Raw genomic sequence first — 57,671 nt, 5'->3', positions numbered from 1 at the left:
AAGAAGCTGTCCGAAGGCGCGCAGGCGATCTTCTCCGACCTGGCCAAGAGCTTCATGGTCGATTACGACGACACCGGCTCGATCGGCAAGCGTTACCGCCGTCACGATGAGATCGGTACGCCGTTCTGCATCACGTACGACTTCGAGTCCGAACAGGACGGTCAAGTTACCGTCCGCGACCGCGACACGATGGAACAAACCCGGATGCCGATCAGCGAGCTGAAGGCGTTCATCGAGAGCAAAGTTCAGTTCTAAGACAGCCTCATCAAGCGACTGAAGGCCTTGTACAGAACGGGATCGGGATCGGAATACAGTCTGAATCATCATAAAGCTGCCCTCCCGTGCGCGTCCTCAAAGGGCCTCATATAAACCAAAAGCCCGGCTACCGCAGAAACCTGCGTGAGCCGGGCTTTTTTCAATGAATTACCGATCCGGTGCTACACCTTGAACTTCGTCAGCGATTCGCTCAACTGGCTGGAGACGTCCTCCAGCTTCACGGACAGCCGTACCAGCCCTTCGCTTACGCTCTGCTGCTCGCTGCTCAGGGAAGCGACCTCCTCGCTTGTCGCGGACGATTGCTCCGCAACGGCACTCACGTTGGTCATCGCATCGGCGAGCGTCATCTGGGACTCGTTCAGCTCATTAATGGACGTCGAGACCTCATCCAACTGAATGAGCAGATTGTCCATCTCGTTTTTCACCGAGGAGAACATCTGGTTCGCCTCCTTCACCGACTCCGTCTGTTCGCGGAACAGTGGATATGCGGCCGACAGCGCTTCTACCGTAGCGTCCATCTCACGCTGAATTTCCTCGGTGATATGAGCCACGTTCACGATCGATTCCCTGGATTGGTCCGCCAGATTGCGGATCTCGCCCGCAACGACCATGAACCCCTTGCCCGCCGCTCCGGCGCGCGCGGCTTCAATACTCGCGTTCAGGGACAGAATATTCGTCTGAGCGGTGATTTTCGTAAGTACATCGAGAATTTTACGGATAGAGCTGGTGCTTTGCTTCAGCGTATCGACCCGGTCTACGAGAGAGTGGGTCATCTGCTCGCTCTGCAGGGTTTTCTGGGTCAGCTCATCCATCTGCTCGATGCCCCGCTCACTCATCTGCTGCACTTCGGAAGTGGCGATGGACATCCGGATGTTTTTCTCGATCACATATTTCATCTGTTCGGAAATTTTAGTGGTCAGATCGTTTCCGTTCTCGGCCGCAACCGCCAGGCTTGTCGCCCCTCCGGCGATATCTTCCGTAGCCGTCGCGATTTCACGAGCCGAAAGCGCGGTTTTCTTCGAGGCGTCCGTCAGCTCGCGCGCCGTATCGAGCACGCTGTCCGCAGAACGGTTCGTCTGGTTGACGAGATCCGTGATTTTACTCATCATGCCGTTAAAGCTCTTGCCCACTTGACCGATTTCATCCTGACGCTGGGTGAATAGTGTGCGTACCGCCAGGTTGCCCTTTTCCCCTTCGTTCATCAGGTGACCCAGCTCGACAAGCGGCTTGCCGATCATACGGCTCATCAGCCAGCCGATCACGAGCGCAAGCAGGGCGGAAATAAACGCCACCATGACGGTCAGCGCGAAAATGTCGTTCGCGTTTTCCGTGATTTCATCCAGCGGCGCGAAGCCGTAAATGAGCCAGCCCGTCTGTTTGCTTTTTGTATAGACGATCAGATTCTTTTCGCCGTCGACGTCCGCCTTCGTACGTCCCTGATCCTGCAGCTGGCCTTCCAGTTTAATCCGTGGCGCCTGGCCGATATGGTCGGCTTTCTCGGTCACCATCAGCTGCTGCTTTGTATTCATCGCTTCGATCCTGCCCGTCTGGCCGACGCGGATGCTGGAAAGCTGGTTATACAGATAGTCCGTTTTGACCTCCAGCAGAACCATGTAATTGCTTTGTCCGTAATCGTTCTTCATTACACGGGCTACACCGAAGGTAGGGAAAGAAAGCTGTGTAAAATAGCCGTTGATTTTGGAATCGAACCAGACTGCCTTGCCGTCCGCTTCTTTCACGGTTTTGATGAGAGCCGCATTCTCCTGAATGAGCTTCTCTTGGCCGTAGCCGGTGGGGATTCCTTTTTCGGACAGCGGAATAACGTAGATGCCCGCGAGATTCTCATCCGTTTGCGAGTATTTCTTGAGGTTGCTGTCGAGATTCATCCGGGCGATGGCGATATCCGAATCGGAATTGTTCGGACGTGCCAGCTGTTCCACCGAGGCTCCGACCGTTTTGTCGATCATGATATCCAGCGACATCTTCTCATAAGTCCGGAAAAGAAAATCGAGCTTCTCCCCCGTCTGGATCACAGTCTGCTGGGCCGCCTTCGACACCTCTTCTTCCACAACGTTTCTGGAGGTCCAGTAAGACAGTGTTCCTACAATCACAACGGCAACCAGAATGCTGAGAAAAAAGATGACGAACAGCTTCGTTCCGACCGCTTTCAAAGCCGGAACCGAGCTTTTTCCCGTCCCTTGTCCGGACGGATCCCCCGAAGCGGTTTTTGCCGGCGCAAGGTTTTTTATTTTTCGGGCCGCGCTCTCCCAAACTCCGGCTGCTTTCTCACTCCACTTGTTACTCATAGCAACTCCCCATTTGTCAGAATAATTTCGCGTTGTAAATATTCACCTTTTCTATATATCGGCGCCCGGGGTTTTAATTATGAACCTAATTTTCGGCAAAATTTTTCGGATTCGACGAATGCTCGGAACCGCGCGCAGCCGCCCCCAAAGTTAACAAACGGAGGGAGAAGTGCTATAATGGCAAGGATCATATACAAAAATCGAGGGATGAATTTGTCGAAAAAAAGAACCGCCATAGCGGTATTTTGCCTGGCCGCCCTTCTTCTGGCAGTCGGAGCGGCAGCCTTCCTCACGGGGAAGAAGGAGCAGGTCCGCCTCCTGTACGCTACCGGCGGCGATCGCTATGATACGGCGGCATTCGAACAGTTCCGGCAGTCGCTTGCGGCGAATCTGGAGCTTGAACGGAGACCGATGGACGAAGTGTCGGCCCGCAAGCTGCAATCGTACGAGGCGGTCGTGCCGGATCCGGAGCTCGCAAACATACCCGACAACGGATACATCCAGAAGCTCCAGGACTACGTGCAAAACGGAGGGCATTTGCTTCTCGACAACGCGTTCGCGAGCAAGTTTCCCGCCGATTTTCTGGGAGCCTATCAGACGCAGCTCATAGCGCCGCCGCAGGCCAAACCGCAGTTTCAGTATCCGGCCGTCCCGGTGAACGCTCAAGGCATGCAGGAAGTCATCAAACTTTTCAGCGATAATTTCTTCAAACGCGAGACGATGGACAATCTTCCGGGCTTCTATTGGGGCTACGGCCTTGACCCTTCAACGGCGCAGCCGCTGGTTACGCTGGACGGACAAGCGCTCGTCGCCGTCAATAAAGTCGGCAAAGGAACGGTACTTCTGAGCAGCACCTTCCTGCCAAACCGGTACTTTATTACAGGTTACGATCTTCAGAGCGGCATGGACCCCGCGCAGGGGTTCGGCAGTCTGGCCGCCAAATACGATCAGCAGCGGAGCCTGAAACCGGGTACCGCCTATTTCGACAAGAAAGACCTGAAGCTGGAGCCTTACTTCCACTTTGCTTTCTCGGCGGCCAACGCCCAGTTCCGCACGGAATTTGTCTCTTACGTGTCCAAGGAAACCTACGGGTACAGCGTGACCAAAGTACTCGGTCCTTACGGGCGTCCGGCCATGTCCTACCAGAACCATTTTGAGGCCATGCCCGCGTTCAAGGACAAGGAAGGGATCCAATGGGCGGAGCTGACGAAGAAGTACAATCAGATCCCGTCCTTCTCGCTGGTCCGCTCCGCCTTCTACTGGGGGCAGTGGAAAGAGAGCGTATCCGTCCACCTGAACGGGGGATCGAACGAGAAGCCGCAGTTCAGCGGGGAATCGCCGGCTTCCTATTACAGCAGCGGCATGCATCTGCAGTCCGAGGAAGGCGCTATACGTCTGGCGGAGTACCCGGACTACAAATCGCTGGCCGACCCCGTAGAAGGTCCGCACCGGCTCGTGCCGGCGTTTGCGGATATCAGCGGGGACGGGAAGGAAGACCTTCTCGCCGGCAGCAGCGACGGGTACGTCTACGTGTACCCGAACCTCGGACCGAAGCCCGAGGCTTACGAGCGCGATCCCGCGCCGGGCGGCCTCAAGCTGCCGGATGTATACGGCAAGCCGGAGAAGCTGCTGCTGAGCAGCGGCCAGCCGCTCAAGACCGGTCCGCATGCTTCCGTGCATGCGGTGGACTGGAACGCCGACGGGAAGATCGACCTTCTCGTCAGCGACGCCACCGGGGCCGTGCAAATCGCGCTCGGCGAAGGCGGCGGGCGTTTCGCACCGCTGACCGCCCTGCAGGATCCGTCCGGGCCTATCAAGGTGCCCGGACCGGCTCTCGCCGCCGCGGGAGACCTCGGCGGCCAAGGCTTCCCGGACCTGATCGTCGGTGACGCCGACGGCAAGGTCCGGGTGTACCGCGCGCCGCAGGCAGGCGCGCTGCGCCTCTCCGCCGGCGCCGTAGTCGCGGACGCCGGCGCCAAGTACGCCGCGCCGTCCGTCCGTGACATGGACGGCGACGGCCGGGCCGACCTCGTTGTCGGCAGCAACGAGGGAGATCTGCGCGTGTTCCGCCAGGAAAGCGGCGGAACCTTCACCGCCCAGGGAAGCGTAAACGGCGCCACGCTGAATCAGATGGGCACGAACGCCCTGGTCGGCGGGCACAACTCCGTGCCGGTCTGGCACGACGTGAATCACGACGGCGTGGCGGACCTGATCGTCGGGCAGCTGGAATTCGGCTCGCCAGTTCCGGTTGATTCGCCGGCTTTCCCTTACAAGGCGGAGCTGCAGGAGTTCCTGCAATATACGAAGCAGAATCATCTCGAATTGTATCCGCACATTTACGTGCACAATTTCGTGAGCGACGCCCAAGAGAAGCAGGAGATCGCCCTGCACAAGCAGGCGTTCGAGAAGCTCGGCCTCCCTTGGACGATGCCCGGAACGAACCAGCACACCTGGCGGATCAACTTCCCGGACCGTCTCCAGACGCTCCGTAACGAGAACGAGCAGGGAATCTGGTTCAACTTCGGCTTCACGCCGTCCCACACGCCTACGGAGCCCCGGCTCGGTACGGATTACATCTGGGGGCTTCCTTTCCTGCTGACGAAGGACAAGACCGGCAGCGATCAGCCTATGCTGATTTATACGCCGGCTCCCGTACTTCGCAAAACGGGCGAAAGCTCTACGGTCGATATTTATGATTCTTACGTTAAACGCGATATGCCCATTGATTACTTCGAACACATCGAGTATCATTTCCCCGCACGTGTGGGTGAATTGGAGGAGTTCGCCTCCTTCCTCGACGACATTCGGAATCAATACGATTATAACTTTATGACGGAACCTCAAATGGCCCGTTCCTTCCTGACGACGCTGACCACACAGGTAACGGTGAAGCGTACCTGGGCCGATTACATCATGGACGAAGTGAAAGACCGGATTTCGGGCAAGGGCCTGCACCTGTCTCTCACGATCGGAGCGGATACGTCGGCCGTGCCGAAGCAGGCGGCCGAGTACGCCAATACGCCGGGCGTCGTGGTGGAGAAAGGCGAGAAGTACGCGCCTTACTCCCTAGCCGCGGAGTCCGACGTATATACGGAGCGCGACGGCAAGCTGTATCTAGGCCTTGCCCGTGACGCGCAGCTTCATATCGGCAAGCCTGCCGGGGAAGCCCACATCGTCCGCGCCAATGTGCCGTTCGAGCTGGATACCCGCGAAAGCGGCATCTGGAAGCTCGATCTGCAGGCGGCCGGTCTGCAGCAGATCAAGATCGTCAGTCCGGCCGGACTGACGATCCAGGGAAATCCGGCAGATATCAAGCTTGAGCAGGATGCGGGGACCGGCACGTATATACTTACACGCTACGGAGATAAGACGACCATCCGCTTGTCTCTAACCAAATAAGAAGGATCGGCCGGATAATACGGTCCGATCCCGAGTGCAGCCGGTGTCAGCCGTTCCGACGGTCCATCCGGCTGTACGCCTTCTTTACACAACCCTATTTGCCCGGGAGGCCCGACTGACTATGGAAGAAATCATGAAGCAGCTGGAAGAACACATCAAAAGCCGCTATGAGATTGAAGAAGACGACGAGGATTTCGGCACAGACGTTCATCTGTTCGATTACGGCTTTATCGATTCGATGGGTGCCACGGCACTTATCGCTCATATCGAGCAAACGTACGGTATTCAAGTGACGAATCAGGATCTGATGCTGTATCCGATGAACACCGTTCGCGAGATCGCCCAATTCATTTCCACGAAAACCGGGAGGTAACACCATGGAATGCAAAATATCGCTGGAGCGGCTTTCCGAAAGCCAGCACGGACAGGTTAAATACGCATCCGCTTTCGTGGATGAGCACATTCAGGAAATTTCCCTGGAAGACGGACATCTCCGCATTGTCCATACGTCCCCGAACGGAGACGAAGCGATCCGTGAACGCGTAGAACGTCTGATCGAACGCTTCTCCAAGGGCGACTTCGGTTTTAAAGAAAACGTCCTGTTCCGCAACGAGGTTTCCGTTCCTTACAGCGGCGACATTATCCGCGAACTCGTGGAAAGTAAAAGCATTAAAGTACTGGAGCCGGGTCTGTTTATTTTCCGTGAGCCGTTCTCCTCTCTTATGCGTTTTCTTGACTACTCGTTCGTTACGAAGATCGCCAACCGTTTCCAAGTAACGGAAGAGTCCTACCCGGCCGTCATTCACTCGGAGACTTTGAACAAGACGAATCATTTCACTTCCTTTCCGGAGCATATCCACTTCCTCACGCATTTGCGCGAAGATCTGGACGTGATCGAATCCTTCTCCGACTCCATTCGCGCTACCGGCGGCTGGAAGGACGAGCTTCCGCTTGATCTGAACGCTGCTATGCCGAAGCCTAAGTTCACCATGAACCCTTCTACCTGCTATCACTGCTACGAAGGACTTCAAGGCGAAACTCTCGAAGGAGACGGAATCGTCGTAACGGCTGTCGCGAAGTGTCACCGGTTCGAGTCCAAGAACCATACCGATTTCGGCCGTCTGCTCGATTTCTCGATGCGGGAAATTATTTTCGTGGGAAAACCGGACTTCGTGAAGGAAAATCGTCTGAAATCCATCGAATATATTAAAGAGCTTGCCGTTGAATGGGAAGTCGACAGCCTGCTTGAAATTGCGAATGATCCGTTTTTTACCAACGATTTTCAGGTAAAAGCATCCTTCCAGCGTAACCAAGAGATGAAATACGAGCTGCGCTTGACGATTCCTTATCTGGACAAGTCTATCGCCTGCAGTTCCGTTAACTTCCACAGCAACACTTTCGGCAACGCCTTCGACATTAAGGTCGGCAAGCGTGCCGCCGTTACCGGCTGCGTAGGATTCGGCATCGAACGCTGGGCGTTTGCGTTTCTCGCTCAATACGGCATGGATGAGGCCGTCTGGCCTGCGTCTTTCCGTGAGCAGTACCATGCTTGGCAACAAAAATCCCTATAAAGAGTGATCGTGTGAACATACTCGCTTTTTTCAAGAAGAACAGCTTCGTTTTGGGGCTGCTTCTTATTTTTGTGGTCGCTGAAGCTCTCGTCATGTGGTGGAATCCTCTGGAGACGAGCCGCCGGTTCGGCAAGGATGATTTTACGAAGACGCTTTACCATCACGACTGGTCGCGCACCGGGGCCGTATTCTACGGCAATTCCTCCGTTACGGGTGCTTATATCGAGGAGAAGTCCGCAGCCAGGCTGGTTGAAATGGGCTTATCCTACGGGAAGCTGACGGACTTGCAGCAAATTCTTCAGCGCGGTCTGTACACCGTGAAAGATGAACTGGTCATCGGAATCGACGTGCATACGCTGCTGGACAAAATGGAAACCGACTACCGGTTCCCGTGGAACAAGCCTTGGTACAAGCCGTATGTATACGCGTACCGGGCGGACTTCCTGGATGCGGGCAAGGAACTGGTCCGCAATCTGGCTTATCAGGGAAGTCTCGCTTATGAGCCACGCTGGATCGACAAGTTATTGTACTTTGGTTATGACACGGAAGAAAACATGACCAAGAGCTGGGCCCGGTACGAGAAGGATTACAACTGGATGACGCTCAAGGACATGGAAGACAATCTGGACGCGCTCCAGTGGGTACTGGATTACAGCCGGGAGAAAGGAATTCCGCTCCGCGTCGTTTGGATGCCGTTCCGCCAGGATCACGTGAAGCCTCCTTACACCGCGGCCATGAAGCAGGAAGTGAATGCGCGTCTTAAAGCCGCGGACGTTCCCGTGCTTGATCTCATGGACCGTTACGCGCCCAAGTACTTTCACGACCTCGTCCACCTTAACCGGGAGGAAGGGGCCCCCTTGTTTACGAAGGAGGTTGACGAATGGCTGCTTTCTTTAAGAAAACCTTCGAAATCCTGATGTATGTAGCCATGCTTTACTTGGTACTTGTTTATTTTACCGGACAAGGTTTGTTTATTTACGAAGGGTTTTAGCCACTTTCTCACCCTGGGGCTTAACCTGTCCGCTTATGTACCGCCCCACTCATTCTCCGTCCGTTGAAGGAGTCCTGTTATGTTTTATTTGAACATGAACGCGCTGCTCGCCATGTGCGGCATGGTGTTCGTGCTGATGGCGACGAGAAAATGGCCGCAGAACAAACGCATCCTGATGCTGCTGTTCAACCTCGGCTTTCTTTTTCTGTGGAGCGGCAAACTTTTTGCGTTCTATATCGCCTATACGCTGCTTAATTATATTTTGTTCGTGTATCTGTGCCGGACCCCCGTCTGGCGGAAATTCGCGTTCGCGCTGTTCATTCTCGCCAATATAGGCGCCGTCGTCCTGTTTCATATGCTGGGCAAGCAGGGCTCGGCTTCACTCCTGGCTGACGGCGTGATGACACTCGGCATCATGTTCAACGTGCTGAAAATTATCGATGCGCTGTATTTCGCTTATTTCTTCGGCAAAGACGGCCAAGCCAAAGTTATCGACTACGTGAACTATATTTTGTTCGTTCCCACGTTTACTTCGGGGCCGATTTTAAAGTTCCGGGACTTTATGGCCGATGTAAAAGTGCCGTACAAAGTGGACGCGTCCCAGTTCGAGGCTGGCGTGAAGCGGATTATTTTGGGCCTTTTCAAAAAAGTCGTCGTGGTTGTCTGGATGACCGATCTGTTCAATAAAGTGATGGACCAGGAGCTTCATACCCATCAGAGTCTTTTCTTGATGATCTGGTTTTATCTGATGATTTACATGGATTTCTCGGGCTATTCGGATATTGCCGTCGGCTTCGGCCGTCTGATGGGCTTCACGATTCCCGAAAACTTCAAGAAACCGTTCCTCTCTCCCACCCTCACCCAGTTTTGGCGTAACTGGCATGCGACCTTGGGCGATTGGTTCCGCGATCATATTTTCATTTTCTTTTCCCGCAAAACGCCATCCAAGCTCATGACCGCCGGACTGTCGATATTCATTATGACATTGATGGGACTGTGGCACGGCTTCTCGTGGCTGTTTCTGATCTACGGTGTTTATCACGGGGTCATTATCGCGATCGAGAATCTGCTCGGCAAGACGACCGTCATCCGCAGAAAGGTATCCAAGCCTTACTTCTATATGAGATGCCTCCTGACCCAGGCGCTTGTCGTCGCTGCCATTATCATTAATTTGAATAACCCCGACGTGGTTATGCGCGTGTACAAAGGTCTTTTCCATCTCCCCTTTTAATGGCGGCAGGTGGGAAGACCTTTTTATTTCCCTAAAAAGCAGACGTGATTTCTCTGACGGAACTCGCTGCGGCTCTCCGCTTCATTTCCGGACAAAGCAGTGATATAATGAGTGTACGCGCGTTCTTTTTAAAATCCGTGGAGGTGTACAGAAATGAAGCTAGGCGTGTTTGCCGTCCTTTTCGGACAAAAACCTCTAGAAGAAGCACTCGATTACATTGCAGAAAAAGGTCTTGAAGCCGTTGAGATCGGTACCGGCGGTTACCCGGGCAACGCTCACTGCAAACCCGAAGAACTGCTTGCCGACGAAAGCAAGCTGAAAGCTTTTAAACATGCGTTCGATTCCCGCGGCCTGACGATTTCCGCACTCAGCTGCCACGGCAATCCGCTTCATCCTCAAAAGGCGATAGCCAAACAGTTCCACGATGATTTTATCCGTACGCTCGAACTGGCTGAGAAGCTGGAAGTGCCAGTCGTAAACGGATTCTCGGGTTGCCCGGGCGATCACGAAGATGCCAAATATCCGAACTGGCCCGTAGCACCCTGGCCGAACGATTTCCAGGAAATTCTCGACTGGCAGTGGACGAATAAAGTGATTCCTTACTGGACCGAAACCGGTAAATTCGCTTCGGACCGCGGCTTAAAAATCGCCCTTGAGCTGCACGGCGGTTTCTCCGTTCATACACCGGGCACCCTGCTCCGTCTGCGCGAAGCGGCCGGTGAAGTAATCGGCGCAAACCTCGATCCGAGCCACATGTGGTGGCAGGGAATCGATCCGGTGCAAGCCGTTCAAATTCTTGGCCGCGAAAATGCGATTCATCATTTCCATGCCAAGGACACTTCGATCGATCCGATCAACGTAAACAAGCACGGCATTACCGATATGCAGTCATACTCGCTTATGCTGGATCGCGCTTGGCAGTTCCGCACCGTAGGCTATGGCCACGATATGAAGACATGGGCGGATATCATCAGCGCCCTGCGTCTGGTCGGTTACGACTATGTCGTGAGCATCGAGCACGAAGACGGCCTGATGTCGGTTAACGAAGGCTTCACGAAAGCCGTTGAGAACCTTCAGCAGATTCTTATCAAAGAACCGCTTGGCGACATGTGGTGGGTGTAATCCTTTCCTATCGGCCTCGACCAGCGACGCAATAAAACAAAAAGAAAAGCCTCTTATCGGAAGATAAGGGGCTTTTCTTCATGCGCTGCTATTTGTAAGCGGCAGCTTGTTACCAGCCTTTGATCATGACGACATCCATGAAAAGGAATACAGCCAAGCTAACCAACGCGAATGCAATCGCGAAAACGTTTTTTCTTTTGGCCGCGAACAGACGGACCAAACCGATTGCGATCAGGATCGTAAAGATGATCACAAATGGATCGAATCCGGAAAAACTGGATGCTTGTGCTGCCTCTTCTGCAAATAACATTGAGAGACCTCCTTCATTTATCCAACCAGGTAACTTAACGAAATAGCCTTTTACTCTCTATGTTAGCTCTATCGGTGTCAAGATGCAAGGCCCTAGTCTTGATGTTAACAAGTTTGTCACGATTTATTCATTTCTATGAATAGAGCGGTCAATTATAAACAAAACCTGTCTCTTTCATAATAATTGTTTATACCCGCTTTCGCCCCGCACGGATTTACGCCCTGACCTAAATATGATACGATCAACCTATCCTATTTCACACTTTTTCTATCGGAATTACGTATACAAGGGAGGTCGCACGCATGGCTTATCAACCGATCTGGACACAAGACACGTCAAAGCTGAACAAAATGGAGCTCGTCAAGCTTCAAAAAGACGGACTCGATGTGATTCGTACCATTATTGAAAAGTATGCTCTGGAAGGATACGATTCCATTCCTGAAGACGATATGAATTTATTCAAATGGGCTGGTGTGTATCAGCAAAAGCCTAAGGACGGCCATTTTATGATGCGCGTTCGCATCAACTCCGGCGTATTGACCAGCGCCCAAGCCCGCGCACTAGCCGCCATCGCGGAAGATTACGGACGGAATCTGGTCGACGTCACAACGCGTCAGGCGATTCAGTTTCACTGGTTGACCGTGGAGAACCTCCCCGATATCTTTAAACGGCTGGAAGAAGTCGGCCTTTATTCTTATGAAGCTTGCGGTGACTGCCCACGTACGATTGTCGGCAATCCGCTGGCAGGCATTGATCCCGATGAGCTTATGGACACCACTGCCCTGGTAAATGAAGTAAACGATTTCTTCCTGATGAACAAAGATTTCTCCAACCTGCCGCGTAAATATAAAATGTCGATTTCCAGCAATGTATATAACTCGGCTCATGCCGAAATTAACTGCCTCGGTTTTACACCGGCCGTTAAAGTCATTGACGGAGAAGAAGTGCTCGGCTTCCATGCTTGGGTCGGCGGCGGTCTTTCCGCAAAGCCTCATCTCGCCAAGCAGCTTGACCTGTTCGTGCGTCCCGAAGAAGTGCTGAAAGTCGCCACCGCGGTAACGGTTATTTTCCGTGACTTCGGCTATCGCGAGAAGCGCCATCATGCCCGCCTGAAGTTTCTCGTGGCCGATTGGGGCCCGGAGAAATTTCTGGAGAAGCTCATCGAGCTGACCGGACCTATGCCAACCCGCGGAGAGGAGAAAGTCGTCGGCTGGACAGCGGCTTATTTCGACGGCGTTCATCCCCAGAAGCAGGAAGGCTACAGCTACATCGGCCTGAACGTGCCGGTAGGCCGTCTCAATGCGGAAGAGCTGCGTGAGCTGGCCCGCATCTCGGACCAGTACGGTCAAGGCACGATCCGCACGACCATGTCGCAGAACATCATTCTGTCGGATATCCCGAATGACCGGGTGGACGATGTTCTCCAGGAAACCGTGCTGCAGCGTCTGACGCCGTTCCCGAAACGCTTTATGAGCCGGACGGTATCGTGCACAGGCAACGAATTCTGCAACCTGGCGATCGTAGAAACCAAAGAACGCGCGCGCCGCGTTGCCGAGTACCTGGACGCCCATGTAGACCTGGACGAAGAAGTCCGCATCCACTTCATCGGCTGCCCGAACGCCTGCGGCCAGAAGCAAATCGCGGACATCGGCTTACAGGGTACGCTCGTTAAAACGCCGGACGGACCGGTAGACGCGTTCGATATCGCGGTCGGCGGCATCCTCGGCCCCGGCGCCCAGTTTAACACCGGGCTGAAGGGCCGTGTCAAAGGGGACGACGTAGGTCCGGTCCTTGCCGAGCTTATCCGTTTCTACAAGGAAAACCGCAGTCCCGAAGAAACGTTCCATCAGTTCTATCTTCGTGTAGGAGCACCTGCATTCCAGGAAAAATTGACGGAAATCCTTACGGTAGCTTCCTGATACGAAAGATGGGGAGGGGCTGAATTCAGGTTATTTGCCCGATCACAGCATTCCTTAAGCTTCTCCAAAGCTTGCATGAAACCCATCTTTTCTAAAACGATAGAAAAACGGGCAGGGTCGCTTTAGCGATCCCGCCCGTTTTATTTTGCTTCATCGAACCGGACACAAAGAAGCAGGAACAAAGCGGCGCCCGCTTTAATTCCTGCTTCTTTTCTGCTGGGAGTCTACGGTTGCTGTTCTTAATCATTCGGAAGTGGAAAAGGATTTTGCTATTAGCGACAAACTTCACCACCCCTTTCAGTCAGAAAAGAATAGTTCTTTCCTTCCTTAGCTGACCGCGTCCTCCAGCAGTTCCTTCGCCCGCTCGGCATAATCGTCCGAGCGCTTGCGGTCGCGCTCCAGTACCGGTTTAAGATACTGGCCGGTATAGGAGCCTTCTACTTTGACGACGGATTCAGGTGTGCCGGCTGCGACGATTTCGCCGCCGCGGCTGCCTCCCTCAGGGCCCAGGTCGATCAAGTAGTCGGCCGTTTTGATTACATCCAGGTTATGCTCGATAACCAGGACAGAATCTCCGTTCTCCACCAGACGATGAAGGACCTTCAACAGACGGTCGATATCGTGAATATGCAAGCCCGTAGTCGGCTCATCCAGGATATAAATCGTCTTGCCCGTGCTCCGGCGGTAAAGCTCCGCCGCCAGTTTCACACGCTGGGCTTCCCCGCCGGACAAGGTCGTTCCCGGCTGTCCCAACTTCATGTAACCCAAGCCTACATCCAGAAGTGTATAAAGCTTGCGGTGAATCCGCGGTATATTTTCAAAAAATTCGCAGGCATCTTCTATCGTCATATCCAGAATATCGGAGATGCTCTTTCCTTTATAGTTGACTTCGAGCGTTTCACGGTTGTACCGTTTGCCTTTGCAGACTTCACATGGCACATAAACGTCCGGAAGGAAGTGCATCTCGATCTTGATGATCCCGTCGCCTCTGCAAGCTTCGCAGCGTCCGCCCTTCACGTTAAAGCTGAAACGTCCCTTCTTGTAACCGCGGATTTTCGCTTCCGTTGTGGATGCGAAAAGATCACGGATATCATCGAAGACTCCCGTATACGTTGCGGGGTTGGAACGCGGAGTCCGTCCGATTGGCGATTGATCGATATCAATGACCTTGTCCACGTGCTCCAGACCTTTCATTTCCCGGTACAGGCCCGGACGTACCTTAGCCTTGTTAAGATCGCGTGCCAGTGTCTTGTACAAGATCTCATTGATAAGAGTACTTTTCCCGGATCCCGATACACCCGTTACGCACGTAAACACACCCAGCGGAAATTTCGCGCTTACGTTGCGCAGGTTGTTTTCTTTAGCTCCTTTAATTTCGAGCCATTTCCCGTTCGGTTTGCGCCGCTCTGCCGGAATCGGAATAAATTTCTTGCCGCTCAAATACTGGCCCGTCAGAGAGTTCTCATTGTTCATGATTTCTTCCGGCGTGCCTTGAGCGATGATTTGTCCGCCGTGAATTCCCGCGCCCGGGCCGATATCGATAATATAATCGGAGGCCATCATGGTGTCTTCGTCATGTTCCACCACGATCAGCGTGTTCCCCAGATTCCTCATATGCTCCAGCGTCTGGATCAGGCGGGTATTGTCACGCTGGTGAAGACCGATACTAGGCTCGTCCAGAATATAGAGGACACCCATCAGCGAGGAGCCGATTTGAGTAGCAAGCCGGATACGCTGGGCCTCGCCGCCGGATAGCGTTCCCGCAGCCCGGTGCAAGGTCAAGTAATCCAGCCCCACGTTCACAAGAAACCCAAGGCGAGCCTTGATTTCTTTAAGAATCAGGTGGGCAATCGTCCGCTCTTTCTCGGACAGTCCTCCGTCCAGCTCCTCAAACCAGTTCTGAGCGTCTCCGATGGAAAGCTCCGTGGCATGAGAAATGTTGGTTCCCCCTACCGTTACGGCAAGGGTTTCCGGCTTAAGACGCTGGCCTTTACACTTCGGACACGGTTTGGAGCTCATGTACGCTTCAATGTGTTCCCGGATTCCATCCGAGAAGGTATCGCGGTAACGGCGCTCCAAATTCCGCACAATGCCCTCAAACGGCACGTAGGCGTCCTTGACGGTTCCGAACTCATTCTGATAACGGAAGCGGACACGCTGCCCGTCTGTGCCGTAAAGAATGATCTTGAACTGATCCTGGGTCAGTTCCGAAACCGGAACATCCGTCGGAATATGATAATGGCTGCAAACGGCCGCCAGGAATTGAGGGTAGTAAGTGGATGTGCTTCCCGCCCAAGCTTCAAAGGCCCCCTGGTCGATCGTCTTGTTCGGATCGGACACCAGAAGGTCCGGATCTACGATCATCTGACTGCCGAGACCGTCACACTCCGGACAAGCTCCGAACGGACTGTTAAAGGAAAACATCCGGGGAGACAGTTCATCGATGCTGAATCCGCATTCCGGACAGGCGAGATTCTGGCTGAAAAGCAGTTCTTCCTGGTCGATAATATCAACGATAATGCGGCCTTCGGAAAGCTTCAGCGCCGTCTCCAGGGAATCGGCCAGCCGGCTTTGAATGTCTTCTTTAACGACGATACGGTCAACAACGACTTCGATGTTGTGCTTTTTATTCTTCTCCAGAGTAATCTTGTCGGATAGATCCATGATTTCTCCGTTAACCCGTACGCGAACGAAACCCTGCTTCTGAATATCGGCCAGCAGCTTGGTATGCTCGCCTTTTCTTCCGGAAACAAGCGGCGCCAAAATTTGAAGCTTTGTCCGTTCCGGATATTCCATCACGCGGTCGACCATTTGCTCGACGGTCTGGGAAGTGATTTCGATGCCATGCACGGGACAATGCGGTTTCCCGATACGTGCAAAGAGAAGACGCAAGTAATCATAAATCTCCGTTACGGTTCCAACCGTAGACCGGGGATTCCGGCTGGTCGTCTTCTGGTCGATCGAAATCGCTGGAGAAAGCCCTTCAATGGAATCGACGTCCGGCTTGTCCATTTGGCCCAAAAACTGCCGCGCATAAGCAGACAGCGATTCAACGTAACGGCGTTGTCCTTCCGCATAAATGGTATCGAAGGCCAGGGACGACTTCCCGGAACCGCTGAGTCCCGTAAGCACGACGAACTTATCGCGCGGAATGGTCACATCAATATTTTTCAGGTTGTGTGCCCGTGCCCCTTTAATGACTATGTTTTCTCTGGCCACTTTGTACGTACACCCTCTCTATTCGCAGGCCGCCCAGTCCATTCTCCCGAACACTTGAAACACTCCCGGTTTCCGAGACTGAGCTTCCTGTTAGTTAATCTCTTGAATACTCCACACGTTTTAAAATCCTGCTCACCAGCCGGTTCCCGACTTGACGGACCGACTCTTCGAATATAGCAGAACAGCTTCACACCCGAAAGATATCTATGAACAAAACCCGTCCGTCCAGCTGTCGCTTGGACGCGGGTCCTATAATCAGTATTCAAACGTATATACGTCAATATATACGATAATCTATCAACCATGCAACTGTCACCCCCAACTATAAGGGTGTGCGTACTCTATTTACCACAATTGCCTCACTTATTACCAGTTATGCCCGTCTTGGGCCGGATATAAGCAGACAGACAGGCAGGATCCCTTACTGTTCTCCTGCCTGTCTGTGCTGCAAGACTGCTATCTTAACCTTCCGCTTTCAGTTCAAGAAGAGCATCACGCAGTTCCGCAGCTCTTTCAAACTGCAAATTTTTCGCCGCATCTTTCATCTCTGCCTCGAGACGTTCGATTACCGCGGCGCGATCTTTCTTGGACATCTTGCCGGTCTTCACTTCTGCCAGATATTCCGTCTTCTCCTCGGCAACCTTCGTCGCCTCGATTACGTCGCGAATCTTCTTGGCAATGGTTTGCGGGGTGATTCCGTGCTCTTTATTGTAGGCTTCCTGTATGGTCCGGCGGCGTTCGGTTTCCTTAATCGCCTTATCCATGGAATCCGTAATTTTATCGCCGTACATAATAACGCGTCCGTCCGCATTCCGGGCCGCCCGTCCGATCGTCTGGATCAACGAACGTTCCGCGCGGAGGAAGCCTTCTTTGTCGGCATCCAGAATAGCTACCAGCGAAACTTCCGGCAAATCAAGCCCCTCTCTGAGCAGGTTGATCCCGACAAGAACGTGGAACGTACCGAGCCGCAGGTCGCGGAGGATCTGCATCCTCTCCAGAGTCTTGATATCGGAGTGCAGATAACGTACCTTGATGCCGATTTCCTTGAAGTAGTCCGTTAGATCCTCGGACATCTTCTTCGTGAGGGTCGTCACGAGAACCCGCTCGTCCTTGGCGATCCGGTCTTGAATCTCGCCGATCAAATCGTCGATCTGGCCTTTGGTCGGCCTCACTTCAATGATCGGATCAAGCAATCCGGTCGGACGGATAATCTGCTGGACCATCTCCGGGCAATGCTCCAGCTCGTATGGCCCCGGCGTCGCCGAGATATAAACGATCTGGTTTACCTTGCGCTCGAACTCCTCAAACTGCAGAGGACGGTTATCCAGCGCGGAAGGCAGACGGAATCCGTGCTCGACCAGCACTTCTTTGCGCGCCCGGTCCCCGTTGTACATCGCACGGATCTGGGGCAGCGTCACGTGGGACTCGTCGACCATCACCAGCATGTCGTCCGGGAAATAATCGAGAAGCGTGTAAGGCGTCGCCCCGCGCTCGCGGAACGTCAACGGCCCGGAATAATTCTCAATCCCCGAGCAGAAGCCCATCTCCGCCATCATTTCGATGTCATAGCGCGTTCTCTGCTCCAGTCTCTGCGCTTCGAGCAGCTTCCCCTTGCCGCGCAGTTCCTCAAGCCGCTCCTCAAGCTCGCGCTCGATGTTCACCAGCGCGCGCTTCATCGTATCTTCTTTCGTTACGAAGTGGGAGGCCGGGAAAATGGCGATATGATCGCGTTCGCCCAGAATCTCACCCGTAAGCACGTCGATTTCGGTAATCCGCTCGATCTCGTCACCGAAAAGTTCCACACGGACGGCCTGTTCACTTCGGGAGGCCGGGAAAATCTCAATGACATCGCCGCGTACGCGGAACGTGCCGCGCACGAAGTTCAAATCGTTGCGCTGATACTGGATGTCCACCAGCCGGTGGAGAATCTCGTTACGGGACTTCTCCATCCCCGTGCGCAGCGACAGCAGCAGCGAGCCGTATTCCGCAGGCGAACCGAGACCGTAGATACAAGAGACGCTCGCTATGATAATAACGTCTCTGCGCTCAAACAATGAACTCGTCGCCGAGTGGCGGAGTTTATCGATCTCTTCGTTGATGCTGGAGTCTTTCTCTATATACGTATCCGAAGAAGCTATATAAGCCTCCGGCTGATAGTAATCGTAGTAGCTGACGAAATAAGACACGGCGTTGTTCGGGAAAAACTCCTGAAACTCGCTGCAAAGCTGAGCCGCCAGCGTCTTATTGTGCGCGATGATGAGGGTCGGACGGTTCAACTGGGCAATGACCTGAGCTGCCGTAAACGTCTTCCCCGTGCCTGTAGCGCCCAGAAGCGTCTGATGCCTGTTTCCGTTCTGTATGCTTTTGACGAGTTCCTGGATCGCAGCAGGCTGGTCTCCCTGAGGAGAAAAATCCGATACGAGTTCAAACTTGTTCGTGCTCTTGATTATTTCACTCAAAATATATCACCCACCGTCAGGTAGTCAAATTTAAAAGCACGCGGCGGCTTGCACCCCGCATGCCTGTCTTAATACCTATAAACTTTTACCCGTCTTGCTCCGATATAGAACATATATACTTACCTACAACGGAGATATTCGGGCTGCCGGAAATAAGAATATGTGTTCCCGTATAATTATACTCTTTTTATGAACCGGTTGCAAATATTCAATCCCATTTTCATTCCCTTATTTTAGGCGGCAGCCTGGTCTACATCATGAACATATTCCGATTTTAGAGGTGGTCAATTGTGGATTTGGCAACATTGTTAGGGCTTATACTCGGTTTGGGAGCGTTAATCGGGGGATACATGTGGGACGGCGGTCATTTGACCTCGCTCCTCGTCCCGAGTGCCATGCTGATCGTCTTCGGAGGCACCTTCGGTGCAGTGGCGGTGAGCTTCCCGGTAGCAACGCTCAAAAAAATTCCGAAAGCGCTCGGAATCGCATTCAAGCAAACCCAGAGAGACACGACAGCCACCATCGACGAAATCGTCGACATGGCTTCCATCGCCCGCCGAGAAGGCGTGCTCGCTTTGGAACAGAGAGCCCAGGAGCATCCGAATCCTTTTCTGAGAGACGGTCTGATGATGGTCGTGGACGGAACGGATCCGGAGCTTACCCGGCAAATTCTGGAGCTCGAAATGGACTCCATCGAACACCGCAACGACGGCATGTCCAAAATGTTTGAAGCGGCAGGCGGTTACTCCCCGACTATGGGAATTATCGGTACGGTGCTCGGGCTTATTCACGTACTCGGCAACTTGTCCGATCCGTCCACACTCGGTCCGGCCATCGCGGTCGCTTTCTCCGCCACCTTGTACGGGGTTATGTTCGCCAACGTGGTCTATCTGCCGATCGGCAACAAGATCAAGCTGCGCGGCAAGGAACAAATTTCCGAAATGGAACTGATGCTGGAAGGTATTCTGGCTCTCCAGGCCGGTGAGAACCCTCAGCTCATCCGCAAAAAGCTGGCCTCCTTCGTTCACGAGAAGAGTGCCGATAAGCAGAGCAGCGGAGAGGCGGGTGCCGTCCTTGCGGAAGAGAGGTAAGAAACAAGAAGAACACGTTAACCATGAGCGCTGGCTGATTACTTATTCCGACTTGATTACGCTGCTCCTGGTGTTTTTTATCGTGATGTACGCGATGAGCAAAGTCGATATGAACAAATACGAGACTATGGCCAAGGCCCTGAATTCGCAATTTATGAAAAATGAATCCCTGCTGCCTCAAGGAAGCGGCATTTCCGGCACGATTATCCCTACGGCGAGCGACGGAACCAAGCCTAAGAAGGATACTTCTTCGGAAGAAGCGGCCAAGAAGGAGCAGCAGCTCAAGGACATGCTTCAAGCCATCCAGGCGTATATCAAAGATAACAACCTGGAAGCGAAAGTTTCCGCATCGGATACGCCGAGAGGCATCGCCATTACGCTGAACGACCTGTTCCTGTTCGATCTGGGTAAAGCCGACCTCAAACCGGCCGCTTATCCCGTTCTCGAAAAGCTCGCTACTCTTCTTCCTACGCTGAGCAACCGGGTCAGTATCGAAGGGCACACCGATAATATTCCGATTTCATCCGGATCGGCTTACAAAGATAACTGGGGATTGTCTTTTGCACGGTCGCTTTCCGTGCTCCGGTATTTTACGAATACAGCCAAGCTGAGCGATGATCATTTGATGGCGACGGCTTATGCGGATACCGTTCCTAAAATGCCCAACACAAGCGAAGAGAACCGCGCCAAGAACCGGCGGGTAGAGATCGTCGTGCTGAGAGAATTCCAAAATGACGGGCAGCAGCCGCAGCAGCAGAAAGAAGCGCCTGCGGCAGTCGCGGAGGCGGCTCCCGTCATAACCAACTAAATTGAGGCTTCTTTAGCCGGGAGCGGGGCCAGCCGCCATGCTTGTCCGCGGCGCAAAAAACCTCGACGTTTACCCTAAAGGTGACGTCGAGGTTTTTTATTTGCTTTAGAGAGCTGCCGGCCGGAGAATGCGCGCCGTTCGCTCCCTAGAAGGTTTCTTCCGATGATTTCGTCAACAGCCCGGTCAGCTTTCTCGTAAAATACGTCAGCAGTGGAAGCTGCCGCATTTCGACGTAATAAACGGCATCCTGATCCGGGCAGATCACGATGCCCAGCTGATGATGCTCGCCCGCGAAGACGGCCCGCTTGTGAAAACGGATCTCGCCTTCCATATTGACGATCTCCAGCTTGCAGTACGCCGAGCTCACCTGGATTGCCTGGTGCAGCTCGGTTTTGCTGTGAACCCGGACGCCGTTTACTTTGTGCACAAGCTCTCCGGGTTTCAGCCCCAGCTCGGCGGCGGGACTGCCCGGCACCACCGCCAGAATCTTCAGCCCGCGGGGCTGGTTGATAAAGCACGGGCTGCGCTGCGCTTCTTCCCATCGTCCGTACCAGATCACCGCTTCGTGCAGCACAATGCCCAGCACGGCGGCGACAACGGTGAACGGACTCCAGACCTGCGCCAGCAGCGCGGCGAGGAAGAGCACCGCTGCGTAGACCAGCAGCATAACGGAGCTGCGTCTCACCTTCTGCTCCGGAAGCCGGGTCATCGTCAGCTCCGTAAAACCGATCATGGCGGGGAAGGCGAGCAGGCTCCAGCCCGCCATCAGCGCATCGCCGGTAAACAGCGGCGACCAGGGAAAATCAACGGCTCCCGTCCCCGCTTGAACCGGAACCGCGAGGAAAAGCGGTACGGGCCAGAATCCCTGAAGCTGGTAACCTCCGACGATCTTGCCCCTTTTACCTTCATAGAACATAGGGCTAGCCATCCGCGCTCCCTGTGAACGGATCAGCAGGGCTTCCGCCGCATGGAGAACGGCCACCAGAGCTAGCAGGGACGGTACGTCCGCATTCCTTACGATACCGGCCAAACTGCTCCAGAAACCGTCTCCGGAAGGTTCGGGCAGGCCCGCCAGCACTACTTGCAAAATACCGAGAAGTCCCACCGAATACGCTAGGCACAAGAACCGGATGCGAATGAGAATCATCACGACGGATAAGCCCCAGAGCAACAAAATCGTATCGGCTTGCAGGGAAACGCCTACAAACATCATGACGACCGACACGCCAAGCCCGGCGACCCATCCCCATAAATAAGTGCGCCACGTTTCCCCGATCAGGGAATGCAGGCGGGTAGCAAACAATTTTCGCTCAAATTGAATTTGTTTCCGGTACTGCAGAAGGACGAGAAGAAGTCCGATATACGTAAAAGGGTTCAGCCATAACCGGCCGAACGCCGTCAAGAAACGTCCGGCAATATCCGCAATAATGTCCATAACTCACTCCCTCGAGGCTCGAAACGCGCTTCATTTTGTACAAAAATCCGAAGGTCCGACTCAGTATATACATTCGACCCGCCCCCTTCATTTCCTTCCGTCCCCACGCAATTGGCAAAAAGAAGAGGACGGCGGGACCCGCGCCGAGCGCGTAAAGTCCTGCCGTCCTTCTTTTATTTCGAAAGCTGGGTTTGCAGCTCTTTAACGGCCGCTTTCAGCTGGTTGTCGTTTTTCGGAAGCTTAACGGCTTCCAGAACGGCACTTTCCAGCTTCTTGGCGGTCGCCGTATCCACATTGCCGGTTACGGGCAGGCCGCTGCTCTTCTGGAACGCCTTGACGGCATCCGCCGTTTTGCTGCTGTAGTAGCCGTCGGTCCGGCCCGGTTCATACCCTACGCCGGTCAGCATCAGCTGCAGGTTTTTCACATCGTCGCTGTTGCTGTCCGGCTTCAAAGTATCTTTCTTGGACAGAATCGACGCTTTGAAGAATGCCGGCTGCTCGACCGCGATATCCGGTTCGATCCCCTTCTTGTGAATCCAGTTGCCGTCCGGGGTCAGCCACTTGTAGACGGTCATTTTGATATTGCTGCCGTCTCCCATTTCCTTGACATACGTTTCCTGCACGGTGCCTTTGCCGAACGTAGTCTCGCCGACGGTCTTGCTGCCGACCGCCTCTTTGAAAGCGCCGGCCAGAATCTCGGAAGCGCTGGCGCTTCCCTTATTCGTGAGCACGACAACCGGATATTTCTTGCTGCCGTCCTTGGATGTCGTCGCTTCCCGTTTGCCTTCCCGGTTTTCGATCTGGACGATCGGTTTGCCTTTCGGCACAAACGGCTCGACAATATCTATCACAACGTTGAGAAGCCCGCCTGGATCGTTCCGGACGTCGATCACGAGCCCCTTCATTCCCTGCGTCTCCAGCTTTTTCAGCTCTTCCTGGAAATGTTCCGCGGTGTTTGCCGAAAACTGGCGGATTTCGATTTTGCCGATACCGCCTTCGAGCATTTCGCCGAAAACCGTCTCAATGTCGATTTCGTCACGGACTACAATCACTTGAACCGATTCCGTCGAACCTTGGCGTAAAATCTCCAATTTGGCCTGAGTGCCCTTCTGACCGCGGATTTTGACAACCGCCTGATTAACGGTCAGCCCGTCCAATTTTTCGCCGTTAACGGATACGATTACATCGTTGGCCATAATTCCGGCTTTCTCGGCCGGCGATCCTTTGATCGGAGATACCACCTTGATTTTGCCGTCCTCCGATGTAACCTCGGCTCCGATTCCCTCGAACGAGGAATTGATGCTTTCGCTGAACTGCTTCGCTTCATTGGAATCCATATACACGGTATACGGGTCTTCAAGCGACTCCAGCATTCCGTTGATGGCGCCGTTCATGATTTTGTCGTGATCGACCTTGTTCAAATACTTGTTCTCGATCAGTTGGTACGTCTTTGCAATTTTGCCGACGTCCTGACTGCTGAGTCCCGAACTTCCTGCGGTTGCCGAAGCTCCGACGGAATTGCTACCAAGGGGCAGCAAATTTCTGCCCGTAAAGGTCAGCGTCAGAATGCTGCTTGCGAACATCCCCAGCAGAACGAATGCGATCACCGTACGCCCTTTGAATTGCACTGCCGTTCACCACCTTTGTACTTGCACCCTTATGAGCTGCTCTTGCTAGTGTATGACAAGCTCTTCCAATTTATGAGTGCCAGTCGCCGAAAACATTAATAGCCGATATAGCTGGACGGATTGACCGGTTTCGAATTGATCCGGACTTCGAAATGCAAGTGATTCCCGGTTGATCTTCCCGTGGAACCGACCTCCGCGATTTTCTCTCCGCGTTTTACGGATTGTCCTTTGGAAACCTTAATGCCTCCGTTACGTATATGTCCGTAGAGGGTCCAAACGCCGCCCCCGTGGTCGATAATGACACAGTTGCCGTAGCCGCTCCACTCGGAAGCAACCAGTACGGTGCCGGACTCCGCCGCATAAATATCGGTGCCTTGCGGAGATGGCATATCAATTCCCGTATGACCGGCGAACGAACCGTTGATCGGATCTACACGGCCTCCGTAACCCGAAGACAGCGAGACTCTCTTCGGAAGCGGATACCCCATGCTGCCGCCGGAACCCGCTGCGGGACCGCCGCCGCTGCCCGAGCTTCCGAACGACGAAGAGTTCTTCGCTGCCGCCGCAGCCGCAGCGGCTGCCGCTGCTGCCTTGGCATCGGCCGCTTTCTTCGCTTGAAGCTGGGATTCTTTCCTCGCATATTCCATAATCGCCTGTTCCTGATCGCTGCTGATTTCCTCCAGGTGCTGCTGTTCGGCGGACAAGGATGCGATTTTTACTTCTTTTGCTTTTTCCTTGACGAGGAGATCCTGTTTAAGATCTTCCGTCTGTGCGTACAGATTTTTTACATAAGCGAGCTGCTTCTCGATCTGCTGTTTCTTTTCGGCTACAAGCGCCCGGTCTTTCTTGTTTGCTTCCAGAATCTCTTTATCCTGGCCGACGATAGATTTCAGCGCCGACATCCGGTCGATAAAGTCCGAGAAGCTGGTAGAGTTCAGAACGACTTCCAGATAAGACACCGAACCGTTCTCATACATAATGCGCATGCGCTTCTTCAAAAGCTCGTCACGGGTTTCAACCCGCTTCTCCGCTTCGTCCAACTGCTTGGCATTCTCTTCGAGATCTCCGGTCGTATTCTCGATCTGCACGTTCAAGCCGGAAAGCTTGGCTGTCGCGCTGTCGAGCTGATCCATCAAGGTTTCGATATCCTTGGCGGTTTCCTGTTTTTCCTGCTGAACCTGTGTAAGCTGATTTTGGACGTCCTTCGCCTTCTGTTCGGCAGCGGACTTCATTTTCTTCATATTCGAAATTTCCTGATCGATTTTGGCCGAGTTGGAAGCCCCGTTGGCCACCGCATACGGCAGCAATGTTGTCGAGATTCCGAGTGCAACCACTAAAGGCATGAGTCTTTTCTTCAAGTGTTGATCCTCCTCTTACACATTGTGCATGCGCCCATTCACGTCTACACTTTGAGAAACTTGCGCACGGAGATGATGCTGCCCCAAATTCCGATAAGGAAACCAAGGCATAACAGCAGTCCGGCAATGACATAACTGACTTCGGCAAAAGGCTTTAATTTGATAAAGACCATACTCAGGTCCGACTTGCTCGACTCCACCAGCTTGTTGTATCCGTACAGGAGCACGGCCACCGGTATGGCGGAACCGCCGATTCCAAGCAGCGCCCCTTCGATAAAGAACGGCCAGCGGATAAAAGCGTTCGTTGCGCCCACCAGCTTCATGATCGAGATCTCTCTGCGTCTGGCGACAATGGTGAGCTTGATGGTGTTGGCAATCAGAAATACGGATGTAAAAGCGAGCAGAGCTACAAGAACGAGTCCGACGTTGCGGACGATTTGCGTGATTTTGAACATGTTCTCAACCGTGCCTTGGCCATACTTCACGCTGCCGATCGGCTTCGGTTCCTTGCCTTCGTTAAGCCCATTGATTTTATCTGCAACTCCCGCGACTTGCCGGGGGTCTTTAACCTCTACTTTGAAAGCGGGAGGCAGCGGGTTCTCGTCGCCTTCGAAACCTTCCAGGAAACCCTTGCCTTCTTCCCCCAGCCGGTTCCGGAGATCTTCAAGCCCCTGCTCCTTCGAGACGAAAGTAACCTTCTGAACTTCCGGAAGAGCGTTCAGCTCCTGTTTCAGCTGATTCGTCTGCTCTTCGGTGATATTCAAATCCATGTACACGCGGATTTCGACTTGCTTTTCTATTTGATCTGCCACGTAGTTCACGTTTAATGACAGCAGCAGGAATAAGCCAAGTATAAAAAGCGAAATGGTGATGGAACTGATCGACGCGAAGGTCATCCATCCGTTGCGAATGATATTGCGAAAACCTTCCCGCAAATGGCGGGCCATTGTCCTACTCTTCATAGCCGTACTCACCTCGCAGCTCGTCACGGGCGATAATCCCGTTCTCGATAGCGATAACGCGCTTGCGCATCGTGTTGACGATTTCTTTGTTGTGGGTCGCCATCATGATCGTCGTTCCACGGAAATTGATTTCTTCCAGAAGCTTCATGATTCCCCATGAGGTTTCGGGGTCCAGGTTACCTGTCGGCTCATCGGCGACAATCACGGCCGGGTTGTTCACTATTGCCCGGGCAATTGCAATCCTCTGTTGCTCTCCGCCCGAGAGCTGTCCCGGCAAGGAGTTGGCCTTATCCTTCAAGTGCACGAGATCGAGCACTTCCATCGTGCGCTTTTTGATCAGCTTCTTCGGCGCCTCGATAACTTCCATTGCGAAAGAAATATTTTCATAGACGGTCATCTTCGGCAGCAGCCGGTAATCCTGAAAAATAACGCCGATGTTGCGGCGCACATAGGGGATTTTCCGCTGTTTAAGCTTCTCGATGTTAAACCCGTTCACGAATATTTGCCCTTTTGTAGGTCTTTCTTCCCGATAGATCATCTTCATAAAAGTAGATTTACCGGCGCCGGAGGGCCCGACAATATAAACGAATTCGTTGCGGTCGACCTTAACGTCGATCCCCCGCAGCGCATGAGTTCCGTTAGGATACGTTTTCCAGACATCCTGCATTTCGATCAAAATCATCACTTCCTGTTAACGGCGGATTGATCCTAGCTCATACAAGTTCGACAGCCATCTTAAAATTCCTTTTAAAAAAGGGAATATTCAACATCTTTTCACAACGGACGCGAATTTTGTTGGGGTTTTCCCTCTTTTCGACTCAGGCATATTTGTCCGATGAATCCATAGACATGTAGAACAGGCATCCGTCTGAATGTTCAAGTTCAACTTGAGTCCAAAGTGTCAGTGCGCCAAATTCTTCGAAGGAGTTCACTTATGAAGCCAGTTAAGCGTGTGCTAACGACAATGGCCATCGTCCTGCCGCTGGCAGCCGTCATAGGGCTGGGTTCCATTGCCTTTTACGGCTCGCGTCCGGCTTTTCCGGAGCAATTCTCCGTCTCGGGATGGAAGGTCGGCGGAATGGCTTACGCCGATTTTCCTCAGCAGTTGAGCCGCCAGGTCGCGCTTCTGAATTCCGTTCCCGTACAGCTTGTTTCCGACCGTAAGGAGATTCCCTCCCGTTCTCAGAAGCTTCAGGATCTGGGGCTGCATGTAGACGACCGCGAGATACAAGACCTCCTCCGTGAACTTACGGAAGGAAATGTGCTGGATCGCGCGCGCAGCCGCTGGAAATTACGCCATTACGAGGCGAAAATCGGCTTGTCCATAGAAGCGGACCGGCTCGACAAGAAGCTGCAAAGCCTGTGGCCGGAACTTTATGCGGTACAGCCCGTTTCCGCTCAACGTATCGTTACGCCCGATGACCGCGTGCAGTATAAAGCGGGACAACCTGCTCTCCGCATTGACGCTTCGGGCTTAAAGGCGGACATAGAGCGGCAGATCCGGCGCATAGATCCGAAACGGGCCGAGAATCCGCTTTCGATACAAGTTCCTTTTCGGCTGCAAGAACCCGAGGTGACGGAAAAAATGCTGCGGGACCAGCATGTGGACCGGCTTCTCACGCAGTTTTCGACTCCGCTTAACCAATCGTCGCCGGGACGCAAGCATAACGTGCGTTCGACCGCAGCGACGCTCCATGAAGTCATCCTAAAACCGGGCGAAATATTCGATTACGCCCCTATTATTGAACAGACCGGCATTAAATTCGGCTTCCGGGAAGCTCCCGTTATTCTTAACGGCAAGCTTGTTCCCGGTGTAGGGGGCGGAATTTGCCAAGTTTCCACCACACTCTACAGTGCTGTTCTGCGGGCCGGTCTGGAGATTGTCGAACGAAGAAATCACTCCCTGCCGATCAGCTACGCCCCTCTGGGGCAAGATGCCACCTTTTCGACAGGTTTCATCAATTTTCGCTTCCGAAACGACACAAAAGCCCACCTCCTTATCCGAACGCAAATGTCGGATACGGCGCTGACTATTAAACTATTCGGAAGCATTCCCTCGGATACGACGTACGAAATTATGTCGAATACCGTCGAGACCATTCAACCACCCGTCAAATACGTGCACAACCCCGGTTTAAAAACCGGTGAACAGGTGGAGCTAAGTCCCGGCAAACAAGGGTTTGTGGTCGATACCTACCGGATAAAAAAGCAGGGCGGCCGAGAAGTCTCCCGTGAAAAAATTTCCAGAGACCGCTATACTCCGCAAGCGAGAGTCGTCGCCTCAAATACGGGCGTACTCAAGCCGCCTGCAGAACCCGCTCCTCCGCAAAATAACGTCATTGAAGACGGAGTCACCCGGATCGGCAAGACACCTTAGCGCCTGCAGGACAGCCTTCCCACCCGGCTAAAGAGGGACAGGGCGAAACAGGAAAGGCCCTGAATAACCCGTGCGCGGCACAACGGCCAAACGCATGAATTTCATGAGCCTTTCGGTTATTTCCCCATTATTTACTTTTATCGATCTTGCTGTCAACCCAGCTTACAGTTACTTCCAGCGCCTTCTCCGCACGAGAAATAGCTCCCACTACTTGGCTGCTTGCCGTGCCTCCGTATACGTTGCGGGCATTAACCACCTGCTCCGGCTGAAGCACTTCATAAATGTCGTCACCGAACAGTTCGGAGAACTTGTTGAACTCTTCCATGGACAGATCGAGCAGGAATTTGCCCTCTTGGATGCAGTAGAGGACCGTCTTGCCGATCACTTCGTGAGCCTGGCGGAACGGCAGTCCTTTGTTAACGAGATAGTCCGCAATATCCGTGGCGTTGGAGAAATCCTGATTCACCGCCTGGCGCATGCGGGCTTTGTTTACTTTCATCGTGGAGATCATCGGCGCGAAAAGCTGCAGGGCCCCTTGAAGGGTGCGGACCGTGTCCAGCATGCCTTCTTTGTCTTCCTGCATGTCCTTGTTATAGGCCAGCGGAAGCGCTTTGAGAACCGTCATGAGACCGAACAGGTTGCCGTACACACGGCCGGTTTTGCCGCGGACAAGCTCGGCGACATCCGGGTTTTTCTTCTGCGGCATGATAGAGCTGCCCGTACAGAACGCATCGTCCAATTCGACGAAGTTGAATTCGGTGCTGGACCACATCACCAGCTCCTCGCAGAAACGGGACAGGTGCATCATGATGAAGGAAGCATTAGCCAGGAACTCCAGAATAAAGTCACGGTCGCTGACCGCGTCCAGACTATTCTCATACACTCCTTCGAAGCCAAGCTGTTCCGCCACGAAATGACGGTCGATCGGGAACGTGGTTCCCGCAAGCGCGCCTGCGCCCAGCGGCAAAACGTTGATCCGCTTGTAGCTGTCCTGAAGGCGCTCGATATCACGCTGGAACATCGATACGTAAGCCATCAGATGATGAGCGAACAAAATCGGCTGCGCACGCTGGAGATGCGTGTACCCCGGCACGATTGTATCCAGGTTAGCCTTGGCCTGAGTCAGAAGTGCCTCCTGCAGCTTCTGGAGCAGGCTGACGAATTCCACCACGCGCCCGCGCAGATAGAGGTGCATGTCGGTCGCCACCTGATCGTTACGGCTGCGGCCCGTATGCAGCTTGCCGCCTACCGGTCCGATCTCGTCGATCAGCGTTTTCTCGATATTCATATGAATGTCTTCATTGGCGATCGTGTATTCCAGCTCACCGCGGCGGATCATGCCAAGTACGCGGTTAAGACCGTCCTTGATCGTTTCGACATCCTCTTGAGGCAGGATGCCGCATTTGCCGAGCATAGTCACATGAGCCAGACTGCCCTGAATGTCTTCTTCCGCCAGTTCTTTATCGAACGTGATGGAAGCTGTGTATTCTTCTACTAATTGGTCGGTTTGCTTCGTAAACCGGCCGCCCCATAATTTCGACACGGCTGCTGCCTCCTTCGATTTCAACGGAACAACGGGCCGCTTGCGGCCCGTTCCCCGTTTCCTGTTTCACAGGTATATAAACAAACGATTGGTTTCCCGCTTATTTCCCGGACTGCTGCTCTACGCCGGAGCTTACTTTCAGACGCAGCGCGTTGAGACGGATGAAACCGGCCGCATCGCCCTGATCGTAAGCTTGAGTCGGGTCAGCTTCCATGGTTGCGATATTCGGGTTGTACAAGCTGACGGGGCTCTTCACGCCCGCCGCGATCACGTTGCCTTTGTACAGTTTCATGCGGACCGTGCCCGTTACGTTTTTCTGGCTCTCGGTTACAAGCGCCTGAATGGCCAGACGTTCCGGTGCAAACCAGAACCCGTTGTATACGAGTGTGCTGTATTTGGAGATCAGGGAATCGCGCAGATGCATGACTTCACGGTCCATCGTCAGCGATTCGATACGGCGGTGAGCCGCAAACAGAATCGTGCCGCCCGGCGTCTCGTATACGCCGCGGCTCTTCATGCCCACGAAGCGGTTCTCGACCATGTCGATACGGCCGATGCCGTGCTTGCCGCCCAGTTCATTGAGCGTCTCCATCATTTGCAGCGGGTTCAGCTTCTCGCCGTTGATAGCTACCGCGTTACCCTGCTCAAATTCTAGCTCGATGTACTCAGGCTGATCCGGCGCATCTTCCGGAGATACGCTGAGCACGTACATATCGCGGTTGGAGTCGGCGCTTGCGTCGAACCAAGGATCCTCGAGCATGCCGCTCTCGAAAGAGATGTGCAGCAGGTTGCGGTCCGTCGAATATGGCTTCGACGCGGTCGCCTGCACCTGAATGCCGTGCTTCTCGGCATATGCGATCATCTCGGCGCGGCCCGGGAACTGCTCCCGGAACGCTTCCAGGCGCCATGGGGCGATTACGCTGATTTCCGGCGCAAGCGCAGCGGCCGTCAGCTCAAAGCGAACCTGGTCGTTCCCTTTGCCGGTTGCGCCGTGTGCAATGGCCGTAGCGCCTTCGGCGCGGGCGATCTCGACCATGCGCTTGGCGATCAGCGGGCGAGCGATGCTCGTACCGAGCAGGTACTGCCCTTCGTAGAGCGCGCCGGACTGGAACATCGGGTAGATGAAGTCGCTTGCGAATTCTTCGCGGAGATCATCGATGTAGACCTTGCTGGCGCCGGTTGCCAGCGCTTTTTCTTCCAGACCGTCAAGTTCGTCCTTCTGCCCGATGTCGGCTGTAAATGCGATAATTTCAGCATCATATGTTTCTTTAAGCCAAGCCAGAATAACGGACGTATCCAAACCGCCCGAGTAGGCCAGCACGATTTTTTCTTTAGCCATGTTTTCCCTCACCTTTGCTGCCATAATTTTAGTTACATAATCGAAGCCATAACGGCTTTCTGCGCGTGAAGACGGTTTTCCGCCTGATCGAATACGAACGAATTCGGTCCGTCGATCACGCCTTCGCTGACTTCTTCTCCCCTATGTGCCGGGAGACAGTGCAGGAAGAGATAATCCTTCTTCGCGTAGCGGGCAAGCTCCTCATTCACCTGGTAGCCGCTGAAAGCACGCTCGCGCTCCTGCTGCTCCGCTTCGAAGCCCATGCTCGCCCACACGTCCGTATAAATCACGTCCGCATCCGCCACCGCTTCCTTCGGATCCTGAGTAACCAGCACGGAGCCGCCCGATTGGGAAGCAAACTCCCTGCTGCTGCGGACAAGCTCTTCATCCGGCGTATATCCTTCCGGAGAAGCGACCGTGATATTCAGGCCTAGTTTGGCCGCTCCGACAAGCAGGGAGTGGACCATATTGTTGCCGTCGCCGATATAAGCGATTTTAAGCCCTTCCAGGCGGCCTTTATGCTCCTGAATCGTCATATAATCGGTCAATGCCTGACAAGGATGAGAAAAGTCCGTCAATCCGTTAATAACCGGAATGGTCGCGGCACGCGCCAGATCGACCACGTTGCGGTGGGCGAACGTACGGATCATGATGCCGTCCAGATAGCGGGACAAAGTCTGCGCCGTGTCGGAAACCGTTTCTCCGCGTCCGAGCTGGATGTCATTTTTGCTGAGGAACAGGGCTTGACCCCCGAGCTGAAACATCCCCACTTCAAAAGAAACACGCGTCCGCGTGGACGATTTCTCGAAAATCATGCCGAGCGTCTTGCCTTTGAGAAGCTGGTGGGCTTCGCCGGCCTTTTGCTTGGCCTTCAGATCGCGGGCCAGAGTGATCAGGTGGTTAAGCTCCGCGGTTGTGTAATCGACCAGCCCCAGAAAATCTCTTCCCTTAAGCTGCTGCTGCAATTCTTCCTGTACCGTGCTGGACATGGGAATCCGTCCTTTCTTTCCTGCAAAATGTCGGAGCGTCCGCAGGGCTGCGGACGACCTTCTTGTCTATTGTACTAAAGCAGAGGCTTTTCTTGCCAGCACATCGCAAACGACGTCCAGGCCCTTCTGCAAATCTTCTTTCGGAATAACGAGGCTCGGCAGCAGACGCACCACTTTCGGGCCGGCCGATACGACCAGAATACCCGCCTCGTGAATTTCGGCTATCAACTCCGCTGCGGGCTGCTTGCAAACGATACCGATCAAAAGCCCTTCGCCGCGTACTTCTTCAACGAGCGGGTTATCCGCAAGCTTTTCGCGAAGCGTTTTAACCGTCCATTCGCCCAGTTCCGCCGCACGCTGAGGAATTTGCTCGCTCACCATATACTCCACTGTCGCGATGGCCGCTGCCGTCGCGATAGGCGTCCCCCCGAATGTGCTGCCGTGGGAGCCTGCGGAGAAAGCCGGCGCCACTTTGGCGTTACCCAGCATGGCTCCGATCGGAAAGCCGCTGCCTAGACCTTTGGCCAGCGTAAAGATATCCGGCTCGATGCCGTAGTGCTCATAGGCGAACAGCTTGCCGGTGCGGCCCATACCGGTCTGAATTTCATCGACGATAAGAAGCAGGCCGCGTTCCTTGCAAAGTTCAGCCAAGGCCTTTACGAAAGCGGGATCCGCCGGGATTACGCCGCCTTCGGCTTGAACCATTTCCAGCATAACGGCGCACGTGCGCTCGCTGATCAGCTTTTCGACGGAAGCAAGGTCGTTATACTCGGCATAGACAAAACCTCCGGGAAGCGGGTGGAAGCCTTCCTGGACCTTCTCTTGTCCGGTTGCCGTCAGGGTAGCCAGCGTACGGCCGTGGAACGACTGCTGGAACGTGATGATCTCGTAACGGTTCTCGCCAAGCACTTTCTGAGCATAACGGCGCGCAAGCTTGATGGCCGCCTCGTTGGCTTCGGCACCGGTCGAGCAGAAGAACACGGCGTCCGCACAGCTGTTATCGGTCAGCAGCTTTGCCAGCTTTTCCTGGTTCGGAATGTGGAACAGATTGGACACGTGCCAGAGCTGGTCAAGCTGCGCCACAAGCTTCTCTTTGATAACCGCCGGAGCATGCCCTAAATTCGTAACGGCAAGACCGGCCATCAGATCAATGTACTCCTTGCCCTGGTCGTCCCACAATCGGCTGCCTTCTCCCTTTACCAGTGTGATCGGAAACCGGGCATACGTCGGAAACAAACTGCTTGCCTGCTGAACCATGTTCTTCACTCCCATCGTTTAATTGTTCAAGATAGTTGCCGCTAGCGGATAATCCGGGTCCCGGCCTGTGATCCGTCCAGAACGCTGCTGAGAATGCCCGGGACGGAACCGTCCACGATCACGACTTCCCGTACGTCCCCCTGGATGCACTGGATCGCCGCCCTCACTTTAGGGATCATGCCCCCGTAAATATCTCCGGTCTCGATCATCGCTTCGATATCGGCAATGGTGACGGTCGGAAGCACCCGCTTCACGCCGTCCTCCGCCTTCATAATACCGGGCACATCGGTCACGACGATCAGCCGGTCCGTACCGGTCCGCGATGCGACCGCGCCCGCCGCCGTGTCGGCATTGATGTTATACCGCTGGCTGCCGTCGGCGCCGAGGCCGATCGGAGCAATAACGGGCATATAACCCATCGCGACCACGCCTTGAATCAGCTCCGCGTTCACATCGGTCACGTCGCCGACAAGTCCTACTTCGGTGGCGTTTGCCACCGGATGGGCCGTAATCAGGCGTCCGTCCACTCCGGACAGTCCCAGAGCCTTACCTCCCGACAGTTGAATGCGTCTGACGATTTCTTTGTTGATCCGCCCGGCCAGCACCATTTCGACGACGTCCAGGACAGCCTCGCTTGTTTTGCGGAGACCGCCCACGAACTCACTCGCGATGCTAAGCTGATTCAGCGTCTCGGATATGGCAGGCCCGCCGCCATGCACGATGACGGGCACGATGCCGCGGTCCTGAAGCTGCTTTAAATCGGTGAAAAAAGAATCCGGCAGTGCGGCTAATGTACTCCCGCCGCACTTCATTACAAAACTGTCCATGTCTCCCCTTGCCTCCGTTCGTCTTCCCAAGCGGGTCCTGACGGCCTACGTCCGGTATGCCGCGTTGATTCGGACGTAATCATAGGTCAAATCGCAGCCCCAAGCGGTCGCGCCGCTCTCTCCCATATTTAAGTGCACGTCTATCTGCACGATATCTCCTTTTAGATAAGCCTCCGCCCGGTCCTCGTCAAACGCGACCGGTCTGGACTGCTTCAGAACGGTGATTCCTCCAAGACTTACATCCACCGTCTCCGTGTTCACCGGCTGGCCCGCGCGTCCGACGGCCGCAATAATGCGTCCCCAGTTGGCGTCCGCTCCGAAGCACGCCGTCTTCACAAGGCTGGAGCCTATGACGGTCTTGGCGATCGCGCGTGCGGCCTCCTGTGAAACGGCTCCGTGCACGTTGACTTCGATGAGCTTCGTTGCTCCTTCGCCGTCTCTGGCGATCGCTTTCGCCAGATGCTCCGATACGTAGCGGAATGCGGAAGCGAAGTCATCCCAGTCCGCATGGCCGGGCTGAAGCGCATCCCCGCCGGCCAGACCGCTGGCCATCACGACGACCATGTCGTTCGTGCTGGTATCGCCGTCCACCGTAATCATGTTGAAGGTGGAATCGGTCGCTTCGCCAAGCAGCCGCTGCAGGTGCTTGCTCTCAATGTTCGCGTCGGTGGTGACAAAACCGAGCATCGTCGCCATGTTCGGATGAATCATCCCCGAACCTTTGGCCGCTCCGGCGATGTGCACCTCGCGCCCGCCGATGTTTACACGCACGCAGATGACTTTCTTCACCAGGTCCGTCGTCAGAATCGCCTGGGAAAAGTCTTCTCCGCCTGCGGCGTGAACCTTCTCCGGCAGCGCTTCTATGCCGGCGAGCACTTTGGTCATCGGCAGCAGTTCGCCGATGACGCCTGTCGAGGTGACGCCGACCAGCTCCTCGGCGATTCCGAGACGGCGTGCCAGGGTATCACGCATGGCACGCGCATCCGCGAGCCCCTGCTCGCCCGTGCACGCGTTGGCGTTGCCGCTGTTGACGAGCATGGCCTGGAGCCTGCCCCCAGCGGCAATGCTCTCCTGCGTCACGCGAAGCGGCGCGGCCTGGAACGCGTTCAGCGTGTAAACTGCGGCAACGGCCGCAGGGACGTCGCATACGATCGCCCCGAGATCGTTGCGCTCAGTTTTCTTCAACCCGCAATGCAGGCCGCCAGCGCGGAAGCCTTGAGGTGTAGTCACCGTGCCATCCGGCACGACGGTAAAACGGCCTAGCAGCGTCATGGATGCTCACCTGTCCTTTTTTTCCATTATCCCTGAGATCTAAAATTTATCGGACTCTCTCAATAGGGTCCGTTTTTGTTATGCCTGCAAATTATTATGAAAAGCCCGGAACTATCACGGATAAACCGGCGTAATCTGAAGACCCGTAGTTTCATCCCAGCCGAGCATCAAATTCAAGTTCTGGACAGCCTGCCCCGCCGCGCCTTTCATCACATTGTCGATAACGGATACGACGGTGACCCGGTTCGTCCGCTCATCTACGGCAAAACCGATATCGCAGTAATTCGAGCCCCACACTTCTTTGGTCGCCGGCCACTTGCCTTCTTCACGAATCCGCACAAAACGGCGTCCTTCATAGAAACTACGATACATCTCAATGAAATCACGGGTGTCATGCTTTCCGTTCAACTGCGCATAACAGGTCGCCATAATACCCCGCGTCATCGGCACCAGATGAGTGGAGAATGTAATAATGACTTCACGTCCGGCGGCATCGCTAAGCACCTGCTCGATTTCGGGAATATGCTGATGACGGTTAAGTTTGTAAGCGGAGAAATTTTCGTTGGCTTCCGCGTAATGAACGCCGAGGCCCAATCCTCTGCCCGCGCCGGAAATACCGGATTTGGCATCCACGATAATCGTGGACGGATCGATCCAGCCCGTTTTCACTGCCGGAAAGAGACCGAGAAGAGTAGCCGTCGGGTAACAGCCGGGATTGGAAATAAACTCCTTGCCCGTTACCTGTTCCCCATAGATTTCGCATAAACCGAAAACCGCCTTATCGAGATCCTCCTGTGATGCTCCTTCGCGCTTATACCACTGGGTGTATATCTGCGGAGTTTTCAGCCGGAAATCACCGGACAGATCGATCACTTTGAGACCCGCGTCCAGCATCTCGGGAGCGAGCTTGGCAGCCACCCCCGCCGGTGTCGCCAGAAACACGACATCCGCTTTGGATGCGATAAGCGGTACATCCACAGCATCCAGCGAATCTTGCATAATGCTGTTCAAATGAGGAAATCCGTCCGAAATGGGCGCGCCTGCGCTCGAAGACGAAATTACCGAAGTGATGGTTACCCGCGGATGTCCGAGCAGCAGCCTGATCAGCTCCACTCCCCCGTAACCGGTTGAACCTACAATAGCCGCTCTCACATGTTCCGTCATTGCTTTATCCCCCAAACGTCCTAAAAATGATATGTATTATTATACAGACATAGGTATAATAATTCAACGACTTTTTTACCTTCCGAGGGTCCTCTCTTCAACTTTAAAAAATGGCGTACAAAAAAACAGCTGCCCATAGAGACAGCCGTTTTCTATTAAAGAATACAGGTTCGGATTTCGGTTTGCCGGAGAAGTTCAGTCTTCCCGCCTTTTCACTTTTATGCAAAATGTTTTGTATATATGCAAAGTTATACCGCCCGTTTAAAACCTTCGCCCAGCACCTCATTCGCGTTGCTTAAAATAATAAACGCGTTCGGATCGATTGACTGTACGAGCGCTTTGAGCTTGCTGACTTCGCTCTGACTGACGACAACCATAAGCACAAGCCGGGCATCCCCCGTGTATCCGCCCGCTCCGGTCAGTTGAGTTAACCCCCGGTCGAGATCATGAAGAATGGCTTCGCGAAGCTTCTCGGGGTCATTTGAAATGATATAAGCTACTTTCGAAGTGTTAAGACCGACTTGGACGATATCGATGGTTTTCGTAGTGACAAAGAGACCGATAAGCGCGTAAAGGGCTTTTTCGGGACCGAAAAAGAGGCCGGCCAGCAAAATGACCATTCCGTCAAATACGGCAACCGATACGCCCAGGCTCAGACCGGAATACTTATGTAAAATTTGCGAAGAAATGCTGAAGCCCCCTGTCGAGCCGCGGCCGCGGAATACGATTCCGATACCGAGTCCCAGCACCATGCCGCCATAGATCGTCGCAAGCAAAATGTTATGAGTCAAAGTCGGCAGATTGCTGGTCAGCATGACGCAAAGCGGAAGAACGATCGATCCCACGACGGCCTTAAGGCTGTAAGAGCGGTCCAAGAGCCACAAACCGAGCAGGAACAAAGGAATATTCAAGCCCCACTGCGTTAAAGCCGGCTGCCAGCCCAAAGTTTGCTGGATAATGGTCGACAGGCCTGATACTCCTCCGGAGGCAACCTGGTTGGGGTTAAGAAAGACGTTAAAACTGATGGAAATAATCAAACACCCGATCAGCAGCATCGCATATTCGTACGCTTTCTGCTGCGGACTGTTCAGGACAAGACGGGCTTTTCTCCGTTTGCCTTTGGCCATAGCCATGGACTTTCCTCCTATCTGCTGCCGGCCGTTCGCGCCGGCTATCTCTAGTTTTGCCTGATGAAGGTCTATTGTTGTATGAGTAAGGTACTGGAATTATTATGGCATCAAAAGAGGCATTTGCCTACCTCTAATTAACCGGTGGTCAAAATTAATGAAGAAACGCTGCAAAACTTTGTTTTCGACTGACTTGCATGGGCCGGACAGCCATCCGGTTTCGAAATGATCAAGGGTTTCACGGGCTTGCCTGCACTGGCTGCTTAAACTTGCTGAGCCTCCGTCTCATCTTCCCCGCTATATAAAAAATGCGGGGCCGCAGGCACTCGGCCTCCCTCCCCGCACGACACTATTCTTCCTTCTTCTGAATCTGCAGGCGCAGATAGGCATCGATGAACGGGTCGAGATCGCCGTCCATTACCGCTCCTACATTGCCTGTCTCTTCCGTAGTCCGGTGATCCTTGACCATGCTGTACGGATGGAAAACATAAGAGCGGATCTGGCTGCCCCACGCAATGTCGGACTGCTCTCCGCGGATTTCCGCGAGATGCTTCTCCTGCTCCTCGATCTTCTTCTCGTAGAGCTTTGATCTCAAGTGCTTCATGGCCCGTTCCCGGTTCTTGATCTGGGAACGTTCCGTCTGGCACGTCACCACGACGCCCGTCGGCAAGTGCGTAATCCGCACGGCCGAATCCGTCGTGTTGATGTGCTGGCCGCCCGCTCCGCTCGCGCGGTACGTGTCGATCTTCAAATCCTCCGTGCGGATATCAACCTCCACGTCGTCTTCGATCTCGGGGACCACGTCGCACGACACGAACGAAGTGTGGCGCCGGCCCGAAGCGTCGAACGGCGAGATGCGCACGAGGCGGTGTACGCCCTTCTCCGCTTTGAGATACCCGTAGGCGTTATGTCCCTTAATGAGGAGCGTAACACTCTTCACGCCGGCCTCGTCTCCGGGCAGATAGTCGAGCACCTCGACCTTGAAGTTCCGTTTCTCGGCCCACCGGCGGTACATCCGCAGCAGCATCTCCGCCCAGTCCTGGGACTCCGTCCCGCCCGCGCCGGGATGCAGCTCGAGAATGGCATTCAGCCGGTCGTACGGCTGATTGAGCAGCAGCTGCAGCTGGAAATCTTCCAGCTTGCGTAGAACGCCTTTCAGGCCGTCGGCCAGTTCGGCCGCCATGTCCTCGTCGTTCTCCTCATCAGCCAGCTGCGCCATAACTTCCAGGTCTTCATATTCGTTATTCAGCCCCTGGAACTGATCTACAACGCTTTTGATGGCGTTAAGTTCGCCGATGATTTTCTGGGCCTTCTCGTTATCGTCCCAGAAATCGGGCGCCGCCATCTTCACTTCATAATCTCCGATCTCTTCGAGCTTATGATCTAAGTCAAAGAGACCCCCTTAATTCCGTTAGTCGCTTTGCAATTTCGCGCAGGTCTTGTTTTATTTCCGGTTCCAGCATACCAACACCTCGGAGTCCTCATATTTGTACTAGCGTTAAATGTAGCTTTGAATGAAAAAATGCGTATCCCGGCTTTTTACGTTTATCATATCCGGGTTGATGCCAATATATAAGCGAATATGCAAGGTTATGCATAATGTATGCATAACCTTGCATAAGATACAGCTTATAAAATGCCGAGCCCGATGCGAATTACGCTCCGTGACACTGCTTGTATTTCTTGCCGCTTCCGCAAGGGCAAGGATCGTTGCGGCCGATCTGCTCTTCTTTGACGATCGGCTGTTTGCCAGCGGATTCCACTTTAGGATCCACGGCCTGGCCTTCAGCCACGGCTTGACGCTCCAGGTTGCTTTCCACATGCGCCTTCATGATATAAGTCGCCACTTCTTCCTGGATGCTGTCAACCATTTCGTGGAACATTTCGAAGCCTTCGAACTGGTACTCACGAAGCGGATCCGTACCGCCGTAGGCACGAAGGTGAATCCCTTGGCGAAGCTGGTCCATCGCATCGATATGATCCATCCATTTGGAATCGACCGCACGCAGTACGACGACTTTCTCAAATTCGCGCATAAATTCGGCGCCGATTTGTTCTTCACGCTCGTTATATTTATCTTTAACTTTCTCATCAATAAATTCAATGATTTCGTCGATCTCTTTACCCCAGATATCTTTGCTGACCAGCGCATCTTCGGAAAGGAAGTTGTTATTCACGTAATCGACAACCGCCTGAAGATCCCACTCTTCCGGAATTTGAGATTCGCTGCAGTGGGCGTTCACGATACGCTCAATGCTGGAACGAAGCATCGTTTCGACGATCTCACGGATATTCTCGGACTCAAGCACCTCGCGGCGCTGCTTATAAATAATTTCACGCTGCTGGTTCATAACGTCGTCATATTGGAGGACGACTTTACGCATGTCGAAGTTGTTGCCCTCTACACGCTTCTGGGCGGATTCGATCGCACGCGTGATAAGCTTGCTTTCGATCGGCTGATCCTCTTCCATGCCGAGACGGTCCATCATTGCCATGATGTTCTCGGCGCCGAAGCGCTTCATCAGCTCGTCGCCGAGCGACAGGTAGAACTGGGAGGAACCCGGATCACCCTGACGGCCCGCACGACCGCGGAGCTGGTTATCGATCCGGCGGCTTTCATGGCGCTCCGTACCGATAATATGAAGCCCGCCGATTTCGTGGACTTGGTCGCCCAGCATAATATCGGTACCGCGGCCCGCCATGTTGGTAGCGATCGTTACGGCGCCGGCTTGTCCCGCACGGGATACGATTTCCGCCTCCTCGGCGTGGTACTTCGCGTTAAGAACCTTATGCTGAACGCCTTTTTTCTTCAGCATTTCGGACAGCAACTCGGAATTCTCAATAGATACGGTACCGACCAGTACCGGCTGTTTATTTTTGTGGCGCTCGACGATTTCTTCCACGACCGCTTTGAATTTGCCCAATTCCGTCTTATAAACAACGTCAGGCATATCTTTACGGATCATCGGACGGTTAGTCGGCACAATAATAACGTCCAGACCGTAGATCTTCTTGAACTCTTCTTCCTCCGTTTTTGCCGTACCGGTCATACCGGCCAGCTTGCGGTACATACGGAAATAGTTCTGGAACGTGATCGTTGCCAGCGTCATGCTCTCGTTCTGCACCTGGGAGCTGCTCTTTGGCTTCGATCGCCTGGTGCAGGCCTTCGCTGTAACGGCGGCCCGTCATCAGACGGCCCGTAAATTCGTCGACGATCAAAACTTCATCGTCCTGAACGACGTAATCCACGTCACGGCGCATAATGACGCGTGCTTTCAGAGCCTGGGTAACGTGATGGTTAAGGGTAACGTTCTGATGATCGAACAAGTTCTCGATCCCGAACGCCTTCTCGGCCTTCTCCACACCCTGCTCCGTCAAAGATACGGAACGGACTTTGATATCAACAGTGTAATCCTTCTCCGCTTCCAGCTTGCTCACAAAACGGTCCGCCGCATAATACAAATCGGTAGATTTGGCAAGCTTGTCCCGAAATGATCAGCGGTGTTCTCGCTTCGTCGACCAGAATCGAATCCACTTCGTCGATAACGGCAAAATAAAGCGGACGCTGAACCATCTGCTCTTTATAAAGCACCATATTATCGCGCAAATAATCGAATCCGTATTCATTGTTCGTGCCGTAAGTTACGTCGCAAGCATAGGCCGCCTGCTTCTGTTCATGCGAAAGATCGTGAAGATTGACCCCGACGGTCATCCCCAGGAAATCGTAAATCTGGCCCATTTCGCCGCTGTCACGCTGTGCCAGATAGTCGTTGACGGTAACCACGTGAACGCCTTTGCCCGCCAGCGCATTCAAATAGACGGGAAGCGTACCGACGAGGGTTTTACCTTCACCGGTTCTCATCTCGGCGATCTTGCCTTCGTGGAGCACCATGCCGCCGATTAGCTGCACATCATAGTGACGTTTGCCCAGCACCCGCTTGGAAGCTTCACGCACAACGGCAAATGCTTCAGGCAGCAGGTCGTCCAGGTCTTCACCTTTTTCCAGACGCTCGCGGAACTCGACGGTTTTGCCTTTCAGTTGGTCGTCGGACAGAGCGGAAATTTCCGTCTCCAGCCCATTTATAGCATCGACTGCTTTCCAATATCGCTTGATTTCACGTTCGTTGGAATCACCAAACATTTTTTTGACCAGTCCTAGCATCGGTGAACCCCTTTCCCTTACACTCAGTATCCTTAAATTGTATCAGTTTGCTCGTCAAGCCGCAACAAAACAAGGCTGCAGAGCGGGAACATTTCAGTTTATCAGATGTGCTTCTCTGTAGCAAACCTACTCCTTTACATACGTAAAAGCTCGCGCTTTGTTGCAGTTCCTGTCGGCAAAGTGCATCAAACGCCATTTTTCCATTTCCAAAGTTGGTGAAATTTTACCGGCCGGACCGTTGAACAGACAGCCGTCTTGAAAATCGGTTTATTACCGGTTTCCGAACCGCCGTGCCTTGTCTACTATATAAGGAAGAAACACGATGGAAGACTACGTGTGGTAACGGGTTGTTTCCGCCTGAACCTCGCATACTCGGATTTAAAAATACAACTGTAAACATTTAAAAAGCCTGACCCTGTCGGATCAAGCTTTGGTTGATTTTCAGTTAAAAGTTCGTTGGGCTTTGAGCAATCGGCAAGGCGGGTTGGGCTTTAAATAGCCGGTTCGATAAGACCGTACCTGCCGTCGTCCCTTTTATAGACCACGTTCACTTGCTCCGTGTCCATGTTGGAAAAAACGAAGAAATCATGACCAACCATGTTCATCTGCAGAATCGCTTCATCGATATCCATCGGTTTCAGCGTAAACCGCTTCGTGCGGACCAGTTCGTAATCCTCCTCTTCCTCATCCATGGTGAGAACCGGGCTTTCCAGCTTGCTCAACTCGCGTTTGTTGCCTTCCAGGCGGATTTTACGATTCATTTTCGTTTTGTGTTTGCGGATTTGACGTTCCAGCTTGTCGACCACCAGGTCAATTGCCGCATACATGTCTTGATCTTTATTCTCGGCACGGAGCAGGACGCCCTGGAGCGGAATCGTCACTTCCACCGTGTGGATGTTCTTGACTACGCTAAGTGTCACAAATCCTTCCGAGTTGAGGGGGGCTTCAAAGTACTTCTCCAGTCTGCTCAGCTTCTTCTCCACATACTCCCTGAGGGCAGCTGTTATCTCGAGATGATCTCCTCGAACGGTGAATTTCATATAAAACTCCTCCCTTCTGTCTCTATTATACACCAACTATTTTGAATATTCAAAAATTCTTAATATACGTTCCGTGTCCGTTCTGCGGCTAAATTGTGAACTTCACGCGCATGCAAAAAAACACCCCGGACCGGAATCCAGGGTGCTGGTTCAAACATCTTTGCCATGTTTTATGAACCGGCCAAACGGCCGAATAATTACAGCTTGTTTACGTTAGCTGCTTGTGGTCCGCGAGCGCCTTCCACGATGTCAAACTCGACAGCCTGACCTTCTTCTAGTGTTTTGAAACCGTCAGTTTGGATTGCCGAGAAATGTACGAATACGTCTCCGCCGTCCTCGCGCTCGATGAAACCGTAGCCTTTTTCCGCATTGAACCATTTCACTTTACCTTGCATCGGACACATTCCCTTCGTCTTCAAATAAATGTAAGCCTTTGCTTACCTTTTGAATATATCACCACGGAAATAATTGTGTCAATCTGATGACAAGATAATCCTAAATATTTTGAAAATTTAGGTATTCACACTTTCGACAGTATAGGCTTTAAGCCCTAGATCCCTTGTCGAAAGCGGGATTTAAGCACTTATTCACAGAGTTATCAACAAAGTTATACACATTGTCCACAGGGGTTAATAAGCGCTAATTGGGGAACTCCAAGAGAACGAAAGGGTAAAATTCGAACGCTGACAGTTCCTTTAACGTCGTTTGAATGACTTCTCCTTCTTTATCCAGAAGGGTGAGACGGGCTTCACGCTTTGCGATCAGATCGCCGATCAACTTAAGGAATGGACCCTCATCCGCTCCCAGCATCGGTTTGTTCCATTCAAAAGTAATCTTCTTGATTTTACGATTTTGAATTAATGTTTCCATTCCCAGAAAAGCATGGTACTCTCCACCCTCGATATCGATCTTAACCAGATCAATCGTATCCAGTTCTTGGAGTTCGTTATCTAAAGATACCGCTTCGACATCCCGGATCGTATAGTTATCGATCAGATTGTCGTCCTTAGGTTTCTCTTTCCACGAAGAATATCCATGAAATCTTTCCGAGCTCCGAAATTGAAGCGTCTTATTTTCCGAATATACCGCTTTGTTTAGGACGGTCACGTTCTCCGTCAACCAGTTCATTGCCAGGTTATCCTTTAGGACAGCAGCCGTGTCTGGGTCCGCTTCATACCCGATAACCTTACCCGTATTTCCGACTACTTTGGCGGCCAGAACCGTAAAATAACCGATATTGGCTCCCACGTCCACGACCGTATATCCGGGTTTCAGTTGGGTAAGGAAATATTTTGTCAGCGGAACTTCAAACATTCCGGTCGTCACCAATGTCGGCATCAGACTCAAATCATTGGACGGTACCGTGATTACAGCGTTATACGCTAACTTCACCATCATTTTATTGTTCCCTATATAGGTTCCGTGCATGATTATCCGCTCTCCCTTTATCTGTTCACTGTTGTAAATTTTTTAATAATGCGGAGCTGTTCAGGAAAAACTCGGGGTAATGAGCTGCGTCTCCCACTAGTTTTGCTAACCCTATTACCGGACCTGCCTCGCTCCCTTTACCCAGCAAAGTAAGCACAAGAGCATATAAATAATATAAATCCGTATAATCCGGGTGTTTAGGAAGAGTCCTATTTAAAATTTGAAGAGCATCTTCGTCTCTCTCGAGTTCAATTAAACTTAATATGAGCCATTTGGTATAAATGCCCTGCCACTCTGGCGAAGCATGGTTTGTATTTATCAAGCCCTGCCACAGGCGATAAGCTTCTTCCGGCATTCCTTGTGCAAGCAAACCTATAGCAGGATCGTGATCGGATTCGGGCGATATTGCACCCCGGGCTAGGATATATGCTCTGTCGACGGACATTCGGTTTCCCGGTTGCTCTTCTTACAGCCGCCGTCTCCCATCTGCCGAACGAATGATTCTCAATGAGAGAATATACGGAGACAAGCTCGACTTTATCTTTACTGCTGTGCAGCAGCCTTTTTATAAATCTTCCGAACTCCTCTTCAGTCACGAAGTCTTTCTCCTGGAGAAGGATGTCCCATTCATCCAAAGAATTCACCGGTATAGGATCGCAGCCGGCCGCTTCCTTATAATAGTTCTCTACTTGCGGCAAAACCGCATTCCAGGAGAAACGGGCCGCCGTTTCCAGACCTTTTACAATCTGCTTTTCTCTCAGCAAAGGATTTTCAAGCAAATAAGTCAACTGTACGGATAAGCTCTCCGGATCACGGATTTCCGCCAGCAAAATATTAGTTCCCTCTTCCGCATATTCCAGAACACCCTGATTACGGGTACTGACAACCGGGCAGCCGCAGGCCATGGCTTCTATTACGGGCAGTGAAAAAGACTCATAATGAGACCCGGAGACAAACAAGGCCGCTCCCCGGTACAGCTCGGCAATCTCTTGCTGAGTCGGATTCACATAAACCTCGGTAATCCATGCTTTCTCTTTAATAGAAGGTTGAGGTTCGACCGGTGTAATCCAAATTAAATCGTAATTTGCCCGGATCGTCGAAGAAAGCAGATAAGCCTCCCAAACATCGTGAATGCCTTTAAACGCTATTTGCTCGTTTCCCATCATTAAGAGGTAAGGACGTTTTCTGTCAGGAATACTGCCTTCAGGAGTAAAGGTAGCAGAATCAATGCCGTTATGAATGACAGTAGAATCACAATGATACAAATCGTTGAGCAATTTATGGGCCTGGTTTGAAACCGTCAGTATGCGATCCGCATAATTTAACTGTTTTTGTATAAATAAGGACTGTTCTTCTTCCAGCTTCTCCGGTTCAAATAAATGCTTATCCCCCTGCTCGAAGTAAACAACCGGTGCGATCCCCGTCTGTACACATTCGTAAATGTGGTCGTAGTAGGTGGCCACAATTAGATCACAAAGAGGAATCCCCTGCCCCAAATCCAATCCGTAAGGAATCTGAATATATTCTGCCTGCAGCGGAAACCATTCAGGAAAAGGATGTCTGGATAGAATGGTGATGCGGAAGCCTTTTTCAATCAGTCGGTTGGCTTGCTCAAAAACTATTTTAACGCCGCCCCAAATACCGACCTGATTCATAACGAAAACGATATGGAGCCGGTGTTTCGGACTCATTTGTTTAGCTTGCAGAGATCGCTTGGGACAAGTCTCCGCTTTTATATTTTCCACTCGTTTGTATTGAAGATCGGAGCGCAGCTTTTGCAGCATGATTTATTCTCCTTTGAAGCGTTACAGCTGTTGTTCTCAGTCTTTTACTAATAACGAGATGTGCGCCAATGTGAAGTAATTGTTTCTTTTTAGTTCTTCAACGATAGATTGGAGATAAACACTGGTATGCTCGATAGCTTTAGCGAAAGATTGCACGGTTCTGACAAGGATTTCATCATTTAAAACTTTGTGCTTGCCCGCTACACCCACCAAATGAATCTTCAACATTCCATACATCACCGCTAAGAGGGCGTATTCATCAAAAAGAGAATTGTTTTTTACGGATAAGTTAGGAAACAGGGAATTAAACAAAAAGTTAACCAAATAATTTTCTAAAACGTATTCTTTTTCTTTCATATAGGGAGAATAATAAGCCTTAAAGTTTTCTTCGTAATTTACTCTAAACTCATCTAATCTAAAGTCTGCTTCGGCAAGTTTTAAACCTTCCAGCATTTCTGTAAAGGTAACGTGGTATCTATCCATGGTAGCCCCATAAGCCAGTCTGGATTTTATAAGTTCAAACAGTGCCTGTAATTGTAAGTCCAGGTTTACCTTTAACTTTGAAATGGATTCCAAATACTCGGCACTCATTAGTTTTGAACGAAACGATTCAATAATCTCCGTTGCTCCCAAACCAAGTCCTTGATCGATATCCTTTTGCAAAGCGTCTATAAATAATCCGAGCATAACCAGTCTGTCACCCAACGGAATCGCACGTGTTTGAATCATTTCGATAGCGAGCATTCTTATCGGCCAAAAATGTTGAGTGTAATCGACGGCTCCCTCATTTCCATGATGTTTGATAACTGGCCAATTGGGTTGAATTTCATATTCGGTTTCATCAAATTCAATACCATTGGGCTCAAGCAGGACCAATCGTGCGATTTCGGGGCAGGATACTCTTCCGGAGAATTCAAACGTATCGTTGTACTTATTCAGATTTCTAGGATACATGCGGCAAGTTGTAGATAGAGCGTCTTCACCCATTTTCAATTGAACCGAGCACCATTTTTCCTCGGTAAGCATAGGACAGTGTTTGTCTTGACCCATGATAATGCTGGCATAGTATCTGTCGCTTTTAGTTGCGCTATTTTTATTTCTCTTTATAACATTGCTTAGTTTAGTTTTCATCTCAGGGTCGCTTGCTTTTTGATATTTTTTATACGTCTGTTTATCGATAGATACTGTCCATCCCGCACAGCATGTATCTTCACAATCTCCGCCTAGGCATTGAAACTTTTTCATATATTCGGGTATTAACGTGTTCTGTTTCATTAACTATCCTCTTTTCTATGTTCTAAGTTGATTAAGTCGCTCTATTGCAGGTTTAAAATCGGCCTCGGCACTATTTTTGTATGCAATCAAGGCCCTATCTACCTGACCCGTCAATTCATAATACAACCCTAAATTATAATAAGCTTTGAATGAACCGACTCCTGCAACCGTTTCATATTTTTGGGGATCAGGCTCCCCTAATTCCAGGCAACCAAGAAATATATCCGGAATTAAATGAACATGCTCAGTCTGACTTCAATTGGACAAGTGTACAGCCGTAAAGAAAGTATAAATCCGTATAATCCGGATATAATTGAAGACCGGTTTGTAAAACTTCGAATAACTCACTAAATTTATTTGTTCTCAGCAAAGCCCATCCGTAAGTTTGAATGAGCGCACTGTAATACGCATGATCCGTATTCGAGAGTTTATACGCAAGACTCAAGTGATACACGGCCTTCTCGTAGTCTCCCGATGCTGAATACGTCCGGCCTATCTGAAAATGTATATAGGAATTTTTGTTGTTCTTTTCCAACTCCTTAAACAACAAAGTTAAATTGCGTTCGTATTTATTATTGCCGATGATTTGAGAGGACAAATACCCCGTATGTCTTAACACAATATCCGATTGAATAAATTTCAGTTCTTTAGTTGAACATTCTATTTGCTCGTGCACTACACCTTTAAAAAATAATCCACTTTCTTTATTAAATACTCTCGAAATCGTTGCACTTGAAATTCCATCGTCTATTTCGTTAAGAATGTTGATTTTAGCCACTAAACTTACGTCGGAAAGCAGTTGTTTGCCAATTTTCTCAAACGCTTTCTCCTGTCTGGGAACAGCAATTTCATCGGCATCTATCATGAAAACAATGGGTTTTGCCGCTAACTGAATTAATTCATTTCTGACTCTCGAAAAATCATTTTGCCAGACGGTTCGATAAACAGCAGCACCTTTTGACAAAGCAATATCAGCAGTAGCATCTTCTGAGCCCGTATCGAGCACAATGATTTCTTCTACATAAGGACGTATAGAATCCACGCAATTCCCAATCGTGTCCTGTTCATTTTTAGTCATAATACACGCCGATATAGGTTGTTTCATGGAATTACTCCTCATCAAATTGTTATGAAAAAAGGGTGCCTGCAAGAGGCACCCTCTTAAAAACTTACCGGTAAGTGAACCCACCAACAAGTGTAACCGTTTGTCCGTCCGGATTGATTACTTTAATATCTACTGGTCCCGTTTTAGAAGTTATAGGAATCCTAAACCGAAGTTGCGTGCTGCTCAAAAATGAGGTTGCAATCGGAGTCGCCCCATCGACGGAAACTTTAGCTCCATCCATAAAATTGGAACCATTAATATAAACCAATTCGCCACTCGTATTCAAAGCATTATTCGGTGTAAGATTCGAAATAACAGGAGCCGGTTTCATAGGAGGAGCATCATAGGTAAACCCGTTAGCCAATATGACAAACTGGCCATCCGGATTAATCACCTTAACATCCACCGGTCCTGTTTTGGAAGACGCCGGTATTCTAAACCGAAGCTGATTGCTTCCAAAGAACGATGTAACGATTGGCGTTCCGCCATCAACGGAAATCTTGGCTCCCTCAATAAAATTAGAACCATTCACATATACCAAGTCACCGCCTGTTTGAAGAGAGTGATTTGGCGATAACGTTGAGATAACCGGTGCGGGTTTCAAAGGAATCGGATCAAATGTAAAGCTGTTGGCTACTGTCGTGATTTGGCCGTCAGGATTAACAACCTTAACGGAAACAGTTTCCGCTTTACTCCAAATAGGTGCCCTTACACGAAGCTGCTTATCGCTTAGGAAGGAAACGCTGGCTTCTTTCTCGCCAAAGTAAACCTTCGTAGCCGGATCAAAGTTTGCTCCGTCGATGACTACAAAACCACCTAAATCCAACTGCATATGATTAGGTGTCAAACTGGTTATAACAGCAGGAGCTACGGGAATATACTCAAACCCGGCTACAGATACGGCTACCTGCCCATCGGCATTAGAAACCGAGACATCTACTTTCTCTGCTTTTGTCCAGACCGGGATTCTCACACGCAATTGTTTATCGGAAAGAAATGAAGTTGTGATTACTTTATCTCCGAATTTAACACTTGATTGTGCGTTGAAGTTTTCCCCATTGATTACAACAAGAATGCCTCCGGTAACCGGAGCTTGCGCCGGGCTTATACTAGTAATTACAGGGGCCGGGCCAAGAACAGGGGCCGTGTAAGTAAAAGTACTTGTCGCTTGAAGGCCATCGGGATTTGTAACCTTGACTTCTACCGCGCCTTCTTTGTCTCCCAGAGGGGCTCTCACACGCAGTTGGGTATCACTCAAGAAAGAAGTTGTCAGTTCTTTGCCGCCGAAAGTTACTTTGGCGCCGGACTTAAAGTACTTCCCAGTGATGGTTACAAAATAGTCTCCTTTTACTTCACCCGAATCCGGTGTTAAAGAGGAAATTTCAGGAGCCGGGTCTGCCGGCGGGTTCGTAAATTTCAAAGCCCCATCCAAGAGCGCAAACTGGGTATCTGGATTGATTACTTTAACCGTAACGGCTTCTTCCTTACCCCACACAGGGGCTCTAAACCGAAGTTGTTTGGTGCTCATAAACGAAGTAGTTTGCTTGCTGTCATTTAACCAAACAACCGCACCCTCTTGGAAGTTATCTCCGTTAACATAGATGAATTCCCCGCCTGTTCTTACTGTCTGAGAGGGTGTTACACCCGAAATAGACGGAGCCGGTAAAGGTGCTGGGGCCAGGTATTCATAAGCTTCTTTAAGAATGCTTTCGCGGTTATAAGTATCCGTTACTTTAATATCGACTTTTCCCGCAACAGCCGTTTTTGGGGCTTTAAATGTGAGGGTGTCACTCGAAAGCAGTGTGTAAGTCACCTTAGTACCGGCTACATACAAGCTTAATTCACTGCTAAGGTTAGTTCCCTTCACCGTAATCACATTTCCTCCGTCCAGCGGTCCACTTACGGGAGAAAGCGAGACCAACTCGGCAGCTTTCGGAAACTTGTACGAGAAGCTTTGATTCAAAACAGCAGATTGTCCGTCCGGATTTTTAACCGTAATATCTACTGTTTCTTCTTGTGTCCATTTTGGAGACCTGACTCTCAAATGCTTAGAATCTACAAAACTGCTCGCCATCTCTATATCTTTGAAAATAATTTTAGCATCCGGCAAGAAATCTGTTCCTGTAATGGTAACTAAATCCCCTCCAGTTACCAAACCGGAATTCGGACTAATACTTTCAATTACCGGAGCCGGATTTAAATACTTAAACCCTTGATCCAGGTAGCCTTCCAACTTATCCGGATTGATGACGGTAACTTTCACACTTTCGGCTTTAGGCCAAGCGGGGGTCGTTACTTTCAATTCCGTGGCTGAAACAAATTCGGCCGGCACTGAAATCGTGTTAAATTTAACAACCGCACCGGTCTTGAAGTGGTCCCCCTTGATAGTAACCAGGTCGCCGCCTTTACTGGATCCTTGGTTAGGCGTTACTTCGGTTACGCTAGGGCCAACCAGGTATTCATACGCATTTTTTGCCGTAACACTAGTACTATCTGAGTTTACAATCTCAATATCCACAAACCCTTCAACATCACCAGCCGGCACTGTAGCAGTAATTTGAGTGCTTGTGGAACTTTTGATGATAGCTTCATGTTGGCCGAATTTCACCTTTGGGTTAGCTAAAAAATATTTACCTGTAATTACAACATCGTTTCCGCCTGCCAGAACCCCGCTATTCGGAGTTACAGACAGAAATTCCGGTACCGCATAGTAATTATAAGGCATGCTTGCGGACTGCCCGTCATTGTTAGTGACTTTTAAGTCAACCGCACCCTGATTTCCCGCAGGAGCAACAACTGTTAACTTAGTAGAATCTACGAAATTTACAGAAACCGCTTCTTTGCTTCCAAATGTAACCGTAGGATTTGCACGGAAGTTCTTACCGTCGATGGTAATGGTTTCGCCGCCAGCAACAGAACCTTTATCGGGTGTTATGGACGTGATTACCGGAGCCGGGTAGGAAACCTTAATAACAGGATTAACTACCTTGGTCGCACTAGGTACGCCCAAATAATCCTTAAAGGTTACATCGATATCCTGGCTTCCTACGGATAAATCCCCGACTCTTTGTCCAGATTTATGTCGGATTTTATAATTAAATGTTAATGTTTCTTTTTTCAGTTCATTAAACTTCCAGGTAAGCGTGTTTCCACTTACAGTCGGCTGAGGAATGTTATCCTTATAGGAGCCTGGAACGATTTCAAATTCCGGAGCAACGGAATCTTTGACCGTTACATCATATGCGCTGGCCACACCGATCTCGCTTACGATGGCTTGATAAATTTCCGCCAAACCTACGGAACCAAGCACAAAGTGGTGATGCTGGGCTGTAGTCGCCATATCTTTCATCAACAAGTTTGGTGCGCTTGTGTCAGGATTCTCCGTCTTCTTTAATAGTGCGATAGTATAGAAGACTGTGCCTTCGCTCTTAGCGGCGTTAGCCTGCTCTAGAGCTACTTTACGCGCATTGTCTACGGGAGCAGGCTCTGTGGCCTCCCCATCCGTTAATAGCAGGATAACCGGTTGGGCATCTGCTCTATGCGTCCCCAGCAGCTCCCGCGCTTTTTTTATGGCTGCCATTGTTCCCGTACCGCCGGATGCGTTAATACCTGTAATGTAATTTTTAATATCCGCCGGGTTTGAAGAAAGATCTTTAAACTTAACGTCGCTTGCGAAATCAACAACCCCTACGCGGTGTTTGCTGAAGTCGATCAGATCGACGAAGCCTTTGGCAGCATTTTTAGCATTCGTCATTTTATCTTCGCCGTTATTATTTTGGGGAAGCATACTGCCTGATCTGTCAATGATCAGTATAATATCGTTTGGTTTAACAAAATTGACGCCGTCTGACCCCTGAACATTTACAGTTACATCTGCTTCTCCGCCTTCTAATATGGAAGTCGGATTTACTTGCTTAGTTACTCTTACAATTTCATCAGCCGCTTCAGCCGAAGCAAAAGTAACCGGGAAAACCGATAGAAGCAGTACGAAAGCTAAAATTAATCTTATGGACTTTACGACCGTATTCTTCACGGGCAAGCCTCCTTCGATTTAGTTCCTGATATCCACAAAAAAAGCATCATTAGTATAAGATGCTTTTGTGCTATAGGCATTAGAAACATTTTTTTTCATTTCCATTGTGTTTATTTGATTTTTTATTTCTTTTTGTTCCTGCAGTATGACCGCAGTAACTTTTTTATGCATATTCTGAATTTGTTCTAACGCAAGCTTATCTGCAGCAGTGAAGCTTTTCTTCTCAGAGAGATCAAGATACAATTGGTCAATTTGTTCCTCTATTTGCTCATAACGCTCAAAGCTTGGAGATTCAAGCAGAAATTTATATAAACCGGCGAGTTCCTCTAATAATGAACTACTGCTACGCATTTTCGCGGTACCCGCCAGTTTTTAGTGAAGCCAGTGCCTGCTTCCAAGTTTCGGCCATCCCTCTTGCAAACTCAAGGATATCCTCCAAGATGTTCTCGTCTTTCTTGATAATAAAATTTGCGATATGCTGGTCGTAGAATAAATAAAGGTTCTGCAAATCTCTAGATATATCGTATTTCATATCTAAAGTAACGATCAATTCACTAAGAATACTTTTGACTTTGTAGAGCGGCTGGTTCATTTCCTCATACTGATTCTGAGAATACAGACTGCTTAGCTTGGAGCAGCAATTTGACCATTTCCTGATATAACAGCAACGTCAATTCTCCCGGGCTTGCCGTCTCTACACGAACCTTCAAATATTGCTGCTGTTTTGCATTCTGCATTGTAACCCTCTCTCATCAGTTGTAATTTAATGTTAACCGTCTACCTGCTTAATTGAGATGCTATCCAGGAACCTTGGCTGTTCAATTTCTGTAATGCTTGTTCCATAGCCGAAAATTTCTTGTAGTAGCGGTCTTCAATATCCCTTAATTTACGCTGGAGATCCGTTTCTCTCGTCCCCATTTCCTTTAACTGCTTGCCAAGAATACTGTCATCTAAAGACTCATTGGACCCTAGACCGATCTTCTTAGTAAACTTCGTCAACTGGGAAGTCATTACCTCGTATAAACGATCACCAATTCCCTGTTCACTTTTTCGCTTCTTAATATTTTCCGGAGTGTCGCTCGGTGTAGTGGAGGTCTTGGTGAAAAGTTGGACAACCTCGTTAAAACGGGTGTTCAAAGCGTCATTTAACTTAGCTTCGTCGACTTGAAGCTTTCCGTTTTCCCGGAAATCATTTTTGACTGTAATTCCAATTTGCGAAAGAAGCCTAAGCTGACTTTTAGGATCTGCGGGTTCGGTAATACCTTCAAGAGGCATGTTTAAAGCGGAACGCAATGTCATTAACGTGTCTTTTAACAGTCCGTCGTTATAAAGATCACCTTGACGCGCTTTCTTTTCCCACAAGGCAATCTGAGATTCCGTCATTCCCTCTTTTTCCTCAGTGGTTAAAGGCTGATAGTCACGGTTCTTTTTGGCTGTAGTCGCTTCCGTATACTGATCGATAAGTTCGTTGTACTGTTTGACGAAACCTTTGATTTTATCGGCTACAGCCGTATGGTCCGCCACTGCTCCGATTGTCGCTTCGCCTTGGCTTCTTAGAGAAACCTGTACACCGTTGATAATAACGTCGTTTGACTTGGCGGTAATATCCTTACCGTTTACATTATATTTGGCGTCTTGTCCTTGAGAGGTTAGAGGAATGTTTCCGAACAAATTTGTAAAGGTTCCATTCCCGTCATCCGTTACCTTAACCGTCGACTGAGCACCGGTAGATGTAGAATTTAAATATAATACACCGCTCGAACGGTCGAAACTAGCCTTCACGCCCGTTTTTGCCGCGCTTCCGTTAATTTGCTTGACTAAAGATTCTATCGTTGAATCCGCACTTACTGTAATTTGCACAGATTTACTAGGGTCCGATCCCTCGATAGTAAAACTTCCGCTCACATTCAGCTGCTCTGTTGGCAACTTAGTCACCTTATCGCTTATGATAGAAGCAGAATTAGCCAATTGCGTAATTTTAACGTTGCTTATACCCGGATTAGTACCGCTTGATGTTACTTCCAGAACGGTAGGATTGGAAGAATTGGACTTTACCGCTTCGAACTTGTTCTCAAAGCGCAAATCATCAATTGTCTTACGAATGGACAACAGCGATGTGTTCATAGTCCGGTAATCTTCTCTTTGCCACAAGATCAGCTGCTTTTTTCTCAGCAAATTATTTAATGGCACTTTTTCGGTGTCCATCAATTTTTTGATAAGACCATCTGTATCCAATTGTCCGCTAAAGCCCGTCAGCCTTGTAGGTCCGCTTATACCAGCCATCTTACATCTCCCTTCTAGATTTTTTTGTCAAGAAATACACCTACGTTCACACACATGTTATACATAAGATCCAGCATTCTCTCGGACGGTATTTCTCTAATTACTTCATCCGTATCGTTATTGACGACCACAACCATAATGGTGTTTGTCTTCTCATGAACTTTTACTTTAATATGCGTATCCGTTTCATGAAGTGCCTTGTTTACACGATCCACAAGCTGCTGAATGTTTTGAGGATCAGCATTGACCGATGGAGTAAGATTTTCATTAGCCGTGTCAGAAAGTAAAGTATCCGAAATTGTATTAAACAATGGTGTTGAAGACGTAGATGCTGTTCCGGGATTGATCTTCATCCTTTAGAATCTCCCATCACCTGTCGATATGTCAAAAAAGCCGACCGGAATTCCGGCCGGCTTCTCTCATGAATTAACGAAGCAATTGCAGAACGCCTTGCGGCTGTTGGTTAGCTTGAGCAAGCATCGCAGTAGCAGCTTGTTGAAGAATTCCGTTCTTCGTGAATTCGCTCATTTCTTTAGCCATGTCTACGTCACGAATACGGGATTCAGCAGCTTGAAGGTTCTCAGCAGTTGTACCCAAGTTGTTGATCGTGTGCTCCAGACGGTTTTGAACGGCACCCAGGTTAGAACGAGTTGTGGAAACTGTATCGATAGCTTTTTGAACCAATTCCATGTTTTCAGCAGCATCTTTGTTGATATCAGCAGCTGCAGAAGCCGAAATATCTTTCAGGGAACCTGCATCTACGCTAAGAGTAGCTGCTTTCATGCTTACAAGAGTCAAATCGATAGTTTCACCTTTGTTAGCTCCTACTTGGAACTTCAAAGTAGTTGTGGAACCATCAAGAAGTTTCTTGGTGTTGAATTGAGTTTGGTTCGCAATAGCGTCGATTTGGTTGCTAAGTGCGTCTACTTCGGTTTTGATCTTAGCAGTGTCGGATGTAGTCAACACTTCGTTCGCCGCTTGAGTGAACAGTTCGCCCATACGTTGCAGCATAGCGTGTGTTTCGTTAAGAGCACCCTCAGCTGTTTGGATCAGGGAGATACCGTCCAAAGAGTTCTTGGAAGCTTGCTCCAGACCACGGATTTGGTTACGCATTTTCTCGGAGATAGCCAGGCCAGCTGCATCGTCAGCCGCACGGTTGATACGGAAACCGGAAGAAAGTTTCTCCAGGGATTTGCTTTGTGCAGTATTGTTGGAGCCCAGTTGACGTTGTGCATTGTAAGAGCTGATGTTGTGGTTAATACGCATGATTATATTCCTCCTTGAATGTAGGCAGTGATCGCATCCTTGCGTTCACCTAATTGTGGATTCAGCGAGTTTAGTCGGCCGCCAAAGCCCGCTTGCCTCCCATAATATATATATCGGATCACAGGGATAGTTACTTTAGAGCTATTTTGATAAAAATGAAAAAAATTATTTGCCTTTAACGGCTTTTATCAAGGATGCGGCATTAAGATCCATATTAACCGCCGCTTGGTTTTCCGCTTGAATAGCCTTGTAAATCTCCTCACGATGAATCGGAATATCTTTAGGCGCTTCTATTCCGATCCTCACCTGATCTCCGGCAACATCCAATACCGTGAGGACGATGTCCTGACCGATTATAATTTTCTCACCTTTTAGGCGGGAAAGTATCAGCATATCAGGCTCCCCCCTTGATTAAAGAATATCGGATCGGGTAATTCGTGTTTTCCAATATAATCTGAGCCGCTTTATTGCTTTTTTTATTCAAAATGATGGGTGCCTTGAGATTCATCGTAACATTATCCTTGGCTCGTACACTTACAATGCCAAATACCCGCGTGTCCCCTTCGTTCTTTATTTCAAGCTGTTCGCTGACAGCCTTGGGGAGCTCAAACTCATAGGCAGGCTCAAACAGAAAAGGTTCCGCGATAACAAAGGCCAAATCCCCATCACTCAATGACTGAAGTACGTGGAAAGTGGGATCTTCGTTATCTAATTGGAGTAACGCATAGCGGCGGTTAGTCTCAAATCCGAAGATACCCGCTTCAAATGTAATCAACTGCTCATCCGAAACGTCAATTTCACCAAATCTTGTAGATTGTACGATCATTAATTTTTCCTCCTAATAAAAAGAAAGAATAGCTATAAAATTATAGCTATTGTCTCATATGCTTTAAATAGATGCATCCCAATTTCCTCCGACTACGGAAAAAGAAATCGCATTTTTTTGAGTAACATAGGCTTCTAACTTGCCGGCTTCATACTGAATACTCGGAGAGTTCAGCTTGGGATCAAATGTAATCTTGCCCTCTTGGACGGTTGTATGAATTACACTAGGTGCATATTGAATATCCACATTATCATACGAGGGCTCGGCTGTTATCTGCACAGGCCGGTCTTTAAAAGCATTCTGCCGGGCGATGTCCGCAAATGCATTGGAATGATTAGTGATTTCCATCATTCGGTCACCGTTCTGGGCAATCTCCGCGATATTCTGCATAGAAATGTCAAAAGCGCTTTGCGCGATAAGATCTCTCATTTCAATGAGTTTGGAAGAACCTAAAGCGGACCAAGCTCTGGTAGAGTCAATCTCAAGACT

Annotated in this window: 45 protein-coding genes and 1 pseudogene (2 of these 46 running past the window's edge); 11 read left to right on the top strand and 35 right to left on the bottom strand. The window is 51.0% G+C overall.

The genetic code is table 11. The annotated features are described in order from the left end of the window. Positions 1-255, top strand: partial view of a glycine--tRNA ligase gene (locus ABC395_RS00775; protein ID WP_103996838.1) — the 3' portion only. It extends 1,131 nt beyond the left edge of the window; 255 of the gene's 1,386 nt are visible here — the last part of the coding sequence; its start codon lies off the left edge, out of view; the stop codon is at positions 253-255. A gap of 182 nt (positions 256-437) precedes the next feature. On the opposite strand, the gene ABC395_RS00770 is transcribed toward ABC395_RS00775, so the two are convergent. Continuing rightward, positions 438-2,582, bottom strand: a complete 2,145-nt coding sequence (locus ABC395_RS00770) for a methyl-accepting chemotaxis protein (RefSeq protein ID WP_413000186.1) — start codon at positions 2,580-2,582, stop codon at positions 438-440. 177 nt (positions 2,583-2,759) lie between these two features. Here ABC395_RS00770 and ABC395_RS00765 point away from each other — a divergent pair, with 177 nt between their 5' ends. From ABC395_RS00765 to ABC395_RS00740, 6 genes are all read left to right on the top strand, one after another. Next, positions 2,760-5,981: an FG-GAP-like repeat-containing protein gene (locus ABC395_RS00765; RefSeq protein WP_413000185.1), complete on the top strand. Its 3,222-nt coding sequence runs from the start codon at positions 2,760-2,762 to the stop codon at positions 5,979-5,981. Between the two features lie 121 nt (positions 5,982-6,102). After that, positions 6,103-6,354, top strand: coding sequence for an acyl carrier protein (locus ABC395_RS00760; RefSeq protein ID WP_103996841.1), 252 nt, complete (start codon positions 6,103-6,105; stop codon positions 6,352-6,354). 4 nt (positions 6,355-6,358) lie between these two features. Continuing rightward, positions 6,359-7,552 carry a class-II aminoacyl-tRNA synthetase family protein gene (locus ABC395_RS00755; RefSeq protein ID WP_413000184.1) on the top strand — a complete coding sequence of 398 codons (1,194 nt, stop codon included), beginning with the start codon at positions 6,359-6,361 and terminating at the stop codon, positions 7,550-7,552. A gap of 11 nt (positions 7,553-7,563) precedes the next feature. After that, complete coding sequence (locus tag ABC395_RS00750; protein ID WP_413000183.1) at positions 7,564-8,469, top strand: hypothetical protein; 906 nt, start codon at positions 7,564-7,566, stop codon at positions 8,467-8,469. 153 nt (positions 8,470-8,622) lie between these two features. Further along, positions 8,623-9,774, top strand: a complete 1,152-nt coding sequence (locus tag ABC395_RS00745; RefSeq protein ID WP_413000182.1) for an MBOAT family O-acyltransferase — start codon at positions 8,623-8,625, stop codon at positions 9,772-9,774. A gap of 153 nt (positions 9,775-9,927) precedes the next feature. Beyond that, positions 9,928-10,896: a sugar phosphate isomerase/epimerase family protein gene (locus ABC395_RS00740; RefSeq protein ID WP_413000181.1), complete on the top strand. Its 969-nt coding sequence runs from the start codon at positions 9,928-9,930 to the stop codon at positions 10,894-10,896. Positions 10,897-11,005: 109 nt separating this feature from the next. Here the strand turns inward: ABC395_RS00740 and ABC395_RS00735 are convergent, their stop codons facing one another. Continuing rightward, a complete protein-coding gene (locus tag ABC395_RS00735) occupies positions 11,006-11,206 on the bottom strand; it encodes a DUF2759 family protein (RefSeq protein ID WP_103996846.1) in 201 nt (66 codons plus the stop codon). A gap of 302 nt (positions 11,207-11,508) precedes the next feature. On the opposite strand from ABC395_RS00735, the gene ABC395_RS00730 reads away from it, so the two are divergent. Beyond that, on the top strand, positions 11,509-13,125 hold the full coding sequence (locus ABC395_RS00730) for a nitrite/sulfite reductase (protein WP_103996847.1): 1,617 nt from the start codon (positions 11,509-11,511) through the stop codon (positions 13,123-13,125). A 327-nt stretch (positions 13,126-13,452) separates the two neighbouring features. Here ABC395_RS00730 and uvrA read toward each other — a convergent pair whose 3' ends face one another. Next, on the bottom strand, positions 13,453-16,344 hold the full coding sequence (gene uvrA / locus ABC395_RS00725) for an excinuclease ABC subunit UvrA (RefSeq protein ID WP_413000180.1): 2,892 nt from the start codon (positions 16,342-16,344) through the stop codon (positions 13,453-13,455). Between the two features lie 461 nt (positions 16,345-16,805). Continuing rightward, positions 16,806-18,803 (bottom strand): excinuclease ABC subunit UvrB, encoded by a 1,998-nt coding sequence (uvrB, locus tag ABC395_RS00720; protein WP_413000179.1) that lies wholly within the window; start codon positions 18,801-18,803, stop codon positions 16,806-16,808. Positions 18,804-19,093: 290 nt separating this feature from the next. Between uvrB and ABC395_RS00715 the strand changes: the two genes are divergently transcribed. Next, a complete protein-coding gene (locus tag ABC395_RS00715) occupies positions 19,094-19,894 on the top strand; it encodes a flagellar motor protein (RefSeq protein WP_413000178.1) in 801 nt (266 codons plus the stop codon). Beyond that, positions 19,878-20,702 (top strand): flagellar motor protein MotB, encoded by an 825-nt coding sequence (locus ABC395_RS00710; RefSeq protein WP_413000177.1) that lies wholly within the window; start codon positions 19,878-19,880, stop codon positions 20,700-20,702. The genes ABC395_RS00715 and ABC395_RS00710 overlap by 17 nt, the downstream gene beginning before the upstream one ends. 145 nt (positions 20,703-20,847) lie before the next feature. On the opposite strand, the gene ABC395_RS00705 is transcribed toward ABC395_RS00710, so the two are convergent. From ABC395_RS00705 to ftsE, 5 genes are all read right to left on the bottom strand, one after another. Further along, positions 20,848-22,137: a PDZ domain-containing protein gene (locus ABC395_RS00705; protein WP_413000176.1), complete on the bottom strand. Its 1,290-nt coding sequence runs from the start codon at positions 22,135-22,137 to the stop codon at positions 20,848-20,850. Between the two features lie 173 nt (positions 22,138-22,310). Then, entirely contained in the window at positions 22,311-23,765 is a 1,455-nt protein-coding gene (locus ABC395_RS00700) for a S41 family peptidase (protein ID WP_413000175.1), read from the bottom strand. Positions 23,766-23,860: 95 nt separating this feature from the next. Further along, on the bottom strand, positions 23,861-25,123 hold the full coding sequence (locus tag ABC395_RS00695; RefSeq protein WP_413000174.1) for a murein hydrolase activator EnvC family protein: 1,263 nt from the start codon (positions 25,121-25,123) through the stop codon (positions 23,861-23,863). A gap of 44 nt (positions 25,124-25,167) precedes the next feature. After that, positions 25,168-26,085, bottom strand: coding sequence for a permease-like cell division protein FtsX (ftsX, locus tag ABC395_RS00690; RefSeq protein WP_413000173.1), 918 nt, complete (start codon positions 26,083-26,085; stop codon positions 25,168-25,170). Beyond that, positions 26,075-26,761 (bottom strand): cell division ATP-binding protein FtsE, encoded by a 687-nt coding sequence (ftsE, locus tag ABC395_RS00685; RefSeq protein WP_413000172.1) that lies wholly within the window; start codon positions 26,759-26,761, stop codon positions 26,075-26,077. The genes ftsX and ftsE overlap by 11 nt, the downstream gene beginning before the upstream one ends. 258 nt (positions 26,762-27,019) lie before the next feature. On the opposite strand from ftsE, the gene ABC395_RS00680 reads away from it, so the two are divergent. Further along, entirely contained in the window at positions 27,020-28,462 is a 1,443-nt protein-coding gene (locus tag ABC395_RS00680; protein WP_413000171.1) for a VanW family protein, read from the top strand. A gap of 127 nt (positions 28,463-28,589) precedes the next feature. On the opposite strand, the gene argH is transcribed toward ABC395_RS00680, so the two are convergent. From argH to ABC395_RS00550, 26 genes and pseudogenes are all read right to left on the bottom strand, one after another. Continuing rightward, entirely contained in the window at positions 28,590-30,005 is a 1,416-nt protein-coding gene (gene argH, locus ABC395_RS00675) for an argininosuccinate lyase (RefSeq protein ID WP_413000170.1), read from the bottom strand. A 100-nt stretch (positions 30,006-30,105) separates the two neighbouring features. Then, positions 30,106-31,344, bottom strand: a complete 1,239-nt coding sequence (locus ABC395_RS00670) for an argininosuccinate synthase (RefSeq protein WP_103996858.1) — start codon at positions 31,342-31,344, stop codon at positions 30,106-30,108. A gap of 32 nt (positions 31,345-31,376) precedes the next feature. After that, positions 31,377-32,333 carry an ornithine carbamoyltransferase gene (gene argF, locus ABC395_RS00665; protein ID WP_413000169.1) on the bottom strand — a complete coding sequence of 319 codons (957 nt, stop codon included), beginning with the start codon at positions 32,331-32,333 and terminating at the stop codon, positions 31,377-31,379. Positions 32,334-32,399: 66 nt separating this feature from the next. Further along, on the bottom strand, positions 32,400-33,590 hold the full coding sequence (gene argD / locus ABC395_RS00660; protein WP_413000168.1) for an acetylornithine transaminase: 1,191 nt from the start codon (positions 33,588-33,590) through the stop codon (positions 32,400-32,402). Positions 33,591-33,631: 41 nt separating this feature from the next. Further along, a complete protein-coding gene (gene argB, locus ABC395_RS00655) occupies positions 33,632-34,417 on the bottom strand; it encodes an acetylglutamate kinase (protein WP_413000167.1) in 786 nt (261 codons plus the stop codon). A 45-nt stretch (positions 34,418-34,462) separates the two neighbouring features. After that, on the bottom strand, positions 34,463-35,689 hold the full coding sequence (argJ, locus tag ABC395_RS00650) for a bifunctional glutamate N-acetyltransferase/amino-acid acetyltransferase ArgJ (RefSeq protein WP_413000166.1): 1,227 nt from the start codon (positions 35,687-35,689) through the stop codon (positions 34,463-34,465). Between the two features lie 114 nt (positions 35,690-35,803). Then, positions 35,804-36,853: an N-acetyl-gamma-glutamyl-phosphate reductase gene (gene argC / locus ABC395_RS00645; protein ID WP_413000165.1), complete on the bottom strand. Its 1,050-nt coding sequence runs from the start codon at positions 36,851-36,853 to the stop codon at positions 35,804-35,806. Positions 36,854-37,101: 248 nt separating this feature from the next. Beyond that, positions 37,102-37,986, bottom strand: coding sequence for a YitT family protein (locus ABC395_RS00640; RefSeq protein WP_103996864.1), 885 nt, complete (start codon positions 37,984-37,986; stop codon positions 37,102-37,104). 343 nt (positions 37,987-38,329) lie between these two features. Next, positions 38,330-39,443 (bottom strand): peptide chain release factor 2 gene (prfB, locus tag ABC395_RS00635; protein ID WP_413000164.1). Its coding sequence is split into 2 segments (ribosomal slippage): positions 38,330-39,370 and positions 39,372-39,443, totalling 1,113 coding nucleotides; the frame shifts between segments, so codons are not numbered across the junction. 192 nt (positions 39,444-39,635) lie between these two features. Continuing rightward, positions 39,636-42,142: pseudogene (secA, locus tag ABC395_RS00630) on the bottom strand (preprotein translocase subunit SecA). Positions 42,143-42,633: 491 nt separating this feature from the next. After that, positions 42,634-43,182 (bottom strand): ribosome hibernation-promoting factor, HPF/YfiA family, encoded by a 549-nt coding sequence (hpf, locus tag ABC395_RS00625; RefSeq protein ID WP_103996867.1) that lies wholly within the window; start codon positions 43,180-43,182, stop codon positions 42,634-42,636. Positions 43,183-43,379: 197 nt separating this feature from the next. Beyond that, entirely contained in the window at positions 43,380-43,577 is a 198-nt protein-coding gene (locus ABC395_RS00620; RefSeq protein ID WP_009677088.1) for a cold shock domain-containing protein, read from the bottom strand. 244 nt (positions 43,578-43,821) lie between these two features. Further along, complete coding sequence (locus tag ABC395_RS00615; RefSeq protein ID WP_413000163.1) at positions 43,822-44,610, bottom strand: FkbM family methyltransferase; 789 nt, start codon at positions 44,608-44,610, stop codon at positions 43,822-43,824. A 248-nt stretch (positions 44,611-44,858) separates the two neighbouring features. After that, positions 44,859-46,394, bottom strand: a complete 1,536-nt coding sequence (locus ABC395_RS00610) for a glycosyltransferase family 4 protein (RefSeq protein ID WP_413000162.1) — start codon at positions 46,392-46,394, stop codon at positions 44,859-44,861. Positions 46,395-46,430: 36 nt separating this feature from the next. Then, complete coding sequence (gene fliB, locus ABC395_RS00605) at positions 46,431-47,669, bottom strand: flagellin lysine-N-methylase (RefSeq protein ID WP_413000161.1); 1,239 nt, start codon at positions 47,667-47,669, stop codon at positions 46,431-46,433. Positions 47,670-47,913: 244 nt separating this feature from the next. Continuing rightward, the gene (locus ABC395_RS00600) at positions 47,914-48,774 is read right to left on the bottom strand and encodes a glycosyltransferase (RefSeq protein WP_413000160.1); all 861 of its coding nucleotides are present in this window, start codon (positions 48,772-48,774) and stop codon (positions 47,914-47,916) included. Positions 48,775-48,838: 64 nt separating this feature from the next. After that, the gene (locus tag ABC395_RS00595) at positions 48,839-52,807 is read right to left on the bottom strand and encodes an IPT/TIG domain-containing protein (protein WP_413000159.1); all 3,969 of its coding nucleotides are present in this window, start codon (positions 52,805-52,807) and stop codon (positions 48,839-48,841) included. A gap of 18 nt (positions 52,808-52,825) precedes the next feature. Beyond that, positions 52,826-53,158, bottom strand: coding sequence for a hypothetical protein (locus ABC395_RS00590; protein WP_413000158.1), 333 nt, complete (start codon positions 53,156-53,158; stop codon positions 52,826-52,828). Further along, positions 53,151-53,399 (bottom strand): flagellar protein FliS, encoded by a 249-nt coding sequence (locus ABC395_RS00585; protein WP_413000157.1) that lies wholly within the window; start codon positions 53,397-53,399, stop codon positions 53,151-53,153. The genes ABC395_RS00590 and ABC395_RS00585 overlap by 8 nt, the downstream gene beginning before the upstream one ends. A gap of 4 nt (positions 53,400-53,403) precedes the next feature. Continuing rightward, positions 53,404-53,544 carry a flagellar protein FliS gene (locus tag ABC395_RS00580; RefSeq protein WP_413000156.1) on the bottom strand — a complete coding sequence of 47 codons (141 nt, stop codon included), beginning with the start codon at positions 53,542-53,544 and terminating at the stop codon, positions 53,404-53,406. 40 nt (positions 53,545-53,584) lie between these two features. Next, positions 53,585-55,090 (bottom strand): flagellar filament capping protein FliD, encoded by a 1,506-nt coding sequence (gene fliD / locus ABC395_RS00575; protein ID WP_413000155.1) that lies wholly within the window; start codon positions 55,088-55,090, stop codon positions 53,585-53,587. A 14-nt stretch (positions 55,091-55,104) separates the two neighbouring features. Then, a complete protein-coding gene (locus tag ABC395_RS00570) occupies positions 55,105-55,443 on the bottom strand; it encodes a flagellar protein FlaG (RefSeq protein ID WP_413000154.1) in 339 nt (112 codons plus the stop codon). A 73-nt stretch (positions 55,444-55,516) separates the two neighbouring features. After that, complete coding sequence (locus tag ABC395_RS00565; protein WP_042233793.1) at positions 55,517-56,356, bottom strand: flagellin N-terminal helical domain-containing protein; 840 nt, start codon at positions 56,354-56,356, stop codon at positions 55,517-55,519. 165 nt (positions 56,357-56,521) lie between these two features. Then, complete coding sequence (csrA, locus tag ABC395_RS00560; protein ID WP_413000153.1) at positions 56,522-56,749, bottom strand: carbon storage regulator CsrA; 228 nt, start codon at positions 56,747-56,749, stop codon at positions 56,522-56,524. Position 56,750: 1 nt separating this feature from the next. Continuing rightward, positions 56,751-57,182 (bottom strand): flagellar assembly protein FliW, encoded by a 432-nt coding sequence (gene fliW, locus ABC395_RS00555; protein ID WP_413000152.1) that lies wholly within the window; start codon positions 57,180-57,182, stop codon positions 56,751-56,753. A 63-nt stretch (positions 57,183-57,245) separates the two neighbouring features. Beyond that, positions 57,246-57,671, bottom strand: the 3' portion of a protein-coding gene (locus tag ABC395_RS00550) for a DUF6470 family protein (RefSeq protein ID WP_413000151.1). 147 nt of this gene lie beyond the right edge of the window; 426 of the gene's 573 nt are visible here — the last part of the coding sequence; its start codon lies beyond the right edge, outside the window — the gene reads right to left on this strand; its stop codon occupies positions 57,246-57,248.

Source organism: Paenibacillus canaveralius, assembly GCF_047238265.1.
GTDB lineage: Bacteria > Bacillota > Bacilli > Paenibacillales > NBRC-103111 > Paenibacillus_F.
The sequence above is the reverse complement of the archived record's forward strand: the minus strand, read 5'-3'. Positions and strand labels throughout refer to the sequence as shown.

Bases quoted from the DNA above. Each gene is read 5' to 3' on its own strand.
- hpf (WP_103996867.1), bottom strand. From the start codon at position 43,182: ATGAAATTCACCGTTCGAGGAGATCATCTCGAGATAACAGCTGCCCTC.
- argD (WP_413000168.1), bottom strand. From the start codon at position 33,590: ATGGTTCAGCAGGCAAGCAGTTTGTTTCCGACGTATGCCCGGTTTCCG.
- ABC395_RS00600 (WP_413000160.1), bottom strand. From the start codon at position 48,774: ATGAAACAACCTATATCGGCGTGTATTATGACTAAAAATGAACAGGAC.
- ABC395_RS00615 (WP_413000163.1), bottom strand. From the start codon at position 44,610: ATGCACGGAACCTATATAGGGAACAATAAAATGATGGTGAAGTTAGCG.
- ABC395_RS00585 (WP_413000157.1), bottom strand. From the start codon at position 53,399: ATGAACCAGCCGCTCTACAAAGTCAAAAGTATTCTTAGTGAATTGATC.
- argC (WP_413000165.1), bottom strand. From the start codon at position 36,853: ATGACGGAACATGTGAGAGCGGCTATTGTAGGTTCAACCGGTTACGGG.
- ABC395_RS00745 (WP_413000182.1), top strand. From the start codon at position 8,623: ATGTTTTATTTGAACATGAACGCGCTGCTCGCCATGTGCGGCATGGTG.
- argF (WP_413000169.1), bottom strand. From the start codon at position 32,333: ATGTCCAGCACGGTACAGGAAGAATTGCAGCAGCAGCTTAAGGGAAGA.
- ABC395_RS00755 (WP_413000184.1), top strand. From the start codon at position 6,359: ATGGAATGCAAAATATCGCTGGAGCGGCTTTCCGAAAGCCAGCACGGA.
- ftsX (WP_413000173.1), bottom strand. From the start codon at position 26,085: ATGAAGAGTAGGACAATGGCCCGCCATTTGCGGGAAGGTTTTCGCAAT.
- ABC395_RS00770 (WP_413000186.1), bottom strand. From the start codon at position 2,582: ATGAGTAACAAGTGGAGTGAGAAAGCAGCCGGAGTTTGGGAGAGCGCG.
- ABC395_RS00765 (WP_413000185.1), top strand. From the start codon at position 2,760: ATGGCAAGGATCATATACAAAAATCGAGGGATGAATTTGTCGAAAAAA.
- fliD (WP_413000155.1), bottom strand. From the start codon at position 55,090: ATGGCTGGTATAAGCGGACCTACAAGGCTGACGGGCTTTAGCGGACAA.
- ABC395_RS00760 (WP_103996841.1), top strand. From the start codon at position 6,103: ATGGAAGAAATCATGAAGCAGCTGGAAGAACACATCAAAAGCCGCTAT.
- fliW (WP_413000152.1), bottom strand. From the start codon at position 57,182: ATGATCGTACAATCTACAAGATTTGGTGAAATTGACGTTTCGGATGAG.
- ABC395_RS00735 (WP_103996846.1), bottom strand. From the start codon at position 11,206: ATGTTATTTGCAGAAGAGGCAGCACAAGCATCCAGTTTTTCCGGATTC.
- csrA (WP_413000153.1), bottom strand. From the start codon at position 56,749: ATGCTGATACTTTCCCGCCTAAAAGGTGAGAAAATTATAATCGGTCAG.
- ABC395_RS00670 (WP_103996858.1), bottom strand. From the start codon at position 31,344: ATGGCTAAAGAAAAAATCGTGCTGGCCTACTCGGGCGGTTTGGATACG.
- ABC395_RS00640 (WP_103996864.1), bottom strand. From the start codon at position 37,986: ATGGCTATGGCCAAAGGCAAACGGAGAAAAGCCCGTCTTGTCCTGAAC.
- ABC395_RS00610 (WP_413000162.1), bottom strand. From the start codon at position 46,394: ATGCTGCAAAAGCTGCGCTCCGATCTTCAATACAAACGAGTGGAAAAT.
- fliB (WP_413000161.1), bottom strand. From the start codon at position 47,669: ATGAAACAGAACACGTTAATACCCGAATATATGAAAAAGTTTCAATGC.
- argJ (WP_413000166.1), bottom strand. From the start codon at position 35,689: ATGACGCTGCTAGGCCGTTTTACCGTCGTGCCGGATGGCACGGTGACT.
- ABC395_RS00680 (WP_413000171.1), top strand. From the start codon at position 27,020: ATGAAGCCAGTTAAGCGTGTGCTAACGACAATGGCCATCGTCCTGCCG.
- ABC395_RS00590 (WP_413000158.1), bottom strand. From the start codon at position 53,158: ATGCGTAGCAGTAGTTCATTATTAGAGGAACTCGCCGGTTTATATAAA.
- ABC395_RS00740 (WP_413000181.1), top strand. From the start codon at position 9,928: ATGAAGCTAGGCGTGTTTGCCGTCCTTTTCGGACAAAAACCTCTAGAA.
- ABC395_RS00580 (WP_413000156.1), bottom strand. From the start codon at position 53,544: ATGCAGAATGCAAAACAGCAGCAATATTTGAAGGTTCGTGTAGAGACG.
- ABC395_RS00730 (WP_103996847.1), top strand. From the start codon at position 11,509: ATGGCTTATCAACCGATCTGGACACAAGACACGTCAAAGCTGAACAAA.
- ABC395_RS00620 (WP_009677088.1), bottom strand. From the start codon at position 43,577: ATGCAAGGTAAAGTGAAATGGTTCAATGCGGAAAAAGGCTACGGTTTC.
- ABC395_RS00570 (WP_413000154.1), bottom strand. From the start codon at position 55,443: ATGAAGATCAATCCCGGAACAGCATCTACGTCTTCAACACCATTGTTT.
- ABC395_RS00705 (WP_413000176.1), bottom strand. From the start codon at position 22,137: ATGGACATTATTGCGGATATTGCCGGACGTTTCTTGACGGCGTTCGGC.
- argB (WP_413000167.1), bottom strand. From the start codon at position 34,417: ATGGACAGTTTTGTAATGAAGTGCGGCGGGAGTACATTAGCCGCACTG.
- ABC395_RS00565 (WP_042233793.1), bottom strand. From the start codon at position 56,356: ATGCGTATTAACCACAACATCAGCTCTTACAATGCACAACGTCAACTG.